Below are 57099 nucleotides of genomic sequence, written 5' to 3'. Positions count from 1 at the left end.
GTCCTTTTCAAAAAGGATCTCATGGTACGCGCCCTTTATGACCAAGGGTTTCTCCCCTTCACAGGGGTGCCCGGCGGCGGCGCGCAATTCGCAAAAACGGTCGTGCATGCGGTTATCCACCACACGCTCTTCTTCCGCCTGAATCAGTAACGTTGGCGTGGCATCTTTACCCGCACCGGCCAGCGCAGACTCCCCCGCGCGGATACCCTCACGCACCCAGTGGTACGTTGGTCCACCGACGCGCAGGCGCGGCTCATCAGCGTAGAAACGCAGGTTACGCCGATACCGCTGGCGGCTATGCGTTAGCACGTTCACGGCAAACGGCAGGGCGCGCCAGCGACCGGTGCCGATCGCGTAGCCTTCACGAATGCGCTGATGGCCCTCAGCCCAGTCGAGAATATGGCGCACCATCCAGTCCGGAAAGCGCATCACGATGCCAAACATCGGCGCGGTGAGCGCGATGGCATCGCACTGATGCGGATGACGCTGTAAAAAGAGCGTCGCAATCGCCCCGCCCATGGAGTGTGCCAGGATATAGCGCTTGCGCCACGGACCCGGCTGTACTTCCTGCTCCCAGAACGCGGCGAGATCGTCGACATAATCGCTGAAATTCACCACATGCCCGCGGTGCGAGTCGGATAACAACCGACCGGAGCGCCCTTGCCCACGATGGTCGATAATCAGTACATCAAACCCAAGATGGAAAAGGTCGTAGGCCAGTTCAGCGTATTTAACGTAACTTTCGATACGACCGGGGCAAACCACGATCACGCGGTCGTTTTTGACATTCCGAAAACGAACAAAGCGCACCGGAACATTATCCACGCCTGTGATTTCGGCTTCTTCGCGCTGACGCCAGAAATCGGTCAGCGGCCCCATGGAGAAAGCAGCAAATGCGTTCTCGCGTGTTTCCCAGTCCTTTTTCTGCTGAAACATCGGGTTTCCACCCCTGTAAGCCAAGGAATATCGTTTTTTCTGGTTGCGTCACACAATGACGCGACAATAGCGTATTGTGGCATAAAAATAGACGATTCGGGAGTTTCAAATGACCTTCGAGTGGTGGTTCGCTTACCTGCTGACATCCATCATCCTGAGCCTTTCCCCTGGCTCTGGCGCGATCAATACCATGACCACGTCCATTAACCACGGCTATCGCGGCGCGGTCGCGTCCATTGCCGGACTGCAGACCGGGCTGGGTATTCATATCGTGCTGGTGGGGATTGGCCTTGGGACGCTGTTCTCGCGTTCGGTGCTGGCGTTTGAAGTGCTCAAATGGGCGGGCGCGGCCTATCTGATCTGGCTGGGCATCCAGCAGTGGCGCGCGGCAGGCTCGATTGACCTGAATACCCTCGCCCATACCCAGACGCGTGGTCGCCTGTTTAAACGCGCGGTATTTGTGAACCTGACCAACCCGAAAAGCATCGTCTTTCTCGCCGCCCTCTTTCCGCAGTTTATTGTCCCGCATCAGCCACAGGTGATGCAGTACGTGGTGCTCGGAGCCACCACCATTATCGTCGATATCATTGTGATGATTGGTTACGCAACCCTGGCGCAACGAATTGCCGCGTGGATAAAAGGGCCGAAACAGATGAAGACGCTGAACAAAGTGTTCGGGTCGTTGTTTATGCTGGTGGGTGCGTTGCTGGCGTCGGCGAGGCATGCTTAGCCGGGAAAAGCCGGATAGCGGTGCAAGCACCGCATCCGGCATTCAGGATATTAGCGGGAGATAATCAGGTGAATCCCAAACCCTGCGAAGAGCGCACCCGCAAAGCCGTCGATCCACTTCGCCAGGCGTTGATAGCCGCGGCGCATGGACGGTAAGGCGAACAGGCTCGCTACCACGGTAAACCACGCGAAGGTTTCGACGACGATCAGCAGGAAAATGCCCCAGCGCGCGCCCGCGCCGACGTCGTCACCGACGAACAGGGAAAACACCGAGCCGAAGTAGATAATCGCTTTTGGATTTGCAAGGTTGGTCAGTAAGCCGCGCACGAAACTGCGTCCACCGGTCGCCAGCTCAACGTTAGGTTCAGCGGCTACGCTCTCTTCTTTCTTCAGCGCACCGCGCAGCATCTGGTAGCCCATCCAGCACAGATACAAGCCACCGCCGACCATAATGATATTATGCAGCCAGGCCATTTTCGCGAGGATAAGGTTCAGGCCAAGCAGCGCAACGGCAGCCCAGACCATGACACCCATGGTAATACCGAGCACGCCCATCATCGCCTCTTTGCGGGAGCGGCTGACGGCAGTCTGCGAAACGAAGAAAAAGTCAGGGCCAGGGCTCATCAACGCAACGATGTGCACCAACGCCACTGTGAGGAATAGCATTAACATAATTAACTCGCGGGAAAATAATTCAGTGAGTCACCATCCTGGCACTTTTTAGCCGGACTGACTACTCCTCATCGTCACCATCAGCATGGGAACGAATAAGCGCCATAAATTCTTTGCCAAAGCGCTCGAGTTTGCGCGTACCAACGCCGTTGACACTCAGCATTTCACCGGCGCTGAGCGGCATCTGCTCGGCCATTTCGATCAGCGTCGCATCGTTGAACACCACATACGGCGGGATGTTCTCTTCGTCGGCAATCGCTTTACGCAGCTTGCGCAGTTTGGCAAACAGCTTGCGATCGTAGTTGCCGCCGTAGGATTTCTGCATCACGCGCGGTTTCAGAGCGACGACGCGTGGAACCGCAAGCTGCAGCGCTAACTCACCGCGCAGCACAGGACGCGCCGCTTCCGTGAGCTGAAGCGCGGAGTGCTGGGCGATATTTTGTGTGGCGAAACCGAGGTGAATCAGCTGACGGATAATACTCACCCAGTGTTCGTGGCTCTGTTCGCGGCCAATGCCATAAACCGGCAGCTTATCGTGGCCCATCTCGCGGATACGCTGATTATTTGCACCGCGCAGCACTTCCACCACGTAACCCATACCAAAGCGCTGATTCACGCGGTAAATGGTTGAGAGCGCCTTACGCGCGTCCATCAGCCCATCGTACTGTTTTGGCGGGTCGAGACAAATATCGCAGTTACCGCACGGCTCCTGGCGCCCCTCACCAAAGTAGTTAAGCAGTACCAGTCGACGGCAGGTTTGCGCTTCGGCAAACGCGCCCATCGCGTTGAGCTTATGACGCTCGATATCCAGCAGCTGCCCCTGCGGTTTTTCTTCCAGGCAGCGGCGCAGCCACGCCATATCCGCCGGATCGTAAAACAGCATCGCTTCGGCAGGCAGACCGTCACGCCCGGCGCGGCCCGTCTCCTGATAGTAGGATTCGATATTGCGCGGGATGTCGAAATGCACCACAAAGCGCACGTTCGGTTTGTTGATCCCCATCCCGAACGCCACGGTCGCGACCACGATTTGCAGGTCATCACGCTGGAATTTTTCCTGCACATCGGCGCGGATATGGTTTTCTAAACCGGCGTGATAGGCCGCAGCGCTAAAGCCACGGTTTTGCAGACGCGCGGCGGTGTCTTCCACTTTCGCACGGCTGTTGCAGTAAATAATGCCGGATTTGCCGCGCTGCTCCTGCACGTAGCGCAGAAGCTGGTCCGTCGGCTTGAATTTTTCCATCAGCATGTAGCGGATGTTGGGGCGGTCGAAGCTGCTGACCTGGATAAAGGGATCGTTAAGCCCGAGCAGGCGCACGATGTCCAGACGCGTGGTGTCATCCGCCGTGGCGGTGAGTGCCATAAACGGCAGCGCCGGGAAACGCTGGCGGAGCTGGCCGAGTGCGGCGTATTCCGGGCGGAAATCGTGACCCCACTGGGAGATACAGTGCGCTTCGTCGACCGCCAGCAGCACCGGGTTCCAGTGCGCCAAATGTTCGAGGAAGTTGTCCAGCATCAGACGTTCCGGGGCGATGTACAGCAGGCGAATCTGCCCGGTACGGCATCCGGCCATCACTTCCTGCTGCTGTTCACGAGTCTGAGTGGAGTTGATACAGGCAGCGGCGACGCCGTTAGCCAGCAGCTGATCCACCTGGTCTTTCATCAGGGAAATGAGCGGTGAAACCACCACCGTAAGACCATCCAGCACCAGCGCGGGAACCTGATAGCACAGGGATTTGCCGCCGCCTGTCGGCATCACTACCAGACAGTCGCGGCCTTCCAGCACGGTTTCAATGATGGTTTCCTGGCCAGGGCGGAATTGCTGGTAGCCAAAGGTTTCATGCAAAACCTGTTTAGCCAGCGATTCCTGATTCATTACTTCCGCCTGCGCCACGTTAACCCCATTTGCCAGATACAAAACAGGCGCTATTTTCAGCGCCTGAGAGAGAAACTTCAACGTTTAACGCAAAAACATTCTAGCAGGCTAGAAAAGATCGTTAAGCATCACGCCCACGCCGACGCGGGTCTGATTGAAGTTGTAGTCGATCAGCGACTCGCCGTAACCGCTGTACACCTGAGTATAGATGCGTACATGTTTGGTCATCGGGTAGCTCAGCCCCAGCTCTGCGCCGCCGTAACCGGTGTTCCAGTTGTACTGACCTTTGGCGCTCAGCACCGCATCGCCCAGCTGATAGCCGATCTTCAGCTGATAGTAGCCCATGTATTTGGTGATATCCGGGTTGTCGTCCGTATCGCCAATCACATACCACGGCTTCACTTCTACCATCCAGTTGCCGTTTTCCGCCATCAGACGTGTGTACAGGCGGTTCCAGCTACGCGAGGTCGGATCGGAACGGCCGTTGGAGTCGTGGTTATAGCCAAACTCCACATCACGCAGCGTCCAGCCGGCAAATTCGTCGTCGGTCGCAAAACCGAGGAACAGCTGCGGCTCATAGTTGGTTTCGCGGAACGGAGAAGATTCGCCGCTATTGGAGAGCTGCCACCAGGATTTCTGGGTATATGAGCCGCCCAGAACCGAGTTCGGCCCCAGAATGCCGCGCCAGAACGGGAAGGCCAGGCTGAGCTGGAACTTCACTTCGTCTTTACGCGCATTATCGGACCAGTTATAGGAGCTGATCGCTTCTTTGTTGAGATCGCTCGTCTGGGTGTAGATCACATAGTTTGTGTCGTACGGGTAGAGCGTGAACGGGTTATCGTGCTCCTGAAGCATGTTAGCAATAATGCTGCCGCGAACGGCGGGCTTATCGTGCACTTCCTTGAGCGTCGCTTCCTGCGCAAATGCTGTGAGCGGCAGCGTAACCGCCGCCAGTAACCAACCCAGATACGTCCGCATCGGTGGGGTTCTCCTGCAAAATGAAATTATGTGAATAGTTATGTGGGCCACATTCTACCTATTTCTCAATTAACTTCCCCTCTTCGTTTCTGAAAGTGGAATTCCTTATCTCTGAAGCATAAAATCAACATTTTGTTAACAACGAAGGATGCGACTTTTCATGTCAGCCACGCTTACCGCTGAAGAAGCTCTGAAACTGGTGGGAGAGATTTTTGTCTATCACATGCCCTTTAACCGCGCGCTGGGGCTGGAGCTTGAACGTTACGAGAAGGGATTCGCTCAGCTCAGCTTTAACAATCAGCCGATGATGGTGGGAAACTGGGCGCAAAGCATTTTGCACGGCGGAGTGATCGCTTCTGCGCTGGATGTTGCCGCCGGGCTGGTCTGCGTGGGCAGCACGCTGGCGCGCCATGACACCATCAACGAAGATGAACTGCGTCAGCGCTTATCCAGAATGGGCACCATTGATTTACGCGTGGATTATTTACGGCCAGGCCGCGGGAACCGTTTTACCGCCACCAGCAGTCTGCTGCGCGCAGGCAATAAGGTCGCCGTCGCTCGCGTCGAATTGCATAACGAAGAGCAGGTTTACATCGCCAGCGCAACCGCCACTTATATGGTGGGTTGAGAAGGTGTAATCGGGTAAAATGAATTTACTTTTTTGTAACGGATTATCCCGATGGATGCTAAACAGACGCGGCAGGGCGTTTTACTCGCTCTGGCCGCTTATTTTATATGGGGTATCGCGCCTGCGTACTTCAAGCTGATCTACTTTGTCCCGGCCGACGAAATCCTCACCCACCGTGTGATCTGGTCCTTTTTCTTTATGGTGGCGCTGATGAGCGTGAGCCGCCAGTGGTCGGGCGTGAAAACGCTGATGCAAACCCCGAAGAAGATTTTCCTGCTGGCGCTGTCTGCGGTGCTGATCGGCGGCAACTGGCTGCTGTTCATCTGGGCGGTGAACAACCACCATATGCTGGAAGCGAGCCTCGGCTATTTTATTAACCCGCTGGTGAATATCGTGCTGGGGATGCTGTTCCTCGGCGAGCGTTTCCGCCGAATGCAGTGGGTGGCGGTGCTCCTGGCGCTGTGCGGCGTACTGGTACAGCTTTGGACCTTCGGCTCGCTGCCGATCATTGCTCTGGGGCTGGCGTTTAGCTTTGCGTTTTACGGCCTGGTGCGTAAGAAAATCGCCGTGGAAGCGCAAACCGGGATGCTGTTTGAAACCCTGTGGCTGCTGCCGCTGGCGGCGATTTATCTGTTCGGCATCGCCGACAGCAGCACCAGCCATATGGCGAATAATCCGTGGTCGCTGAATCTGATGCTGATTGCCGCCGGTGTTGTCACCACCATCCCGCTGCTGTGCTTCACCGGTGCCGCCACACGCTTACGCCTCTCCACGCTTGGCTTCTTCCAGTATATCGGCCCGACGCTGATGTTCCTGCTGGCGGTGGTGTTCTACGGCGAAGTACCGGGTGCGGATAAGATGGTGACGTTCGCATTCATCTGGGTGGCGCTGGCGGTATTTGTCGCCGATGCGATTTATACCCAGCGTAGAGTGCGGAAAGGGATGTGATTTTTTGCCGGTGGGCGCTTTGCCACTCTGGCCTACAGATTACGTAGGCCGGAGAAGGCGTAGCTGCCACCCGGCATCACGCTCAAAGCCAGTTACGACGTTTGAAATAGAGATACGGTGCCAGCCCGGCGAGGATCATAAAGATAATCGCGCCCGGGTAGCCGAAGCTCCAGCGCAGTTCCGGCATAAACTCAAAGTTCATCCCGTAGCTCGACGCCACCAGCGTTGGCGGCAGGAACACCACCGACACCACCGAGAAGATCTTGATGATGCGGTTCTGCTCGATATTGATAAAGCCCATCGCCGCCTGCATAAGGAAGTTAACTTTCTGGAACAGGGATTCGTTGTGCGGCAACAGGGATTCGATATCGCGCAGGATCTCACGCGCCTGCTCCAGCTGACCGCCCGGTAAACGCGCTTTACGCACCAGGAAGTTCAGGGCGCGCTGGGTATCCATCAGACACAAACGCACTTTCCAGCCGATATCTTCCTGCTCCGCCAGCGTCGACAGCGCTTCGTCATATTCATCGCCCTGATGGCCTTCCATGATCACGCGGCTCAGCTTTTCCAGATCGCTGTAGATGTTTTCGATTTCGTCCGCCAGCTGCTCGATTTTGGTTTCGAACAGGTCGAGCAGCAGCTCGTAGGCGTTACCATCTACCATCGCCTGGCTGCGGGCACGCATGCGGTAGAGACGAAACGCAGGCAGCTCGCGTTCGCGCAGGGTGAACAGGCGGCCATCACGAATGGTAAATGCGACGGTGGAGTTACCGGCGTGATCTTCCGCATCTTCATAGAAAAAGAAGGAGTGGATATGCAGGCCGTCTTCGTCTTCAAAGAAACGCGCGGAGGCCTCGATGTCTTCCAGTTCCGGGCGGGTCGCCAGGCTTTGTCCGAGCTCTGATTGTACGCGAAGGCGTTCATCGTCGTCCGGCTCGACCAGATCCACCCATACGGCATCAATGAGGGGCTGTGACTCTTCAGCTTCAAGCCGAATCAGTCGGTTTTTTTCCAGTTGAAATGCGCTCAACATGACCGGGACTCCCAATGCAAAAAATATCGGACAGTTCGGTGGGCACACAGAAACAATATGGGTTTCAGACCATTAAAAGCCTGACTCAGCGCGACGGGAATTAAGCAGGTCGCTGACAACCACTAAGGCCATCAGCAAGAGGAGATAGCCTTAGGAGTTGTTCCTGGATGACAGGGAATTGAGCCAGTATCTACTGGGTGTGTCCAAGGCGAATGTCCTCTTAGCGTAATCGTGCGCGCATGTTACGCCAGCAATAACTGTGGCGTCAACACGCAACGGAACGCTGAAGAGCAATAAATAGCCTTCAGCTTATAAGGCTAGCAGATTATTACAAAATAATGATATTTTTCTGAATGTTACACTGTTTCCAGCTTGGCGTAAGCCGCGACCAGCCATTTGATCCCCTGCCCCTGGAACGCCACCTGCAGGCGACTGTGCTCGCCGCTGCCTTCCAGATTCACGATGGTGCCTTCACCAAATTTGGAATGGCGAACGCGCTGGCCCAGCTTGTAGCCCGTATCGTTTTCCGAAATCGGCGTGCCCATCCGCTGATGGTTGACCGGACGGCTGATACTGGCGCGCAAACGCACCTCTTCGACGCACTCCTCCGGCAGCTCGCCGATGAAGCGCGACGGGCGATGGTAGACCTCTTTGCCGTACAGACGGCGCGTTTCCGCATAGGTCAGGGTCAGCTTTTGCATCGCACGGGTGACGCCCACATAGGCCAGCCGACGCTCCTCTTCCAGACGCCCGCCTTCATCGAGCGACATCTGGCTTGGGAACATCCCCTCTTCCATCCCGACGATAAACACCTGCGGGAACTCTAGCCCTTTCGCCGAGTGCAGCGTCATCAGTTGAACCGCATCCTGCCAGGTATCCGCCTGCCCTTCGCCCGCTTCCAGCGCCGCGTGAGAGAGGAATGCCTGCAGCGGCATCAGATCTTCGTCTTCTTCGTTGTAGCTGAACTGGCGCGTTGCCGTCACCAGTTCCTCTAAGTTCTCAATACGCGTCTGGCCTTTCTCGCCTTTTTCCTGCTCGTACATCATGCGCAGACCGGAATCTTTCACCACCCGGTCCGTCTGCACGTGCAGCGGCATGTCGGCCGTTTCCTGTGCCAGCGCGTCAATCAGTTCGATAAAGCGCTGAAGCGCGCTCGCGGCGCGTCCTGCCAGCGCTTTTTCCTGCAACAGCTCACGGCACGCCTGCCACAGGGTGAGCTGGCGGTCACGGGAGGCCTGGCGCACCACGTCGAGGGTGCGATCGCCGATGCCGCGCGTGGGTGTGTTCACCACGCGCTCAAAGGCCGCGTCGTCGTTGCGGTTGGCAATCAGGCGCAGATAGGAGAGCGCATCTTTGATTTCCTGACGTTCGAAGAAGCGCATGCCGCCGTAAATGCGATACGGCATGCTGACCTGTAACAGCGCCTCTTCCAGCACGCGCGACTGGGCGTTGCTGCGATAGAGAATGGCGCACTGCTCAAGCGCTCCGCCGTTTTCCTGCCAGGTTTTAATGCGGTTGACCACAAAGCGGGCTTCATCCAGCTCGTTGAATGCGCAGTAAATTGAAATCGGCTCACCATCGACGCCGTCGGTCCACAGCTTTTTGCCCAGACGCCCGTTGTTGTTTTCTATCAGGGCGTTTGCGGCGCTCAGAATATTGCTGGTTGAACGGTAGTTCTGCTCCAGACGAATGGTTTCGGCGCCCGGGAAGTCGTTCAGGAAGCGCTGGATGTTTTCCACCTGCGCGCCGCGCCAGCCGTAAATCGACTGGTCATCATCGCCGACGATCATCACTTTGCCGGTATCGCCCGCCAGCAAGCGGATCCACGCGTACTGAATGTTGTTGGTATCCTGGAATTCGTCCACCAGGATGTTGGTGAAGCGCTCGCGGTAATGCTGAAGAATATGCGGTTTGTTGAGCCACAGCTCATGGGCGCGCAGCAGCAACTCGGCGAAATCGACCAGCCCCGCGCGGTCGCAGGCTTCCTGATAGGCCTGATAGACCTTCTGCCAGGTTTGCTCCACCGGATTACCGAAGCTCTGAATGTGGTGCGGGCGTAGCCCTTCGTCTTTCTGGCTGTTGATGTACCACATCGCCTGACGCGGCGGCCACTGCTTCTCGTCGAGATTCATCGCCTTAATCAGGCGTTTAAGCAGGCGCAGCTGGTCTTCACTGTCGAGGATCTGAAAATCCTGCGGCAGATTGGCATCCATATGGTGCGCGCGCAGCAGACGGTGCGCCAGCCCGTGGAACGTGCCTACCCACATGCCGCCCTGGCTGGTGCCCATTAGCTGTGCGATACGGTGGCGCATCTCTGCCGCCGCTTTGTTGGTAAAGGTCACCGCCATGATGGAGTACGGCGAGCAGTTCTCTACGCTCTGCAGCCATGCGATGCGATGCACCAGAACACGCGTCTTACCACTGCCCGCCCCTGCCAGCACCAGCATATTGGTCCGCGTCGCGGCAACCGCGTCGCGCTGTTTGTCATTAAGGCTGTCGAGAAGGTAAGAAACGTCCATTGGCACCGCCAGAAGTCATCTGCCCGACAGCGTTTTTTCTGCCGGGCATACTGTTGATTTATACAATACTGCTGGTGATTATATCAGCGTGGTGAGGGATGCCAACCGCGAAATTTCGATGTGTGGCAACAGGCGGCTGTCGGCGGTCTGCATCAGGTCGGCCCTTTCCGGTTTGATCCAGCAGGCTTGCATTCCGCAGCGGATCGCGCCCGCCACGTCGGTGGTCAGGTCATCGCCGACGTGCAGGATCTCGCCCAGCGGCAAATCAAGTTTTTCGGCAGCCAGATGATACATGTCGTTAAAAGGCTTCGAGCGCCCGTGCGGGCCCGCGCGCAGGACGAACTGGAAATAATCTCCCAGGCCAAACAGTTCCGGCTGCGCGTTACCGTTGGTGATCGCCACCAGCGGCCATTTTTTGCCGAGTGCCGTCAGGGTGTCGTGCGTTTCCTGCGGCACATCGATCCGGCTGCGCCATTTGGCAAAGTTCGCCATTGAAGCTTCTGCGCCCAGCGCCGCCTCTTGCGCACTCAGCCCGGCATTCAGCATTGCCTGCTCTACCGCACGACGACGCCATTCGGTTACGTCGTGGTAGATGTCCGGTTCGGTTTCGCGCAACGCCTGGCGCAGGCGCTGAAAATCTTTGTTTTGCAGCGTTTTTAAAGCGGGATGGTAGTTTTGCACAAACGCCAGCGACTCCTGCTCGGTGCGCAGAATCACTTCGCGGTTATCGTAAAGGGTGTCATCAAGGTCAAACGTCAGGGCAGAGATCTGACCCAGTGGGCGGTAAAAACGCATTATTTCCCCCGTTTTGCGCGTGGATGCGCCGAGTCATACACCGAAGCAAGGTGTTGAAAATCAAGATGGGTATAGATTTGAGTGGTCGATAAATTGGCATGGCCTAACAGCTCCTGCACGCCGCGCAGGTCGCCGCTGGATTCCAGCATGTGAGTGGCAAAAGAGTGACGCAGTTTGTGCGGGTGAACGTGGCTGTTCAGCCCCTGCTTGATGCCCCATTCGGCAAAACGCTTCTGCACATTTCGCGCGGAGATCCGCTTGCCCAGCTTCGAGAGAAACAGCGCGTTCTCTTCGGCACCAAACAGCCCGCGCAGATCGAGCCAGTGCTCAATCCATACCACTGCATTGCGGCCAATCGGTAAACGGCGCTCTTTGCTGCCTTTCCCCATCACCCACACTTCACCGGTATCCAGATCGAGATGTTTAAGATCTAACCCCACCAGTTCCGAAAGACGTAAGCCCGCACCGTACATCACTTCCAGCATGGCGCGATCGCGTACCGCCAGCGGATCGTTAAGATCGATATCCAGCAGCCGATTCACGTCATCAACGTCGATATTTTTCGGCAGATGGCGCGGTGCTTTCGGGGTAGCGATGCCTTTCGCCGGATTGGCTTTTAGGTCGCCCTGGCTCACCAGCCAGTCGAAGAAACTGCGCAGGGCAGAGAGACGTAACGCGAGACTCGCGGGGCCTAAACCTTTGCGGCGACTGCGCACCACAAACCCGCGCACGGTGGCAGCGTCACATTGTTGCCAGCTCTTCAGGCCGGTTTCATCGGCGATCTGCATGATGGCATCAAGCTGGCGCTGATAGTTCAGCAGCGTGATCGGGCTAAGCTGACGTTCAACGCCCAGATAGCGCAGGAAACGCACCACCAGAGGCGCAAGCAGGGAATCCGTCATACGCGCTCAATCCAGCGCTCCAGCAGCTCAGGGAGCATCAGGGCGATTTCCTGCAGCAAATGCGTGGCTTGTCCCTGCTCGTAATGATGCGCGTCGCGGCTGGTGAATAACATCACGCCCAAATCGCCTTCGCGCCCCATCAGGGACATGGCAACCGAGCCGATAGCCTTGGCTTCAGGAAGTACCACCAGCAGTTCAGGACCGTTCAACGGGCCGAGATAGTGATGCTCATGACCAAGACGCTGAATGCGCAGCGGTTCAAACGCCTGACGGCTTAGCGCCAGATGCGTGAAACCGGAGGGTGCACCGATGCGCCAGCGGTCGGGAAAGAGACGAATAGTTGCGCCTGCCAGCCCAAGCTCACGCGCCCAGCGATGAAAACGGCTGAGAAACTCGTCCAGGCTGTGCGCCGACGCGAGCCGCGCCTGCAAATGCAGCAGACGATAAAACAGGCTTTCGTTATTGCTGGCCTGTTCCATCAGCAGGGTCATGTTCTCTTCCAGCTGATCGATGTGCTTGCGCGAGCGCGCCATATGCCATTCGACCAGCGAGACGGTGTCGCGCACCGGATGCGGCACGCGCATCTGTTCGACCACGCGTGCATTGCGGATAAAAAACTCAGGATTGCGCAGCAGATAATCAACAACAGTCCGGTCGTCCAGCTCCGTTATTGCTTCCTGCAGTTCTTCCCCTGGTTGTTTCATAAATGGATAAACCCGTCGTATACATGTGCCGCCGGGCCAGTCATATACAGTGGATGACCCGGACCTTTCCAGGCGATATCAAGACGACCGCCCGGCAATTCCACGCGAACCTCTTCTGCCAGTAACCCTTGTGAGATACCCACAGCCACAGCCGCGCACGCGCCGCTGCCACAGGCCCGCGTTTCGCCTGCGCCGCGCTCATAGACGCGCAGGCGGATATGTTCACGTTTCACCACCTGCATGAAACCGATATTGGCGCGCTCAGGGAAGCGCTCATGGCTTTCCATAATCGGGCCTAAGGTTTCAACGGCAGCGACATCAACATCATCAACCTGAATCACGCAATGGGGATTGCCCATCGAGACGACGCCGCACAATACTGTCTGCTCGGCCGCCCGCATAATATAGGTCTTTTCCGCTTTGATTGCCCGAAACGGGACCGCAGACGGCTCGAAGTTGGGCTCGCCCATGTTCACGCGCACCAGCTCGTCGTCGGTGACGCTGAGCACCATGCGGCCATTGGCCGTACTGACGCGAATATCGCGCTTGTTGGTCAGCCCTTTCAGACGCACAAAGCGCGCAAAGCAGCGCGCGCCGTTGCCGCATTGGGAAACTTCGCTACCGTCAGCATTAAAGATACGGTAGTGAAAATCGAGATCCGGATCGTAGGGTGGCTCAACGACCAGCAGCTGATCAAACCCCACGCCCAGATGCCTGTCCGCCAGGCGACGAATCAGCTCAGGGGAAAAAAAGACATTCTGCGTTACCGCGTCGACGACCATAAAATCGTTGCCAAGGCCATGCATTTTAGAGAACTGCATCATTTACTCCATTGCGCGGTTGAACAACTGATTGTCAGTAGTTGACCTGGCTTGGGCCGCCGTTATCGCCGCGATCGTTGCTCACTGGCGTCGATGATTCAATCTGGGTTTGAACGGGTTTGGTTGGCGGCGGCGCTGTTTTATCGGCTGGCGGGAAGTAAAGCGGCCCTTTCAGACCACAGCCAGTCAGACTAAACAGTGTGATGAGAACGGCAAGCGTTCGAAAAACGTTTTTCATTATGGGTTGCCCGTAAGTTCATGCTTTCTGTTTCTATCATCGCAGGAGAAGACACAAAAGCAAGAGTTAGCCGCTTTCCTGCAACGGGAATTATTTAGCGTTATACTGCCGCCATCACGAAAAACAGGAACAAAACCATGAATGACAGTGAATTCCATCGCCTGGCCGATACCCTGTGGCAGACCATTGAAGAGCGCCTGGACGACTGGGATGGCGACAGCGATATCGATTGTGAAATCAACGGCGGCGTGCTGACGCTCAGCTTCGAAAACGGCAGTAAGATTATTATCAACCGCCAGGAGCCGCTGCACCAGGTGTGGCTGGCAACAAAACAGGGCGGCTACCATTTCGATCTGAAAGGCGACCAGTGGGTGTGTGACCGTAGCGGCGAAACGTTCTGGGATCTGCTTGAGCAGGCTGCGACGCAGCAAGCGGGCGAGGACGTCAGCTTCCGTTAAGTGAATTGATACCGTTTCTTTCTGGAAACGGTATTCACAAAAACACGCTTTTCCTTTTTATTTATTTCATAGATCCCCAGTAGACCTTCCATTAATTAATTTAAATTCCTCTATTATTCACACCTCATCATTACACTAAATTGATTGATTTCTTTTTGGGTCGGGCACAGAATTATTTTCGTTATACACTGCAACTCCAAAAATTATAATCCAGCTGAATATATAATAAGGAAATGATATGTCTGACTTGGTTTATTTAACCCTGAATGGCGACCAGCAAGGGTTAATTTCTGCTGGCTGTGCATCCATGAGTTCAATCGGTAATAAGGCCCAACTCGCCCATGTTGATCAAATCATGGTGTATGGGCTCAAGCATGCCCTCTCTCGCGTACAGAACGTTAATCATCAGGAGTTAAGTATTGTAAAACCCATCGATAAATCTTCTCCTCTGTTAGGAAAAGCCATAAATGATAACGAAACGCTCACCTGTGAATTCAGTGTTTACCGTACCAACCGGGCAGGTATGAATGAGCTTTACTATAAAATAAAGCTGACCAACGCCCACATTTTGCACCTGGAAACAGTCATTCCGCACAGTGTTATTGAAAACGGAGCAGAATCACAGGAAAAAGTTTCCTTCAGTTATGAATCTATCACCTGGGAGCATTTCTCAGCCGGAACCAGTGCATACAGTTTGTGGAGTGAGCGAATTTTATAATCTCAAGGAATGATAATGAATATGAATGAATGGTACTCCAATCCTGGCGCGTGGGATAACTACGATTCTCATCCGTTTCCCACTATGAACCCCATGCTGGGTGATATGGCAATGCTTAATGACACGTTGATTAGTCAAAGCCACCCTATCCTTTTGCTGACGCTTGAGGAAGCGCAGGAAGTGACTGACGAGATGCTTGGAAACATCGATAGCTTTTTCTCCTACCGCGCAGGGCCGGGGAACATCAAAGATGCCATGGATGGCTTTCACTTTCTCAGCCGTTTGACAACCTACTATAACCCTGCAGGACAATTGCTTATTAACTTCCAATCGCTGGGTATTAAAGCGGTTGAGTACACACTCAATGGCCATAGCTACATCAAAATCACTGGTTATCCAGGCCTGCGTCGTATTTTGCAGGGGACCCGCTATGGTGCTCGCAATGTACAGATAATGGAAATGGGGATTGGAAGGCTTGGATATTTCGGCGCTATTACGGGCGGAATTAAATGTTGTATCTATTTTTCTCTTGCGTGGCGAGCGATAGAACTCATTTTTAAATCTGACTATACATTGAATGATTTTCTGGTAGATATTCCTATGGATGCGGTGAAAGCGATAGTTGCCGGGGTGGTGATTGGAGCGATTGGTGGGGGATTTATGTTAATAAGCGGATCAATATTAATTACTCCTTTTTGTATAATTGCTATAGGATTTGCTACGAACATAGGATTTAACATTATTGATGATAAATTAAATTTATCTGCAAGCCTAAAAAAAGGACTCCTTACAGCGATCACAGAAAGGAATAAAATCAGTGCTTGGAACCTACAACACAACGATCAGTTTTTTAGCAATTCATTCAGCCAGGGATGGTAAGAATGAAAAAAAATACAACGTTAAGCTGGAAAGTGTTTATCATCAAAAAAATCGTATCCATTTTTATCATAGGAGTATTCTCTCTATTTATTTTATTCAATATTAAATCAGTTCCATTACGAAGTGTTATCTCATTAATTAATCGAAGAGAAATTATCTTCAATTATGGTATGTCAATCGCATGTTTTGGAGGATTACCATTTGCGCTATATATTATTGGTTTTACGCTTCGTACTTTATTTCAGAAAAGAACCATAACTTCAGAACGACCAACATTAGCAGGAAGTATATTTTTATTTTTTAGCATTGCTATTTTCGGCATCTTCATCATCGCATCTTATTTAGTGCCATTATGGCTAATTTTTTCTGGATATCATCCTTGCCAGGGGGCCTCACTGCATGGGTACTTTGTGCTTGATTTAGATTTATGTAAGAGCATTGTCCCACCATCTAGTGTTTGGTGAATCATTGCGGCGTGTCTGAAACGACTTATTAGGCGGCAGCCCGCTAGCGCTACGCTTATCGGGCTTACAACGACTGAACCTTAGGCCGGATAAGCGAAGCGCATCCGGAATGGCGGCTCAGGAAAAATACTGCTGCAACAGCGGCTGATTCGCGTCCTGGTTGGCCGGCGGAGCGGGGATAACCTGGGTGCGGAACGGAATCACCTGCGCGCGGCCATCGACTTTCACAATCTGATAGAACTGCGGCAAGTTGAAGTTGATAAAGCTTGAGCCGTAGGTGAAGCGGTCGTGTGAGGACGAATAGAAACGGCTCACGTCGCGCACCAGCTCTTCTTTGCTGCCCTCGCAGTGGTGATACACCTCGGCGCGGTTGGTCTCATCCAGAATATAAATGGTAAACCCGGACTCATCGGCCGCTTCTTCGAAGAAGAACTGGATAATCCCTTCGCTGGCAAACCCATCCACTACCTGCGGCAGTTTGACGTGGTTCGTTTCCACCTGCACAGAGAGGCCGTGCAGCTTGTTGTGGGAAATCGCGCCGTAGAACTCAATCGCGTTTTCCAGCTTCTGTACAGAAACGTTGAGGCGTTCAAAGAACAGGCCCCAGGTCTGGCCGGAGACGCGCAGCGCTTTGAAGCGCCCGGTTTCCTGACGCGTACTGGACAGGCGCAGTTCGATACACTCTGACACCAGCTGCTGCACGCGGGTACGAATCAGGCCACGCAGATGCTGACTGTAGCAGAACACTTCCACGCTATCCGGCGGCGCGGCGTCCTGGTGCATTTTGCCGAGAATGGTTTTCAGCGCTTCGATCATCGCCTGCTCGCCGTTGAAATGCAGGGTACGCACTTCGTTCCACGAGTTGCGATACAGCAGATCCACGCTGCCGACCAGGCAGTTTTGCTGCTCGCCAAAGCTAAAGACATCCAGCTTGCGGAAATCAAAATGGACCACCTGATTGCGGAAGGCCGCCGTCGGGTCGTATTCCAGGTTGACGATAATCGCCAGATGGCGAATCTCACACGGGCTGTAGAGCGCTTTTGGTGTTGGCGCTGGCAGACGCAGCGGGAAGTGGTGCGACACATCGGCGACCATTTCCTGCAATTTGGCGAGATCAACGACCTCATTGCCTTTGATAAACAGGCGCGTCCGCGATGTCAGCAGGCCGTTAAACCAGGCCCAGGCCACCAGCTTATTAAGATAGCGGTTATATTCCAGCGGCTGATGGCTGATGATCGAATCCATGCTTGGCGCACGGTTGTACAGATACCAGCCCGTGCGGTTGGCGCGGCCTGGCGGAACATAGATAAAGGTCAGATTAGGTTCTGACAGGTCCGGCGAAATCTGCGGGTTAACCAGCGTGACTTTCCCCGGCAGCGCTTCGAACGCAGCGTACAATTTACGGGTTAAAACACCGATATCCTGCGGGCTGGCGGAAACGCTGAGGTTGTTACGGCGGGCGAAGCGAATCAGATTGCGGTAGCTCTGCATCATCGCATCGAGCAGTTCGTTGTGCGCCTCACGCACCTGATCGATTTTCCAGTTGGCGCGGTTATCGAGCATAGACAAACGTTCTTCGTCCCAGCCCCACTCTTTGACTAACTGACTGACCACTTCACGACGCCAGCCAACGCATGCGCGTTCGCGGCTGAGTTTTTCACAGACTTTGAGATAGAAACATCGACGCACCAGGTCGAGACGTGTGGTGTCATCAATGGCTTTCAGGTATTCGGTCACGCGTTCAAGCATCATGCAGTAGGCATCGAGGCCAAAGGAGACGATCTCTCCATCATGCAGACGCTGTTTGATATCTTTCGCCAGCAGTCGCGGCGTAGGGTATTCCCAGGAGTAGGCTTCCAGCAGCAGGGTTTTCAGCACCGCTTTATACGGGGAATCAATACTCTTATAGAGCTGCCACAGGCTCGCGCCAAAATACTCTTCGGCGGACAGGGAGCTTAAACCGCCCAGATCCAGCCATTCGTTTGGCGTCAGGACGCCCTGCGAGTAGAGCGACATGACGTAATCGTCGTAATGCTCTTCTTCTTCGCACGGCACCATATTCCACAGAATACGCTTCCCGGCGAGGCGCACGGCGCTACGGTAAAATTCGTCGAGCAGCAAAATATGCTGCGTGGAGCCACAGTCTTCACCACCGAGACTGCCGCTTTCGTTATGGCGGAAACGGTTTTCATCAATCAGGAAGAAGCTCACTTCCACGCCGAGCGACGCCGCCCAGCTCTCCAGCAGGCTGCATTTACGCTGCAACAACTGGCGCTCGTCATTATCGAGCCAGGACTGATGGCAGACCCAGATATCGAGGTCAGAAGAACAGCTTTGCCCTACGGATGAGGTACTCCCCATGGTGTAGACGCCGGTTATCGGCAGCTCACCTTTTGGAGACACCTGCGGCGGCATGCCACGGTAGAGTTCCAGCTCGGTCAGATAGTGCTGTTGAGTTTCATCAGGCGTGAAAAGGCAAATGCCCTGGGGAACGTTACCATCAAGGTAACCTGGCATCAGCGGATGGTGATAGTGCAGTAATGTTGGCAGCAGACTGTAAACCTGTTGGAAAGCAGGTCCCATGGCAGCAAGCGCACGATCCACGCGCAATTGATTTATGGCATCCAGTCTCTGTTTCAGAGTCTCAATATAGAGGTACAAGACATATCGCCTGATGTTGCCGGACGTAGCAATCGTTCAAAAGAGCAATGATTACGAGCCCGCAGTATTTCAAAAAAGAACCGTTACCCTTTTTCGTCCTCACTCAATGGTGGTAGCGACGAAAAAATGGTCTAAAACGTGATCAATTTAACACCTTGCCGATTGACCGTAAAGAAAGATGCGCTACATACAAGTGTAGCACCGTTCTGTACGTGTAAATTCCTTAATACGGCAGCGGGTGTCCTGCGCACCGCCTTGTCCCTCACCCCTTAATCGACCGTAAAACTGACATCCCAGAGTCAACAATGTTAGGATGGTCTGCGGACGATAATGACGGTAACAAGCATGTTAGACAATGTTTTGAGAATTGCCACACGCCAAAGCCCCCTTGCGCTATGGCAGGCACAATATGTTAAGCAGCGCCTCGAAGCCTGCCATTCCGGGTTGCGTGTCGAACTGGTTCCTATGGTGACGCGCGGCGATGTGATCCTTGATACGCCGCTGGCGAAAGTGGGCGGAAAAGGCCTGTTCGTCAAAGAGCTGGAAGTTGCACTGCTTGAGAACCGCGCCGATATCGCCGTCCATTCCATGAAAGATGTCCCGGTCGAATTCCCCGAGGGATTGGGCCTGGTGACGATTTGCGAGCGCGAAGATCCGCGCGATGCGTTCGTCTCAAACCACTACGCTTCTCTGGACGATTTACCCGTCGGGAGCGTGGTTGGCACGTCAAGTTTACGCCGTCAGTGTCAGCTGGCGGAGCGCCGCCCGGACCTGGTGATTCGCTCCCTGCGCGGCAACGTCGGTACGCGTCTCGGCAAACTGGATAACGGCGATTACGATGCCATTATTCTGGCGGTTGCGGGCCTGAAACGTCTGGGGCTGGAGTCTCGTGTACGCGTTGCCCTTGCACCAGAGCTTTCACTTCCGGCCGTCGGCCAGGGCGCGGTGGGGATTGAGTGTCGTCTTGACGACGACCGCACCCGTGCCCTGCTGGCACCGCTGAATCACGACGAAACCGAGATTCGCGTCAAAGCCGAGCGCGCCATGAACACCCGCCTTGAAGGCGGCTGTCAGGTGCCGATTGGCAGCTATGCTGAATTCATTGACGGTGAACTGTGGCTGCGTGCGCTGGTTGGCGCACCGGACGGTTCGCAGATGGTGCGTGGTGAACGCCGCGGACGGGCGCAAGACGCCGAAGCGCTCGGCATCTCGCTTGCCGAAGAACTGCTGAATAACGGTGCCCGCGAAATTCTGGCAGACGTCTACAACGGAGAGCCACCAGCATGAATATTCTCGTCACCCGCCCTTCTCCCGCAGGAGAGCAGTTAGTGAGCCGTCTGCGCGCACTGGGGCAGGTGGCATGGAGTTTTCCGCTGATTGAGTTCTCCCCTGGCCGGCAACTCTCTGCGCTCGCCGACCATCTGCACGCATTGAATGAAGGCGATTTGGTTTTCGCCTTATCACAACATGCCGTGGAATTTGCACACGCCCAACTGCAGCAAGAGAAACAGCACTGGCCGACTGCGCCGCGCTATTTCGCCATTGGACGCACTACCGCTCTGGCCCTGCATGCGGTCAGCGGAATTGACGTCCAATACCCGTTAGATCGGGAAATCAGCGAAATCTTGCTACAATTACCTGAATTACAAACTGTTGCGGGAAAGCGTGCGCTGATTTTGCGCGGAAACGGTGGCCGTGAACTGCTGGGCGAAACCTTAAGCGCCCGTGGGGCTGACGTCACGTTCTGCGAATGCTACCAGCGCTGTGCAAAACATTATGATGGCGCGCAGGAAGCGATGCGCTGGCACACGCGCGGCGTGGATACCATCGTCATCACCAGCGGCGAAATGCTACAGCAGCTCTGGTCGCTCATTCCGCAATGGTATCGTGAAAACTGGTTACTCCGCTGTCGGCTTCTGGTCGTCAGTGAGCGTCTGGCGAACCTCGCCCGGGAACTGGGCTGGCAAGATATTCGGATCGCTGATAACGCCGACAACGATGCGCTGCTGCGCGCATTACAATAACTCTCATAATGGGAAGCCATAATGACGGAACAAGAAAAATCCTCCGCCGTGGTTGAAGAGACCAGGGAGACTGTGGCCACCCCGCCGCAGCCAGAAAAGACTGAACACACTGTTGAGAAAAAAAACGGCAGCAATAAAACCAGCCTGGCGCTGAGCGCGATAGCTATCGCCATTGCCCTGGCGGCCGGTGTCGGTTTATACGGTCTGGTAAAAAAACAGGCCACCAACCAGACGGTCACCAGTGATGCGCTGGTGAACCAAATCACCGCCCTGCAAAAAGCGCAGGAGACACAGAAAGCGGAGCTGGAAGGCGTTATTAAGCAGCAGTCTACGCAGCTGGCCGAAGCCAACTCTCGCCAGGAAGAGCTGACGAAACAGCTCGGCGAAGTGCAGCAAAAAGTGGCGACCATTTCCGGCACCGATGCCAAAACCTGGCTGCTCTCTCAGGCCGATTTCCTGGTCAAACTGGCCGGGCGTAAACTGTGGAGCGATCAGGATGTCACCACCGCCGCCGCGCTGCTGAAAAGCGCCGACGCCAGCCTGGCCGACATGAACGACCCGAGCCTGATCGCCGCGCGTCGCGCCATTACCGAAGATATCGCCAGCCTGGGTGCCGTTTCGCAGGTCGATTACGACGGCATCATTCTCAAGGTCAATCAGCTGTCGAATTCGATTGATAACCTGCGCCTCGCGGATAACAACGACGACGACTCCCCGATGGATTCCGACGGCACGGAGCTGTCCAGCTCCCTGAGCGAGTGGCGTATCAATCTGCAAAAAAGCTGGCAGAACTTTATGGACAGCTTTATCACCGTCCGCCGCCGCGACGAAACCGCTGTTCCGCTGTTAGCGCCGAATCAGGACGTCTATCTGCGCGAGAACATCCGCTCCCGACTGCTGGTTGCGGCGCAGGCCGTCCCGCGTCATCAGGAAGAGACCTACAAGCAGGCGCTGGATAATGTTTCAACGTGGGTACGTGCTTACTACGATACCAGCGATGCCACGACGACCGCGTTCCTGGACGATGTTGATAAGCTCAGCCAGCAAAATATCACCATGAATGTCCCGGACAAACTCGAAAGCCAGCCGATTCTGGAAAAACTGATGCAAACCCGCGTGCGCAACCTGCTGGCCCAGCCTGGCGTTGCAGCGCAGCCGGATGCAGCAGCCCCTGCGCCAGCCCCTGAAAGCGCACCTCAAGGAGAGTGATCATGTTAAAAGTCTTATTACTCTTCTTATTGTTGATCGCCGGGATAGTCCTCGGGCCGCTGATTGCTGGCCATCAGGGCTATGTACTGATCCAGACCGATAACTACAACATTGAAACCAGCGTGACGGGTCTGGTGATCATCGCGATCCTCACCATGGTGGTGTTGTTTGCGATCGAATGGATCCTGCGCCGCATCTTCCGTACCGGGGCGCACACCCGTGGCTGGTTCGTTGGCCGCAAACGCCGCCGCGCGCGCAAACAGACTGAACAGGCTTTGCTTAAACTGGCCGAAGGCGATTATCAGCAGGTTGAAAAGCTGATGTCGAAAAACGCCGACCATGCAGAGCAGCCGGTGGTGAACTATCTGTTAGCCGCCGAAGCGGCCCAGCAGCGTGGGGATGAAGCGCGTGCGAATCAACATCTGGAGCGCGCGTCGGAGCTGGCATCGAATGATCAGATCCCGGTAGAAATCACCCGCGTGCGCATCCAGCTGGCACGCAATGAGAATCACGCCGCGCGTCATGGCGTTGACCGTCTGCTTGAGATCACCCCGCGCCATCCGGAAGTGCTGCGTCTTGCCGAGCAGGCTTATATCCGCACCGGCGCCTGGGGTTCACTGCTGGATATCATCCCGTCGATGGCGAAAGCCAACGTGGGCGATGATGAGCATCGTGATGAGCTGCAGCGCCAGGCGTGGATTGGTCTGATGGATCAGGCGCGAGCCGATCTGGGCAGCGATGGGCTGAAAACCTGGTGGAAAAATCAGAGCCGCAAAACGCGCCAGCAGGTTCCACTGCAGGTGGCGATGGCCGAACATCTCATCGAATGTGACGATCATGACACAGCGCAGGAGATCATCCTTGATGGCCTGAAACGTCAGTATGATGACCGTCTGGTGATGGTGATCCCACGTCTTAAAACCAACAATCCTGAGCAGATGGAAAAGATGCTGCGCCAGCAGATCAAAACCGTGGGTGACCGCCCGCTGCTGTGGAGTACGCTGGGCCAGTCGCTGATGAAACACGGCGAATGGCAGGAGGCAAGTCTCGCTTTCCGCGCAGCGCTGAAACAGCGCCCGGATGCGTTTGACTACGCCTGGCTGGCCGATACGCTGGACAAACAGCACAAGCCGGAAGAAGCCGCTGCCATGCGTCGCGATGGCCTGCTGTTAACGTTGCAGAACAACGGTCAGTAAGCTTAAGCACTGCGAATCAGGAGGCCCATGGGCCTCCTTTTTTATTGCCGCAATCCTGAGGATCGCCCATAAAAAAACGCCTGCTATAAAAGCAGGCGTTAAACAGGTCTGTTTGACAACATATTTGGTGCTTCACTCAACGTTGTGTCCATGGTGTTTGATGAGGCCGAAGCGACATCTGTCTGTGGACGATAAGCACCTTAAATGGCTCTGCGTCATTCCTGAGTTTATGAGGCACTAAGGCGAACATAAGAGATGGAATGAGCATCTACGCGTATATTATTGCACGTTACGTGCCAGGGTTACAAAAAGAAGTTTTACATTTCGCAACATGATAAGAAGAAAGGAATTTTTATTTTGATGGGGTATTCAGAACAGCTGAAAAGGACCTAAATTTGGCGCAAGTGTCTCCTGAGAGCGACACAATTATCGCTAAAGAAGAATAGTCATATAAAACAGTGAATTAGCTGTCTCTGAATCGCGACAAATAGAATTTACGTTGTCGGGAAATGACAACAGAGGAATAAACGACAGAAAACAAAAAACCCCGCCGAAGCGGGGTTCAAAATTGGTCGGCGAGAGAGGATTCGAACCTCCGACCCACTGGTCCCAAACCAGTTGCGCTACCAAGCTGCGCTACTCGCCGATGTACTGCTTTTTTGAATTTTTAGTTCAATTCGTTAAGTCGTGGTGCGAGGGGGGGGACTTGAACCCCCACGTCCGTTAAGACACTAACACCTGAAGCTAGCGCGTCTACCAATTCCGCCACCGTCGCAATGTCACAACTTATCAAATAATGGGGTGGCTAATGGGATTCGAACCCACGACAACTGGAATCACAATCCAGGGCTCTACCAACTGAGCTATAGCCACCACTACTTATTCTTTCACGCGGTATGTACTACTACCACCGCAGCTCGAACGCCACACTACTTTATTGGCGCGCCCGACAGGATTCGAACCTGAGACCTCTGCCTCCGGAGGGCAGCGCTCTATCCAGCTGAGCTACGGGCGCTTAGCGCCGTTGCGGGGCTGGATATTACGGAGGTCTCGGTCTGCTGTCTAGTGCTTTTTTGAAAATAATGCGCGTTTGGTTACGCTTTGTGCATTTTGTCGCTTATTACTCCACTTTCTGGATTTCAGCGTGGCGGCTGAGACCAAAAAGCTTATAGCCAATCGACACGGCGGCCATAAAGATAATCCCGACAAACAGCGACATGCGGGTATCTTCATTAAAGTACATGCCGATTAAGACGCAAATCAGGAACGCCATCGTTAAATAGTTCGCCCACGGGAACATAATGGAGCGGAACGGGTGACTGGCGATCGCCTGCTTGTGCGCCTGACGGAAACGCAGCTGACTAATCAGAATCACAAACCACGGCACCATGCCCGGCAGCACGCTGGCACTGTAGACATAGACGAACACGCGCTGCGGATTGGGGATGATGTAGTTCAGGCACGAGCCGATCAGCAGAATGGCAATGGAGACCGTTACGCCCGCTACAGGCACGCCAGCGCGGGAGACTTTACCCATCGCCGCCGGAAGCTGACGGTTTTTCGCCAGTGCATAGAGCATACGTCCACAGCTGTACATACCGCTGTTACAGCCTGAGAGCGCCGCCGTCAGCACCACGAAGTTGATAATCCCTGCCGCCGCCGTGATACCAATTTTCGCGAAGGTCAGCACGAAGGGGCTGCCGGTGGTGCCAATCTGGTTCCATGGGAAGATGGTGACGATAACGAAAATCGCGCCCACGTAGAAAATAAGGATACGCCACAGCACTTTGCCGACCGCGCTACGCAGCGTGACCTGCGGGTTTTTCGCTTCCCCGGCGGTGATACCTATAAGCTCCACCCCCTGATAGGAGGCAACCACGATACAAAGCGCCGTCAGGAAGCCCTTCCAGCCGCCCGCAAAGAAGCCGCCATGCTCGGTCAGATTGCCAAAGCCAATCGCCTGACCACCATTGCCGAAGCCAAAGAAGATCACACCCAGCCCCACCACAATCATCACGATAATGGTGGTGACTTTAATCATCGCAAACCAGAACTCAATTTCGCCGTACAGACGCACAGCCGCAAGGTTCGCGAGCGCCACCAACCCTACGGCGATCAGCGCGGGTATCCACTGTGCCATTTCCGGGAACCAGAACTGGACGTAGACACCTATCGCTGTGATCTCCGATATCCCCACCGCCATCCACATAAACCAGTAGGACCAGGCCGTGAGATAGCCGAAGAAGGGGCTCATGTACTTGTGCGCATAAACGGCGAATGAACCGGCAACCGGCTCAAGGAACAGCATTTCGCCCATCGAGCGCATGATGAAGAAGACGAACAAGCCCGCGACGATGTACGCCAGTAAGACCGACGGGCCTGCCCATTTAAGCGTGCTTGCGGAACCCATAAACAGGCCGACGCCGATAGTGCCGCCTAGCGCTATCAATTCAATGTGACGAGCTTCCAGCCCACGCTGAAGCTCAGGTTTTTTCTCTGCCATAAATCCTCGGTTGTGTTTGCTGTTGCCCGGCTTTTGCCGGTTATTATTTTGGGGTACTGAAATACGGGGAGGAATGGTTTCTTAAATCCTGCTAAATGGCAAACGATGCATTAAAAAAATGAACGTATTGCACAGAAACGCAGCAGTTTTGCAGGCGGGTTGCAGCGCGAATAGCACATCGCGCTACATTTTGATTACATTTTGCCGGTGTAATGCCAGGCCAGATAGCGCAGGAGTTTAATCTGTCGTTTAATGCGGCTCGGCTGGGACAAGAGGCGATATAACCACTCCAGCCCTAAGTTTTGCCACAATTTTGGCGCACGCTTCACATGGCCGGTGAAGACGTCATAGGTGCCGCCAACGCCCATATACAGGGCATTCGGGTAAACCAGACGGCAGTCGCGCATCAGGATTTCCTGGCGCGGGGAGCCCATCGCCACGGTCACGATTTTCGCGCCGCTGTCGCGAATGCGTTCAAACAGCGCCTGACGATCCTCGGGTTTGAAGTAGCCATCCTGGCTGCCCACGATATTAACATTCCACTGCGCGCGGAGTTTCTGCTCCGTCTGCGCCAGCACATCGGGTTTACCGCCAATCAGGAATACTGGCGTTCCGTCCTGCCCTGCCCGCGCCATCAGCGCTTCCCAGAGATCGGCTCCGGCAACGCGAGAGACCTGCGCCTGCGGAAACTTTTTGCGAATCGAACGAACCACGCTGATGCCGTCGGCATACTTAAACTCGGCGGCTTCAATCAGGCTTTTCACTTCCGCGTTATCTTCAATCGCCAGCATTTTCTCGGCATTAATGGCCACCAGGGTGCCAGATTTGATCTGCCCATCAGCGCAGAGATAATCCAGCGCATGCTGCATATCACGCCAGCCGATGAGCTGCAGGCCGCGCAGCGCATAGACCGGCGCAGAGGTATTGTCAGTCATTATTATCCTTACTCAGACTTGGGAAAGCGTGCTGGTTGCCCGCGTCAGTCGTCGGTGAATCAGGCCCGCGCTATCAAACAGCCAGTACAACAGTTTCGCCAGCAGCAGACAGAGACCGAAGACCACCATGAAAAACACCACGCGCGACACAAACGAATCCAGCCCTTCACGCGCCAGCACGATCATATTGAAAATGGCACCAAAACAGAAACTGTGCAAAATTGCCGCTTTATAGCGGTTGGTCTCTTCGTTCCCGCGCACATAAAGCCAGTCGAACCATTTGATGATAAGCCCAACGGCCACGGCGCCCGGCAGGATAAACCACACGCCGCCCATCACCACCAGCGAGCCAATCAGCGTCGGGGAGATCGCCAGGCCAGAGTGGTTGTTGAGCACTTCCCAGGTAAAGTAGTTCGCCGTGTTCAGCACCACGCCAGGCCGGTCGGGCCACAGCCAGGTCGGGATAAAGACGTAGAAATCACGCGCGATGGGGGCCAGCCCCTGGAAGTCGATTTTGTCGTAGTTTTGCAGCAGTAGCGCCAGGTTTTCCCACGGCGAGAAGGTGTCTCGGGTAAGGTACAGGAAGGTGTAAAACGCTTCGTCACCACTCACGTCCATGCCGTAGCGCTTGAGCGCCAGCCAGAACATGCCGACAATCCCAAACACCCCTGCCGCAACCAGCATCCAGAGCGAGATCCAGCCGCGAATGATGCCGATAAACAGGAAGATCGCGAAGGCGATGATGATATTCGCGCGCGTCCCGCCGACGATCATATAGGTCAGCAGACCGAAGGCCACCGTACTCACGAGGAAAAACAGCCAGGCTTTGCTGTCCTGACGCAGGAAGTAGATCACCAACATCGCGGGGATGAAGAAATAGAAGAAACGCTTAAGTGCCACGCCGGATACTTCGGCGGAAAAAATCTGGCTGTAAGAGTGCAGTTTGAACAGCAAAAAGCCGTTATGCATGAAGAAAATACCGACACTCACCAGCGCGATAATCATCAGCATCACCCAGGTCAGGTGCGTTTCCACCCGATTCATGGTGAACAGCGGACGGCGCGGCGCGTGGTTCACCGGACGTAAACGGGTCTTATAGGTGACGTAGTACACCGCGTAGAAACAGGTAGCAGACAACAGGGCCTGCATCAGAATTTCTGGCGGGGCGACGGCCACGTCAAAGCGGAAGACCAGAATACTGGTCAACGGGAAGCCGAAGAAGAAGGTCAGCAGAAACAGCAGCGAGAAAAAGACGTTGAAGTTAAAGCGCACGCGGCGGAACTCAAACCAAGTGAGCGTGCCGATAAACAGCGAGGCCAGAAGCCAAATCACCAGTAAGCCGCTAAATTCCAACTGGCTCATGCTTTGTCTCCTGCAGCTATCCGCAGCGCCTGATGCCAGGGCGTGAGAAAATTCGGGCTGAAAAAGTCGATGGCATTTTTATCCACCAACGCCAGCTGACGCTGTGCTTCGCGCACCACGTCCTCATTGAGATCGTCCGTGGTAAACAGCACCGGAATGTACTGCTCTGCCATATCCTGCCAGAAAGGATTTTCACGGTTAAGCACGCACGGAACGCCGGCCTGAATCAGGAGGCACAGCGTGCCAATCCCCTGCTGGCGCGCAAAGATGAAGTAGCCGAGATCGCATTTTCTGAGCAGGGCCAGGTAGTCGTCAAACTCGAGCTTTTCGCTGAGGATTTGCAGATTATCCGGGCTGAACAGCGCCAGCCCGCTCTGACGGACTTCCGCAATATACGCGTCGTTATGAGCAGGATAGCCCATCGGCACAATCACGTTCACCGTGTCGCCAAACTGCTTATGCACGGCTTTCAGCGCTGCGATGTGTTCGTTACTGCGATCGCCCGAATTGCCCACCAGTATGGTCAGCTTGCCTTCGCGCTGCGTATCGTTCGCCATCGTGTTCAGCGCAGGGTCCATACGCGTGGGGAAATAGAGCAATTCGCCGCGCAAATTTGGGTGCTGTTGCGCGAAAAAGTTCAGGTCGCCGCGCGTCGCAAACACGCAGCCAACGCGCCCCTGAGCCATACGGCGCAGGGGATAGAACAGGCGGAATTTCCAGCCGCGCGACACTTCATACAGATCCGCGCCCCAGATATGCCAGTTAAACTGCGCAGGCTTGATGCCGCCACTCAGCAACGCCAGCCACAGGCCGGTATTAAACTGGCCGTGAAAGAAGAAACGCTGCTCGCGGTTGGCTTTGGCTTTAGCGATCACCGCCTTTGCCAGCGCGGATTTATCCGGCCAGAAGCTTAACGACAGCGCAGGAAAGGCAGCGCTTAGCCCCTTATCCTGGCCCGCGACCATAAACTCGCGCGCGTCGGCGCTGCCGGCCGCCAGCGAGTCATTAAAAAACTGTAATACTGTGCGGTTGTGATGCGGGATATCCGAACCCAACACGTGAATCAGTGCAGTCATGCGCGTCTACGCCAAAGTAAAAATACGCCGCAACAGGCAGCAAAATAGACAATGTAAGTGGCCATATAGGCCTGAGCCGCCCCCAGCGCGCCATGCGTTGGGATCAGCCAGTGCGAGAAACCGGTCAGCAGCGTGAACTGGCTAATCTCAGCCAGGATATACAGCCGCAGAGAGGCTTTGGCAATCACCAGATAGCCGAAAACGTAAGCACCCACTTTCAGCACATCGCCCACCAGCTGCCAGGCGAACAGGTCGCGCATCGCGGTAAATTTCGCAGAGAACAGCAGCCAGATGGCGACGTCGCGCAGCAGCCAGACGGTTAAACTCGCGGCAGCCACCGCAGGAAGCACAAAACGCAGTGAGCGGCCAATTTCGCGGGTAATGTCTTGTCGGGAGGTCAACCGCGACAGAGTCGGCAGCAAATAGACACTGAACGAGGCGGTAATAAACTGGAGATAGGCGTCAGAAATACTGCTGACACCCTGCCAAATCCCGACCTCATCCCAGCTGTAGTGCGCTGCCAGCAGGTTTCGCATCATCACATACGCCACGGGGAGCGTGACGGAAGTGATGAGTGCCATCAGGGTAAATTTCCCTAACTGCCCCGCCAGAATTTTGTCCCACTGCGGCTTGAGATAGCTCAGGGGAATTGTGCGCCTGCGCATCAGCATAAACGCGGCGGGAATGACCACCAGTGCCGGAACCAGTGCCAGGCCAAGCAGTGCGCCTTCATAGCCGCCAAGACGATAGCAGACGTAATAGGCGATCACGCCGATAAGGCTGCCCAGAATCAGTGCCAGCGCATTTCCGGCGGCGTCGCGGAAACCTTTCATTAAGGCTAACAGCAGGTTAGCCCAGGCGATCCCCATCTGCACCAGCGCCACCAGACGTACCAGCCCCTGGTAATGGGTATTGCCGAAGAGTGCCTGACTGACAGGCGCGGCCGCCAGTAAAAAGACGATGGCCAGCAGCGTGGAGAACCCGAGCACCATCGCCGAGGACGTGCCGACCACCCGACGCAGCGCGGCCGCATCGTCGTGATGCTGGGCTACGTATTTGGTGACACCGTTGAAAATACCGGCCCCGGCAAGCACGCCGAGTACGGTGACGAGCTGACGGAAGTTACCGGCCTGCCCGACACCAGAAGGGCCAAACGACACCGCCAGCATTTTTACAACCAGCAGCCCTGCGCCAATCTTGACGAGTGTGGACGCGGCGGTCCACACCGATGCTTTCGCCAGTGACATATCAGCGGAAGTAGCTCAGAAGGGTATTAATCACCGTGCGCTGATTCACCGGCGCGAGGTTGTAGAACAGTGGCAGACGAAGCAAACGCTCACTTTCTTTGGTGGTGTAACGATCGTCACCGACAAACTGGCCGAACGCTTCACCCGCCGGGCTGGAGTGCAGCGGAATGTAATGGAACACCGCCATAATCTCAGCTTCTTTCAGGTAAGCGATCAGACTGCTGCGATCGTCGTTGTCGCGCAGTTTGATGTAAAACATATGTGCGTTGTGAACGCAGTCTGCCGGAATCGTGGGCAGCTCAATACGCCCTTTTTGCGCCAGCGGCGTCAGGGCATCGTAATAGGTCTGCCACAGGGTCAAACGCTGCTGGTTGATGCGCTCAGCCGCTTCAAGCTGCGCCCAGAGATAGGCGGCCTGCAGATCGGCCATCAGATAGCTGGAGCCGATATCGCGCCAGGTGTATTTGTCGACCTGACCACGGAAGAACTGGCTGCGGTTGGTCCCTTTTTCGCGGATCACTTCAGCCCGCTCCACCAGCGCGCGGTCGTTAATCAGCGTTGCACCACCTTCGCCGCCCGCCGTGTAGTTTTTGGTTTCATGGAAGCTAAAGCAACCAATATGACCAATAGTACCCAGCGCACGGCCCTTGTAGGTGGACATCACGCCTTGCGCGGCGTCTTCCACCACGAACAGGTTGTGCTTTTTGGCGATGGCCATGATGGTGTCCATCTCACAGGCCACACCCGCATAGTGTACCGGCACAATCGCCCGCGCTTTATCGGTGATTGCCGCTTCAATCAGGGTTTCATCGATGTTCATCGTATCCGGACGGACATCCACAAAGATAATTTTGGCACCACGCAGGACAAACGCATTCGCCGTCGAGACGAAGGTGTAGCTCGGCATGATGACTTCGTCGCCCGGCTTGATGTCCAGCAGCAGAGCAGCCATCTCCAGCGACGCCGTACAGGATGGCGTCAGCAGCACTTTCGCACTGTGAAAACGCTGCTCCATCCACTGCTGGCAGCGACGGGTAAAACCACCGTCTCCGCAAAGTTTGCCGCTGCCCATGGCAGACTGCATGTAATCAAGTTCGGTGCCCACAACGGGAGGCGCGTTAAATGGAATCATCTTGTCACCTGTATAACCAGTAAGCGGTCGCATCAATGTTGCCACCGCTGGCAATGTAACGTTTAAGCGCGGCGGTGTTGCCCATTTGGGTCGCCACCCGCAAAGTTGATAACTGACGCTGCGCGGCCCAACTCAGGGCGGCCTGCATAAGTTTGTCGCCCATTCCGCGACCAGCGAGCAGGCCAATACGCGCTTCGTTATCGCTCAATTGGCGCAGCGAGACAAACGCCTGGATATCACCGCTGTTTTCGCGGAAAACCAGACATTCATGGTCAAACGTGCCTTTGACGGCGTTTTCAATCCACTGGGCGTAAAAACGACCGCTGGCGTCAGGCGCATACCACGGCGCGCGAAAACGGCTTTGCGTAAAAGTCTGCGCGGCCATCTGGCGCAGCGCGGGGATATCCTGTTCGGTCGCCACTTCTGCGGCAGCCGGGCTGTGCGGCGTGACGGCAAGGCTCAGATCGACTTCGCCCTCCACCAGTTGAAAATCCAGCGTTTGCAGGGCATCCAGCCAGTCGGCGCGCCCCGCCGGAATTTTGGCCTGTACCCGCGCCCACGGCGAAAAATCCGCCGCCGTGAGTGCCGGAGCATCGTCGCGAAAGCGCACTACCGCAGAGGAGAGACCAAAAAATTCACTCTCCCAGGTTAGCGGTTCAAGTACGCCGGGCAACTCACTCAACGCCACACCCCTTTCGTATCAACAATATACTTCTGCTGCACCGCGTCGCTGCTAATGGCTTTGAACTGGCTATGGTCCACCAGCAGAACCAGCACGTCGGCAGTGTTTAGTGCGTTATCCAGCGTCGCGAGCTGGCAGTACCCGGTCAGTTTCTTCGGTAGGGTATGAATATTTGGCTCCACAACCAGCGTTTCACCGGTGTGCCAGTTGGCAATCATCTCGGCGATGCCCATCGCCGGGCTTTCGCGCAGGTCGTCGATGTTTGGCTTAAACGCCAGGCCAAAGCAGGCGATTTTTATCTCGCTGGCGCGCTTGCCGCTTTCGGCCAGGCAATCCGCTACCGTGGCTTTCACCTGATTTATTACCCAGTGCGGTTTACCGTCGTTCACTTCGCGGGCCGTGCGGATCAGGCGAGCCTGCTCCGGGTTTTGTGCCACGATAAACCACGGGTCCACGGCGATACAGTGACCGCCCACGCCAGGGCCTGGCTGGAGAATATGGACGCGCGGATGGCGGTTCGCCAGGCGAATCAGTTCCCAGACGTTAATTCCCTGGTCGGCACAAATGAGCGACAGTTCGTTAGCAAAAGCGATGTTGACGTCGCGGAAGCTGTTTTCGGTGAGCTTGCACATCTCTGCCGTGCGGGAGTTAGTGACCACGCACTCCCCTTCGAGGAAGATGTTGTAGAGTTCACTGGCACGCGCAGAGCAGACGGGCGTCATCCCGCCAATTACGCGGTCGTTTTTGATCAGCTCAACCATTACCTGGCCGGGCAGAACGCGCTCCGGGCAGTAGGCGATATTGATATCCGCCTGTTCGCCTGCCTGCTGCGGGAAGGTCAAATCAGGGCGGGCTTCCGCCAGCCATTGGGCCATTTGCTCCGTCGCACCGACGGGAGAAGTGGACTCCAGAATCACCAGCGCGCCTTTCTTCAGCACTGGAGCAAGGGATTTTGCCGCCGCTTCGACATACACCATATCCGGCTCATGCTCGCCTTTAAACGGCGTCGGCACCGCGATCAGATACGCATCGGCTTCCACCGGCGTTGTGCTGGCTTTGAGAAAACCGCCTTCAACTGCGGTTTTGACCACTTTGTCGAGATCCGGCTCCACGATATGAATTTCACCACGGTTAATGGTATCCACCGCATGCTGGTTGATATCCACCCCGATAACCTGTTTTTGACGCGACGCAAAAGCGGCCGCAGTCGGCAGTCCAATGTAACCAAGACCAATGACAGAGATGGTAGAAAAACTCATAGCGTTACCCGATTATGTTTAAGTGCATGCAAAATACGACTGCAGGCCTGCCCGTCACCATAAGGATTATGGGCGTGGCTCATCGCCTGGTACTCTTTTTCATCGTGCAGCAGGCGTGTCACCTCTGCCACGAGATGTTTAGTGTCGGTCCCGACCAGGCGTACCGTTCCGGCTTTAATAGCCTCCGGACGCTCGGTCGTTTCACGCATTACCAGCACCGGTTTACCCAGCGACGGTGCCTCTTCCTGAATGCCGCCGGAGTCGGTCAAAATCAGCCACGCGTGGTTCATTAGCCAGACGAACGGCAGATAGTCCTGCGGCTCAATGAGGATCACGTTTTCGATATGGCCGAGGATGCGGTTAACCGGCTCGCTGACATTCGGGTTGAGGTGGACCGGATAGACGATCTGGACGTCAGGGTTTTGCGCGGCGATCTCCGCCAGCGCATGGCAGATTTGCTCGAACCCACGGCCAAAGCTCTCGCGGCGATGGCCCGTCACCAGGATCATCTTTTTGCCAGCGGTGAGGAACGGATAGCGCACCGCCAGCTCTTCGCGCAGGGCGTCGCTGGCCATCACGCGATCGCGAACCCAAATCAGGGCGTCAATCACCGTGTTGCCGGTAACGAAAATTTTGTCATCACGGATGTTTTCGCGCAGCAGGTTCTGCCGGGAATTTTCGGTTGGCGCAAAATGATACATTGCCAGATGACCGGTAAGCGTACGGTTGGCCTCTTCAGGCCAGGGGGAATAAAGGTCGCCGGTGCGCAAACCGGCTTCAACGTGCCCGACCGGAATGCGTTGATAGAATGCCGCCAGGCTGGTTGCAATGGTGGTAGTGGTATCGCCGTGCACCAGAACCACGTCTGGTTTAAACGATTCCAGAATAGGTTTTAGTCCTTCCAGAATGCGGCAGGTAATTTCGGTCAATCCCTGCCCCGGTTTCATAATATTGAGATCGTAATCCGGGACAATAGAAAAGAGATTTAAAACCTGATCAAGCATCTCCCGATGCTGCGCGGTAACGCAAACTTTCGCCTCAAACCAGGGATCATTTGCCAGCGCATGGACCAGCGGCGCCATCTTGATGGCTTCCGGCCTTGTGCCAAATACGGTAAGTACTTTCACATCGATTCTCTTCGATTAGGTGATGAAGGCCGAAGCCTTCATCGTAGACGGCGTTCTTAATTTGTGCGACGACGTGTTAACGCCACGCCTGCGCCCGTCAATGCGCCCACAATCCCCCACATGATCATCAGGAATGCGCGACGCGGACTATCGCGTTTTACAGGTTCTTCAGGCGTTCGCAAATAACGATAGGTCTGAAAACGCGGGTCCAGTGTGGGACCGACATTCAGGGTATTGAGCATCGCGCGGTTCTGGTCGTAGTCGAGATCAAAATCTGGCCCAACGGCCTGCAGATTTTCCAGGCGTGCCTGCAGCATCGGGCGGCCCAGCAGGAACATTTCTGAATCCGGCAGTTCATCGGCCGGAACGTCCGTTTCACTGCGGGAGATATTGCGCTGCTCGGCAATTTTTAGTGCCTGTTCAATGTTATGGACGCGGCGGGAGAAAATGGCTTTGGCCACCTCTTCCTGGCGTTTGACCTGCGCCTTCATTTGGATAGTACGCGCGGCCCAGGCCCCTTTCAGTTCATCATTCAGATGGCTCGCGGCGCGCTGGCTGGCAAATGCCACGTACTGGCGCAGCAGGTTATTGGCGTCCGGCGCGGTTTCAGCAATCAGCTTAACGTTATCGTTAATATTGCGCAGGATGTCGCCTGGCGTGAACTGGATGTTGTTGATCAGATCGTCGAGCAGTGCGGCGTCGGCTTTACTGTTGCCGACCATACGCTGCTTGTAATAATCGGTCTGGGACCAGAAATCACGACGCGTATCCCAGGAAGCCAGCTGCATGATGAACTCTTTGTAAGATTCATCCATCACCGAGGGCTGATCCGAAGAGGCCAGATTGGCTTTAATGTCGAGATTACGCAGGAACTGCTGCTGCGAATAGAATCCGCCCAGCATATTCACCGTTGGTCGATCGGTAATCGCTGTCGCGCTCCACTCTTGTTTCGCAAAAAAGGTATACGCCAGCGCTAATAGCGCGAACCCCAGCGCGATCCCAGCAATCCACAGTTTGCCCGCCCATAAAACACGAAACAAACCACGAACATCCAGCTCATTCTCAGTTACCACTGATTTCGCTCCCGCCAACGGTTGAGTCATCACAATCCCGTTTTTACTTAGTTAATGTTGGATTTTTACCACTGTTTCTACGCATCCGGCGTTTTACACGTTTAATGAAGCGCGCGACTTTCCATGCGCGTTTAATGCAATAGCCGTACATGAAGAATGCTAGCAAGAATAATACCAACATTACCCATTCAGGAATAAAGTGCGCATATTCTGCTGCCACACCGATACCTGCTAACAGCGCGGCGGCGAGGGTAATCAGCACAAATGCCTGACGTGAAGTAAAACCTGCACGCATGATCAGATGATGAATATGCTGGCGGTCCGGCGAGAAAGGACTCATACCTTTACGCAGACGGCGATACATGATTGCCACCATGTCCATCAGCGGAATAGCAATAATCCACAGCGCCGTTACCGGGCTAATCGGGTGGGTTTTACCCTGAGTGGTTTCCAGCAAAATCCAGATAACGGTGAAACCAATCAGCGTACTGCCCGCATCACCCATGAAGACTTTGTAGCGACGGCCCAGCACACCGAGGTTGAGCAGGATATAAGGCAGGATGGCCGCAATCATGGCGAAACACCACATTGACAGACTGTACTGACCATCAAACCATAGAATGATGCCGATAGCGGCAAAGGATACGGACGAGAGACCGCCCAACAGGCCATCAATCCCATCCACCATGTTGAAGGCATTGATAGCAGCCCACACGGCGAAGAGCGTCAGGAAGAAGCCGAATGGACCGAGCACCATCTCCCAGGTACCGAAGATGTAGCCGAGACTGCTCAGATAGAGCTTACCGACCACCATCATAATGATGCCGATTGCAGCCTGGACCGAAGCGCGGAATTTTACGCTGATATCGAAACGATCATCGAGCGCGCCCACCAGCACCAGTACCCCTGCACAGGCCAGATAGAGTGCCGCATGGGGGATATAATAATCTGCGATTCCAAAGGTGAAGCAAATACCCGCGTAAACGGAGATCCCCCCGACCAATGGGATCAAGCCCTGATGGCGTTTACGATAATTGGGTTTATCCACTAACCCGATTCTTTTTGCCACCTTGCGCGCAATGAACAAAAAACAGGTTGTGAATAAAAATATACTGATTAGCTCAGTAACCGCAGTGAGTAGATTCACAATGCATGCTCTCAACAAAAGTTAGTCCTGGAAGTATAACTACGAAGCCATAGCTCCCGAAGGATTAAAGCCAGCCTCTTACAACTCCCTTTGTATGTTTTTCAATCAATTACTTTTTGACGCAACAAACATTCTAATTGTCGCACTGGTTAGTCAAAAATGGGAGTCTGCGGTTATAGCGTATAGTCCAAAAAAAGAAAACGCCACGTAAAAACGTGGCGTTGGCTGGGTTTATTTGTATTACGAGCGTTTCATCATGTCGAAGAATTCGTCGTTTGTCTTAGTCATTGCCAGCTTATTGATGAGGAATTCCATTGCATCGATTTCGCCCATTGGGTGAATGATCTTACGCAGAATCCACATTTTCTGCAGCTCTTCCTGGGTGGTGAGCAGCTCTTCTTTACGGGTACCGGAACGGTTGTAGTCGATTGCCGGGAAGACGCGCTTCTCTGCAATTTTACGAGAGAGGTGCAGTTCCATGTTACCTGTACCTTTAAATTCTTCGTAAATAACTTCATCCATTTTGGAGCCGGTATCAATCAGCGCGGTCGCGATGATGGTCAGGCTTCCGCCCTCTTCCACGTTACGCGCGGCACCGAAGAAGCGTTTTGGACGGTGCAGGGCGTTGGCATCCACACCACCGGTCAATACTTTGCCGGAAGCAGGAACCACGGTGTTGTACGCACGCGCCAGACGAGTGATGGAGTCGAGCAGAATGATAACGTCTTTTTTATGTTCAACCAGACGCTTCGCTTTCTCGATAACCATTTCAGCAACCTGAACGTGGCGAGACGCTGGCTCATCAAAGGTAGAAGCAACCACTTCACCTTTAACCAGACGCTGCATCTCGGTCACTTCTTCTGGACGCTCATCGATCAGCAGAACCATCAGCACGCAATCAGGGTGGTTGTAAGCAATGCTCTGTGCGATGTTCTGCAGCAGCATTGTTTTACCCGCTTTCGGCGGTGCCACAATCAGACCACGCTGACCACGACCAATCGGAGAAGCCAGATCCAGAACGCGAGCCGTCAGGTCTTCGGTAGAACCGTTACCACGCTCCATGCGCAGACGCGAGTTAGCGTGCAGCGGCGTTAAGTTTTCGAACAGGATCTTGTTGCGCGAGTTTTCAGGTTTATCGTAGTTAACTTCGTTAACTTTCAACAGCGCAAAGTAGCGTTCACCCTCTTTTGGAGGACGAATCTTACCTGAAATGGTGTCACCTGTGCGGAGGTTGAAACGGCGGATTTGGCTAGGGGATACGTAGATGTCATCAGGACCGGCGAGGTAGGAGCTGTCTGCAGAACGGAGGAAACCAAATCCGTCTTGCAATATCTCCAGGACACCGTCGCCAAAGATATCTTCGCCACTCTTTGCGTGCTGCTTCAGGATGGCAAAAATAATGTCCTGCTTGCGCATACGAGCCTGGTTTTCCAGCCCCATATTTTCGCCGAGAGTGATCAGCTCAGAAACCGGCGTATTCTTTAATTCGGTAAGATTCATAATGGTGTGGGTTCTTAAACTCGGGGTGAAACTCGAACTTAATGTTGTGAATGGTATGGCAGGGTCATCCATGCCTGTTAGCGGCCATCAACTCATGTCTGTTCGCTGTCTGGTCAAAGGGGAAGCACAGAACTGAAACGACAAGACGGATTGAGTGACAAGCCCGGAATCTATCTGCCTCACGCATCGTTCATTTAACAATGGGAAGCATCGGGTAAAACCAGAACGACAAGGTATGTTTAAATCGAAGTCATAGGTAACTTAGCACGACTAAAGCCGGGCGTCCAGAGATCCACAGAATTTCGGAATCCAGACCCCGGCCGAGAAACCTTACGCCAGATTAGCGTCCAGGAACTCTTTCAGCTGACCTTTGGACAGTGCGCCTACTTTGGTTGCAGCCACTTCGCCGTTTTTGAACAGCAGCAGGGTTGGGATACCACGGATGCCGTACTTCGGCGCGGTGCCCGGGTTCTGGTCGATGTTCAGCTTGGCAATCGTCAGTTTGCCCTGATATTCGTCAGCGATTTCATCCAGAATCGGAGCGATCATTTTGCAAGGACCACACCATTCAGCCCAGAAATCGACGAGGATCAGCCCGTCAGCTTTAAGTACGTCCGTGTCAAAACTGTCGTCAGTCAGGTGAATAATTTTATCGCTCATATATAACTCCACAGGAATAAGCCTGGCGTGTTGGTGTAGGATTAATCAACGACGTGTTGATGTAGCATTAACCAACTAAAGGTTGACTTTATTTCACCGGATACGCTTTCGTAAAGCAATAGTAAGCTGATATTCTACCACACTATGAGCAAAACACATTTAACAGAACAGAAGTTTTCCGACTTCGCCCTGCACGCAAAAGTTATCGAAGCCCTTGAAAATAAAGGCTTTCATAACTGCACGCCCATTCAAGCCCTCGCTCTGCCGCTCACGCTGGCAGGTCGCGATGTTGCAGGGCAGGCGCAAACCGGTACTGGCAAAACGATGGCGTTTTTGACGTCAACGTTTCATTATTTACTTTCTCATCCAGCAATTGCTGACCGAAAAGTTAACCAACCGCGTGCGCTGATCATGGCTCCAACGCGAGAACTTGCGGTGCAGATCCATGCCGACGCTGAACCTCTGGCACAGACCACTGGCCTGAAATTAGGGCTGGCTTATGGCGGCGACGGCTACGATAAACAGCTCAAAGTGCTGGAAAGCGGCGTTGATATTCTGATCGGTACCACCGGTCGTCTGATCGACTACGCGAAACAAAATCACATCAACCTCGGTGCCATCCAGGTTGTGGTCCTCGATGAAGCCGATCGCATGTACGATTTGGGCTTTATTAAAGACATCCGCTGGCTGTTCCGTCGTATGCCACCTACCACGCAGCGTCTGAACATGCTGTTCTCCGCGACTCTCTCTTACCGCGTCCGTGAACTGGCGTTCGAACAGATGAACAACGCCGAATACGTGGAAGTCGAGCCGGAACAGAAAACGGGTCACCGTATTAAAGAAGAGCTCTTCTATCCATCGAATGAAGAGAAGATGCGTCTGCTGCAAACGCTGATCGAAGAAGAGTGGCCGGATCGCGCCATTATCTTTGCCAACACCAAGCATCGCTGCGAAGACATCTGGGGCCACCTTGCCGCAGACGGACATCGCGTTGGCCTGCTGACGGGTGACGTTGCACAGAAAAAACGTCTGCGCATCCTTGAAGAATTTACCCGTGGCGACCTGGATATTCTGGTAGCAACCGACGTTGCTGCACGTGGCCTGCACATCCCTGCTGTCACACACGTCTTTAACTACGATCTCCCTGACGATTGCGAAGACTACGTTCACCGCATTGGCCGTACCGGTCGTGCTGGCGCAAGCGGCCACTCCATCAGCCTCGCCTGTGAAGAGTACGCCCTGAACCTTCCTGCCATCGAGACGTACATCGGCCACTCCATTCCGCAGAGCAAATACAATCCGGAAGCCCTGTTGAGTGAACTGCCTCCGGCGAAGCGCCTCACGCGCGCCCGCTCCGGCAATGGCCCACGCCGCACCGGCGGAGCACCACGTAACCGTCGTCGTTCAGGTTAAATATTATGCTCAGTTCCACCTCGCTCTATGCAGCTATTGATTTAGGTTCAAATAGTTTTCATATGCTGGTTGTACGCGAGGTGGCGGGGAGCATACAGACCCTGACGCGCATTAAGCGCAAGGTCCGCCTCGCGGCGGGCCTGAGCAGCGATAATTACCTCTCCCCTGAAGCGATGGAACGCGGCTGGCAATGCCTGCGCCTCTTCGCTGAACGTCTGCAGGATATTCCGCACAATCAAATTCGCGTTGTGGCGACCGCCACGTTGCGATTGGCTGTGAACTCCGTCGATTTTATTGCTAAAGCGCAGGAAATTCTCGGCTGTCCGGTACAGGTCATCAGCGGTGAAGAAGAAGCGCGCCTGATTTATCAGGGTGTCGCCCACACTACCGGGGGTGACGATCGCCGTCTGGTGGTGGATATCGGTGGTGCCAGTACGGAACTGGTCACAGGCACCGGATCGCAGGCGACGTCGTTGTTTAGCCTGTCGATGGGCTGCGTCACCTGGCTGGAGCGCTATTTTACCGATCGCAATCTCGCACAAGAGAACTTCGACGAGGCCGAAAAAGCCGCGCGCGAAGTGCTGCATCCGGTGATGGATGAGCTGCGATATCACGGCTGGAAAGTGTGTGTCGGCGCGTCGGGCACCGTTCAGGCTCTGCAAGAGATCATGATGGCGCAGGGCATGGACGAGCGGATTACGCTGGCGAAACTTCAGCAGCTTAAACAGCGCGCTATTCAGTGTGGACGTCTGGAAGAGCTGGAAATTGAAGGGCTGACGCTTGAGCGCGCGCTGGTGTTCCCGAGCGGTCTGGCGATCCTGATCGCCATTTTCACCGAATTAGAAATCCACTGCATGACGCTGGCTGGCGGCGCGCTGCGCGAAGGGCTGGTTTACGGCATGTTGCATCTGGCTGTGGAACAAGACATTCGCAGCCGGACGCTGCGTAATGTTCAGCGTCGTTTTATCGTTGATACGGAACAGGCACAGCGCGTGGCCCAGCTGGCCTCAAGCTTTGCCGATCAGGTGGCGACCACCTGGGCGCTCGAACCCTTGAGCCGCGATTTACTCCTGAGCGCCTGTGCGCTGCATGAGATTGGCCTGATTATCGATTTCAAACAGGCGCCGGTTCATGCCGCGTACCTGGTGCGTCATCTGGATCTGCCTGGTTTTACTCCGGCGCAGAAAAAGCTGCTGGCGACATTGCTGCTTAACCAGACCAACACGGTCGATCTCTCTTCTTTGCATCAGCAAAATGCCGTTCCGCCGCGCGTGGCCGAGCATCTCTGCCGACTGCTGCGCCTGGCGATTTTGTTTGCCAGCCGTCGTCGTGCCGATCTGCTGCCCGCCATTACTCTTTCTGCGGAAGGCGAAAACCTGACGCTTACGTTGCCGGATAACTGGCTGGATAATCATCCGCTTGGCGCGGAGATGATCGAACAGGAATGCCAGTGGCAGAGTTACGTCCACTGGGCTCTTGAAATTAAATAGCGCCGCTATTTTTCTTTGGCTTTCGCCAGCATGGCGCGAATGTTCGCGACGTTCGCCTGGCCCTTGTGCATCCTCTCTTCCGCCGTAATCACTTTTCGTTCCTGTTCCCAGATCAGATCGTCCTGCGGCAGTTCCAGCAGGAAGCGGCTCGGCTCCGGGCGCACCAGTTCACCATACTGACGCCGCTCTTTGCACAGGGTAAAAATCAGCTCTTTTTGCGCACGCGTGATTCCCACGTAGGCCAGACGTCGTTCTTCATCGACGTTGTCCTCATCAATGCTGCTCTGATGCGGCAGCAACCCTTCTTCCATTCCCACCAGATAGACATACGGGAACTCCAGGCCTTTGGACGCGTGCAGCGTCATCAGCTGAACCTGATCCGCCTCTTCTTCGCTCTCGCCGCGCTCCATCATATCGCGCAGGGTAAACCGCGTGACCACCTGTGTCAGCGTCATCGGCTCGTCGATCTCAGAGCCTTCCAGCATCTCGGTCATCCAGGTGAAGAGCTGGTTGACGTTTTTCATCCGCATTTCTGCCGCTTTCGGGCTGGCGGAGGTTTCATAAAGCCAGGACTCATAATCCACGCCGTGGATAAGATCGCGTACGGCGGCGATCGGCTCGCGCTCGGCAAGACGCTGGATTTCCGCCAGCCACTGAGTAAAGCGCGTGAGCGACTCGTAGCCGCGCCCGGTCAGCGTCTGGCTAAGGCCCATGTCGAAGCTGGCGGTGAACATGCTTTTGTTGCGGGTCATCGCCCACTCGCCCAGCTTTTGCAGCGTCGCCGGTCCGATTTCACGCTTCGGTGTATTCACGATGCGTAAAAATGCGCTGTCATCGTCCGGGTTGGTCAGCACGCGCAAATAGGCAAGCAAGTCTTTGATTTCAGGGCGGGAGAAGAACGAGGTCCCGCCGGAAATTTTGTACGGAATGCGGTTTTGCATCAGCATTTTTTCAAAGACGCGCGATTGATGGTTTCCGCGATACAGGATGGCGTAGTCTTTGTACGCGGTTTTGTTGACGAAGTGATGGGCGATCAGTTCGCCGGCCACGCGCTCGGCCTCGTGCTCTTCATTGTTGGCACTTAAGACTTTCAGTTCGGTGCCGTATCCCAGCTCAGAGAAGAGGCGCTTTTCGAACACGTGTGGGTTGTTGGCGATCAGGATGTTTGCCGCTTTCAGGATGCGCCCTGACGAACGGTAGTTCTGCTCCAGCTTAATCACCTGCAACGCCGGAAAATCTTTGCTCAGCAACACCAGGTTTTGTGGCCGTGCCCCACGCCAGGAGTAGATCGACTGGTCATCGTCGCCCACAACCGTAAAGCGCGCGCGCTGCCCCACCAGCAATTTTACCAGCTCGTACTGGCTGGTGTTGGTGTCCTGGTATTCATCCACCAGCAGATAGCGGATTTTGTTTTGCCAGCGCTCGCGCACCTCTTCATTACGTTGAAGCAGCAGCGTTGGCAGCAGGATAAGATCGTCAAAATCGAGAACATTACAGGCCTTGAGATGGTCATCATACAGGCTGTAACAATGCGCAAAGATCCGATCCCGTTCGCCTTTTGCGCTCGCCGCCGCTTGCGCGGGAGTCATCAGATCGTTTTTCCAGTTTGAGATCGTGGAGATCAACTGCTGGAGAATCGTCTTGTCCTCTTCGAGCCGCCCTTCGGTCAACTCTTTTAGCAGCGCCATCTGATCCGTATCGTCGAACAGGGAGAAATTCGATTTCATTCCCAGCGCGGCGTATTCGCGCTTAATAATATCCAGGCCCAGCGTGTGGAATGTGGAGATCATCAGACCGCGCGCCTCTTTGCGCCCTAGCGTCTGCCCGACACGCTCCTTCATCTCACGCGCCGCTTTATTGGTGAAGGTAACCGCCGCAATGTGACGCGCCTGATAGCCGCAGCCGCGAATCAGATGGGCAATTTTATTGGTGATTACGCGTGTCTTTCCGGAACCCGCACCCGCCAGCACCAGGCAAGGTCCGGTGACGAATTCGACGGCTTGTTGTTGTCCGGGGTTTAAACGCATAAGAAGTTCACTCAATGAAGGTCGGGAGGAGAAGAAAAAGGAAAATCGCGTGTGGTAGTATAGCGAGCCTAATCCATACCACTCAAGGCACGATCATGGCAAAAACAGCAGCAGCACTGCATATTCTTGTTAAAGAAGAGAAACTGGCACTGGATCTTCTGGAGCAGATCAAAAACGGCGCGGACTTCGAGAAACTGGCGAAGAAACACTCTACCTGCCCGTCAGGCAAAAAAGGCGGCCACTTAGGTGAATTCCGTCAGGGCCAGATGGTTCCTGCGTTTGATAAAGTGGTGTTCTCCTGCCCGGTGCTGGAGCCAACCGGCCCACTGCACACCCAGTTCGGTTACCACATCATTAAAGTGCTGTACCGCAACTAAGCAGCAAAAAGCCCGGTGGCGGCTACGCCTTACCGGGCTTATTGAGTGTCATTTCGATTGGCAGGAAAGCGCTAAATGCGCACAACCCTACTCAGTGACTGGGCTGTGCGAACGCTGCCAACGCATCTGCAACTCGAAAAGTGACGAGGGATCAGCCAGCGACGGCGATACGTTTCATATCTTTCATATAACCGCGCAGCGTATGGCCCACGCTCTCAATTGCATGGCTACGAATCGCTTCGTTCACGTCACGCAGCTGAGCGTTATCCACCGTACCTTCGGCAATCGCTTTGCCCAGATCGCCTGGCTGCAGAGTCGTCATGAACTCTTTCAGCAGCGGTACGCAAGCGTAAGAGAACAGGTAGTTACCGTACTCAGCGGTATCAGAGATAACCACATTCATCTCGTACAGACGCTTACGGGCGATAGTGTTGGCAATCAGCGGCAGCTCGTGCAGTGATTCATAGTACGCAGACTCTTCAATGATGCCGGAATCCACCATGGTTTCGAACGCCAGTTCAACGCCCGCTTTCACCATCGCGATCATCAGAACACCTTTATCGAAGTACTCTTGCTCGCTGATTTTACCGTCAAACTGCGCAGCGGTTTCGAACGCGGTTTTGCCGGTCTCTTCACGCCAGGTCAGCAGTTTTTTATCGTCGTTGGCCCAGTCAGCCATCATGCCGGAGGAGAATTCGCCGGAGATGATGTCATCCATATGTTTCTGGAACAGCGGCGCCATGATCTCTTTCAGCTGCTCAGAGAGCGCATAAGCACGCAGTTTTGCCGGGTTGGACAGACGGTCCATCATCAGCGTGATACCGCCCTGCTTCAGCGCTTCGGTGATGGTTTCCCAGCCGAACTGAATCAGTTTTTCTGCGTAAGACGGGTCGGTACCCTCTTCCACCAGCTTGTCGAAGCACAGCAGAGAACCGGCCTGCAGCATACCGCACAGGATAGTCTGCTCGCCCATCAGGTCAGATTTCACTTCTGCAACGAAGGAAGATTCCAGGACACCTGCACGGTGACCGCCGGTAGCCGCAGCCCAGGCTTTGGCAATCGCCATGCCTTCGCCCTTCGGATCGTTTTCCGGGTGAACTGCAATCAGGGTTGGCACACCGAAACCACGTTTGTACTCTTCACGCACTTCGGTGCCTGGGCACTTCGGCGCAACCATCACCACGGTGATGTCTTTACGGATCTGCTCGCCCACTTCAACGATGTTGAAACCATGAGAATAACCCAGCGCCGCGCCGTCTTTCATCAGCGGCTGAACAGAGCGCACAACGTCGGAGTGCTGTTTGTCCGGCGTCAGGTTAACCACCAGATCGGCCTGCGGGATCAGCTCTTCGTAGGTACCCACTTTGAAGCCGTTTTCGGTCGCTTTACGCCATGAAGCACGTTTCTCAGCGATCGCTTCTTTACGCAGGGCGTAAGCGATGTCCAGACCGGAGTCACGCATGTTCAGGCCCTGGTTCAGACCCTGTGCGCCACAGCCGACGATGACCACTTTTTTACCCTGAAGGTAGCTCGCGCCATCGGCGAATTCATCGCGCGCCATAAAGCGGCATTTGCCCAACTGTGCCAGCTGCTGACGCAGATTCAGTGTATTGAAGTAGTTAGCCATGATGAACTCCGTGATGTTGTGTTGCTTATTATTCGGGTCGCTTATGCGAGAATGAACTTACTATATGACAGGAAATTTATTGCGGAAATTGATATATTCACAACGTCACGTTGCAATTTCTGCAATGTAAAACCGTGGGGAGCGATCTGTGGATTTACGCGATCTCAAAACCTTTCTGCATCTGGCAGAAAGCCGTCATTTTGGCCGCAGCGCCCGGGCCATGCACGTCAGTCCCTCCACGCTCTCCCGGCAAATTCAGCGCCTGGAAGAGGACCTCGGTCAGGCGTTATTTGTGCGCGACAACCGCACCGTGACGCTCACGGAAGCGGGCGAAGAGCTGCGAACGTTCGCCCAACAGACCTTACTTCAGTACCAGCAGTTGCGGCACACCATCGATCAGCAGGGGCCGTCCCTCTCTGGCGAACTGCATATCTTCTGCTCCGTGACGGCGGCCTATAGCCACCTGCCGCCGATTCTCGATCGTTTTCGTGCTGAACATCCGTCGGTAGAAATCAAGCTCACCACGGGCGATGCCGCAGATGCGATGGAGAAAGTGGTGACGGGTGAAGCGGATCTGGCGATTGCGGGTAAACCCGAAACGCTGCCCGGTGCGGTTGCGTTTTCGATGCTGGAGAATCTGGCCGTGGTGTTAATCGCTCCGGCTCTACCGTGCCCAGTGCGCAATCAGATATCCGTCGATAATCCTGACTGGGCAACGGTGCCGTTCATCATGGCCGACCAGGGGCCCGTCCGCCGCCGCATCGAACTGTGGTTCCGTCGGCAAAAAATCAGCAACCCGTCCATCTATGCGACAGTGGGCGGGCACGAAGCGATGGTGTCGATGGTGGCGCTCGGCTGTGGCGTGGCGTTGCTGCCGGAAGTGGTGCTGGAAAACAGCCCGGAGCCGGTGCGTAATCGCGTGATGATTTTAGAGCGGAGCGATGAGAAAACGCCGTTTGAGCTTGGCGTATGCGCACAAAAAAAGCGGCTGCATGAGCCGCTTATTGACGCGTTTTGGCAGATATTGCCGAACCACTAGCCCGCCAGGAAGAACCTGAACGCCGGGTTATGGGTCTCGTCGTGACAATCGTAACCCAGCTCGTTCAGCCGCGTTTCGAAATCCGGCTCGTGCTCGCCCAGTTCGAATGCCGCTAACACACGCCCGTAGTCGGTACCATGGCTACGGTAGTGGAACAGAGAGATGTTCCAGTGCGTGCCGAGGGTGTGCAGGAACTTCAGCAACGCGCCCGGTGATTCCGGGAACTCAAAGCTAAACAGACGTTCCTGTAACGGCTTCGACGGACGCCCGCCGACCATATAGCGCACATGCAGCTTCGCCATTTCGTCATCAGAGAGATCCACCACGCTGTAGCCGCCTTCATTCAGCAGGTGGAGGATCTCTTTGCGCTCCTCCAGCCCACGGCTCAGACGCACACCGACAAAAATGCAGGCATCTTTCGCATCGGCAAAGCGATAGTTAAACTCTGTGACGGAACGCCCGCCGAGCAGCTGGCAGAATTTGAGGAAACTGCCCTTCTCTTCCGGGATTGTCACCGCCAGCAGCGCTTCGCGTTGCTCACCCAGTTCGCAGCGTTCGGACACGTAGCGCAGGCCGTGGAAGTTGACGTTCGCGCCGGACAGCACATGCGCCAGGCGTTCCCCGCGAATGTTGTGCTGAGCGATGTATTTTTTCATTCCCGCCAGCGCCAGAGCACCCGACGGCTCCGCGACCGCACGGACATCCTCGAACAGATCTTTCATTGCCGCGCAGATCGCATCGCTGTCGACGGTGATGATGTCGTCGAGATACTCCTGGCAAACGCGGAAGGTCTCATCGCCAATGCGCTTGACCGCAACGCCCTCAGCAAACAGCCCGACACGCGGGAGATCGACCGGATGACCGGCATCCAGCGCCGCTTTCAGGCAGGCAGAATCTTCCGCTTCCACCGCAATCACTTTGATCTGTGGCATCAGCTGTTTGATAAGCACTGCAACACCCGCTGCCAGACCACCGCCGCCCACCGGGACAAACACCCGATCGAGATGCGCATCCTGCTGCAACAGCTCCAGCGCCAGCGTGCCCTGCCCCGCAATCACCATCGGGTGATCGAACGGTGGCACCCAGGTAAAGCCCTGCTGCTGCGCCAGTTCGATGGCGCGCGCCTTCGCTTCATCAAAATTGGCACCGTGCAGGAGCACTTCGCCACCAAAACCGCGAACCGCGTCCACTTTGATATCCGCCGTGGCCACCGGCATCACGATCAGCGCTTTCAGCCCTAAACGCGCGGCGGAAAACGCCACGCCCTGGGCGTGATTCCCTGCTGACGCGGTGATGACGCCGCGTGCTTTTTGCTCTTCGGTTAGCCCGGCCATCATCGCGTAGGCACCGCGCAGCTTAAAGCTGTGTACTGGCTGGCGATCTTCGCGTTTCACCAGGATCACGTTATCGAGACGGGACGACAGCTTGTCCATTTTCTGCAGCGGTGTGACCTGCACAGCCTCGTAGACCGGTGCGCGCAGCACCGCTCTGAGATATTCCGCCCCCTCAGGAGCGGCGGATAAGGGTTGTGATTCGGCCATCATTAGCCCCCAAGCTTGGATTTATCGCGCACCGCGCCTTTGTCCGCACTGGTGGCAAGGGTGGCATAAGCGCGCAGGGCGAAGGAAACTTCGCGCTGGCGATCTTTTGGCGTCCAGGCTTTATCGCCACGGGCTTCCTGTGCTTCACGACGCGCGGCAATTTCCTGCTCGCTCAGCTGCAGCTGAATGCCGCGATTCGGAATGTCGATCGCAATCATGTCGCCGTCTTCAATGATGGCGATGTTGCCGCCGCTCGCGGCTTCCGGAGAAACGTGGCCGATAGAGAGACCAGAAGTACCGCCGGAGAAACGACCATCGGTGATCAGCGCGCAGGCTTTGCCGAGCCCCATGGATTTCAGGAAGGTGGTCGGATAGAGCATTTCTTGCATGCCCGGCCCGCCTTTTGGCCCTTCGTAGCGGATAACAACCACATCGCCCGCCACCACTTTACCGCCCAGAATCGCCTCTACCGCAGCGTCCTGGCTTTCGTACACTTTCGCCGGACCGGTGAATTTCAGAATGCTGTCGTCCACGCCCGCCGTTTTTACGATACAGCCGTTTTCAGCAAAGTTGCCGTACAGCACGGCCAGACCGCCGTCCTTGCTGTAGGCATTCTCCAGAGAACGGATGCAACCTTCAGCGCGATCGTCATCCAGGGTGTCCCAGCGGCAATCCTGCGAGAAGGCTTGCGTGGTGCGAATACCTGCCGGACCGGCGCGGAACATCTTTTTCACCGCGTCGTCTTTGGTCAGCATCACGTCGTACTGCTCCAGCGTTTGCGGCAGCGTCAGGCCGAGAATGTTTTTCACTTCACGGTTCAGCAGACCGGCACGTTCCAGCTCGCCGAGAATACCCAGCACGCCACCGGCACGGTGTACGTCTTCCATGTGGTATTTCTGCGTACTTGGCGCGACCTTACACAGCTGCGGCACTTTGCGGGAAAGCTTGTCGATGTCACTCATGGTGAAATCAATTTCAGCTTCCTGCGCCGCAGCCAGCAGGTGCAGAACGGTATTGGTGGAACCGCCCATGGCGATATCCAGCGTCATGGCATTTTCGAATGCCGCTTTGTTGGCGATGTTGCGCGGCAGCGCGCTGACGTCGTCTTGCTCGTAATAACGTTTGGTCAGTTCCACGATGCGAGTGCCCGCATTCAGGAACAGCTGTTTGCGGTCGGCGTGCGTTGCCAGCAGGGAGCCGTTACCTGGCTGGGAAAGGCCGAGGGCTTCGGTCAGGCAGTTCATGGAGTTGGCGGTGAACATCCCGGAACAGGAACCGCAGGTCGGGCACGCTGAGCGCTCAACCTGATCGCTCTGCTCGTCGGAGACTTTCGGGTCCGCGCCCTGAATCATCGCGTCGACCAGGTCGAGCTTGATGATTTTGTCAGAAAGCTTGGTTTTACCGGCTTCCATCGGGCCGCCAGAGACGAAGATCACCGGAATGTTCAGGCGCAGGGACGCCATCAGCATACCTGGGGTGATTTTGTCGCAGTTGGAGATACACACCATCGCATCGGCGCAGTGGGCGTTAACCATGTACTCGACCGAATCGGCGATCAGCTCGCGCGACGGCAGTGAATAGAGCATGCCCCCGTGGCCCATCGCGATACCATCATCGACAGCGATGGTATTGAACTCTTTCGCCACGCCGCCTGCGGCTTCAATTTGCTCAGCAACCAGTTTACCCAGATCGCGCAGGTGGACGTGCCCCGGCACAAACTGGGTAAAGGAGTTAACCACAGCGATAATCGGCTTACCGAAGTCAGCGTCGGTCATCCCGGTAGCGCGCCACAGCGCGCGGGCACCGGCCATATTGCGGCCATGGGTGGTGGTGGCGGAACGATACTTAGGCATGCTCTTTTACTCCCGTCTGAATATTCACTGGGACGGTGCGTGCCGCCCCAAAATTATGCTTATGAATTAACTTGATCCAACCAGCCCCATTTATCTTCCGTTTCACCGGTGAAGAGGCCAAAGAATGCATCCTGAATACGTTTGGTAACCGGGCCACGGCGGCCTTCGCCGACCTGAATACCGTCCACACTGCGAACCGGGGTGATTTCAGCTGCGGTACCGGACATAAACACTTCATCTGCCAGGTACAGGGATTCGCGGGACAGAACCTGCTCACGGACTTCGATACCCAGATCTTTCGCCAGCTTGATGATCGCATCACGAGTGATGCCCGGCAGTGCTGAGGAGGTGAATGGCGGGGTGAACAGAATGCCGTCTTTCACTTCAAACAGGTTTTCACCGGCGCCTTCTGAGATGTAGCCGTTCACGTCCAGAGCGATACCTTCCTGATAACCGTGGCGGCGCGCTTCGCTACCGACCAGCAGGGAAGAGAGGTAGTTACCGCCCGCTTTCGCGGCCGTTGGGATGGTGTTTGGTGCGACGCGATTCCAGGATGAAACCATTGCGTCGATCCCCTGCTCCAGAGCTTCTGCACCCAGATAAGCTCCCCACGGGAACGCGGCAATGATGACGTCAGTGGAGTAACCGGCTGGCGGGTTAACGCCCATGCCCACATCTCCCACGAACACCAACGGGCGAATATAGGCGCTGGTCAGATTGTTTTTGCGGAGCACTTCGCGGCACGCTTCCATCAGCTCATCAACGCTCTGAGAGACCGGGAAACGATAAATTTTGGCTGAGTCATGCAGACGCTGCATGTGTTCGCGATGGCGGAACACCACTGGTCCTTTGTGAGAGTCGTAGCAACGGACACCTTCAAACACAGAGGTACCGTAGTGCAGGGCGTGAGACATCACGTGTACCGTGGCATCTTCCCAACGAACCATCTCACCGTTGAACCAAATGTAATCAGCTTTCTTCGTCGTCATGTTTTCTTCCTGTCACGCTTAAGCGCGGATTTGTTGTGATGTGGTTGTGCTCTGGCAGATGGCCACATGGGCAACATCTACCAGTTTACTTAACTGGCTAAACAGTAAGTCGACCGACCGTGGACTGGCAACGGTCAATTCGATATTTATGTTCTTGGCATCGGTAGCGGTTTCCATATTCATGGCGCAGATCTGAAAACCACGATGGCGAACGACGCGCAATACGCGCTCTAATGTTTCTGGATTGAAGCGGGCCTGAACGGCGACCTGATGTTGCATCATGATAATTTCTCCATCATTTGTGCGTTACTGGCGCCAGGTGGCACCAACGGCCAGACATTCTCAAGTTCGTCGATTGAGACATGAAGCAGGTATGGCCCTTCGCTGGACAGCATGGTGTCGAGTGCCGCTTCAACCTGGTCTTTACGGGTGATGTGTTGGCCAGGGATGCCGAAGGCGCTGGCCAGCACGAGGAAATCAGGATTATCAGTGAGGGTAGTTTCGCTGTAACGCTCCTGGAAAAAGAGCTGCTGCCACTGGCGAACCATGCCTAAACGCTGGTTATCCAGTAACAGGATTTTCAGCGGCAGCTGTTTGCGTTTGACCGTGCCCAGCTCCTGCACGTTCATCATGAACGACCCATCCCCCGAAACGCAGATGACCGTGTCATTTGGGCGTGCAACCTGAGCGCCTACGGCTGCTGGCAGGCCGAAGCCCATGGTGCCTAATCCGCTGGAGGTGATGAAATTTTCCGGTCGGGTGTAGGTCATATGCTGGGCAGACCACATCTGGTGCTGGCCGACATCGGTGGTAACGACGCAGTCAGCTGGTTTGCGATCCGACAGTTGTTTTAACAGCAGTGGAGCGTAAATTGACTCACCAGGATGATCGTAACGCCAGCTATTTTCCACGCGCATCTGCGCCGTGTGCTGACGCCATTCATTGATGGACAACGGCTGCTGCAACGCTGGTAACAGCGCGTTCAGATCGCCCTGCAACGCCACGTGCGCCTGGCGCAGTTTATTCATTTCGGCCGGATCGATATCCATATGGATCACTTTGGCATTCGGGGCGAAGGTGTTCAGCTTACCGGTCACACGGTCATCGAAACGCGCGCCAACGGCGATCAGCAGGTCGCATTCTTGCACTGCCAGATTTGCGGCCCTAGTGCCATGCATCCCCAGCATGCCGAGGTAATACGGGTAATCCGCTTCAACAGCACCCAGCCCTTTCAGGGTGCAGGTCGCAGGGATTTGCGTTGCAGCGATAAACTCACGCAGCGCGGGAACCGCTTGCGCCATCCCCACTCCGCCCCCCACATACAGCATCGGCTGCTGCGCCTGGGCCAGCATCTGGCGAGCCAGTTCAACTTCCACCTGCGGGAAAAAGTCATCATTTTCGACGGTGGAGAAGTGCGGTTCTAAATCGCCGACTGCCACCTGAATATCTTTGGGAATATCAATCAGAACGGGGCCAGGACGGCCTGAGTTTGCCACCTGGAAGGCCTCTGCCATGACGCGCGGCAGCTCTTCCAGCGACTGCACCAGGAAGCTGTGCTTGGTGCAGGCCAGGGACAAACCGAGAACGTCCACTTCCTGAAACGCATCGGTACCGATAAACGGTGAGGCAACCTGCCCGGTAATGGCGACGACGGGAACGGAATCCAGCAGCGCATCGGCAAGGCCAGTGATCAGGTTGGTCGCACCCGGGCCAGAAGTGGCCATGCAAACGCCCGTTTTACCGGTCGCGCGGGCGAAACCAATCGCCGCCATCGCCGCGCCCTGCTCGTGTCGGCACAACAGGTGCTCCACGCCGCCGTCATACAGTGCATCGTAAATCGGCATAATTGCGCCACCCGGATAACCGAAGACCGTCTCGACTCCTTGCGCTCGCAACGCATGTACTACCCATTGTGCCCCGTTCATAGTGAGTTCCCCGTCATAAATCTGGAGAAACAGAATTTTGTGCTAGTTGTCATTATCTGCTCCTCATTTAAGTTTTTAGGTCATAAAAAAACCCCCGGACCTTTCGGTGCGGGGGTCTTAGTTCGTTAAGGCTTGTTTTTTAAGCCTTTCCTCGTCCAAGTGCAGCCCCGCACGGTGGGATAATAATCACCACCACGCTAATCACGACCAGGCTAATCACTAGTAGAAGGGCTGTCATTTTGAGTTCTTTTGGCATCTTGTTCGAAGGAATACCTAAAGAGGTATCACAGACATTGAATTAAACACAAGAAATATTTATGACGCGATTGCTTAGCTAGCGAATACTTTCGCAAAAAATGTTTGTTTTATATAAGGAAAATAGAAAATGAATATTTTTCATTTTTTAATAGTGTCTCCAACAGAGAAAACGTCGATTTTTGCGCATTTGCGAGCCCTCTTCCGTCATAAAGCAAGTGTGACTTTGTTTCATTAAAAAGCATGAACACGCCTCGTAATGTCTGCAATTGACGCTAAAAAACCACAAAACACACTGGCATAGTGACTGGCAAAGGAGACACCTATGTCACTGTCAGTCGTTTATACTCGCGCAGCGTTGGGCGTACAGGCGCCGCTTATTTCTGTGGAAGTTCATCTGAGCAATGGACTCCCCGGTTTAACCCTCGTCGGACTCCCGGAAACCACCGTGAAAGAAGCCCGGGATCGCGTTCGCAGCGCTATCATCAATAGCGGTTATACCTTTCCGGCCAAGAAGATAACCATCAACCTGGCACCTGCCGATCTCCCAAAAGAAGGCGGGCGATATGATTTACCTATCGCCATAGCGCTTCTCTCCGCCTCTGAGCAGCTTAACGCTCCCCATTTGAATCGGTATGAGTTTGTGGGCGAACTGGCGCTTACAGGCGCGTTAAGAGGCGTTCCAGGCGCAATCTCGGGAGCGTTAGCCGCGTTACAGGCCGGAAGACATATCATCGTGGCTACTGAGAACTCATCAGAAGTCAGCCTCATTGAGGAAAAGGGCTGCCTGATTGCCGGACATTTACAGGAGGTATGTGCGTTTCTGGAGGGGCGTCATGAGTTGGCTGAACCTGAAGAGAATCGTATCGGTGTGCCGGAACATCTGGAGGATCTTAGCGACATTATCGGTCAGGAGCAGGGCAAGCGCGCGCTGGAAATCACTGCGGCAGGCGGCCACAACCTGCTGCTGATTGGGCCGCCAGGCACAGGGAAAACTATGCTTGCCAGTAGGCTTAACGGTTTGTTGCCCCCACTGAGCAACCATGAGGCTCTGGAGAGCGCAGCAATCATTAGTCTGACGAATTCCACATCCCTACAGAAGCACTGGCGCAGAAGGCCGTTTCGCTCCCCACATCACAGCGCCTCACTCACGGCGATGGTTGGCGGCGGTTCGATCCCGATACCTGGTGAAATTTCCCTCGCACACCACGGTATTCTGTTTCTGGATGAGTTACCCGAATTTGAAAGACGTGTTCTGGATGCCCTGCGCGAACCGATCGAGTCCGGGCAGATTCATATCTCCCGTACCCGGGCCAAGATCAGCTATCCGGCGCAGTTCCAACTCATTGCTGCCATGAATCCCAGCCCATCAGGCCATTACCAGGGCAACCACAACCGGAGTACACCTGAGCAGACACTTCGCTATCTGGGACGACTGTCAGGCCCGTTCCTCGACCGCTTCGATCTCTCGCTCGAAATCCCACTGCCGCCACCGGGAGTGCTCAGTCAGATGAATAACACAGGGGAGAACAGCAGGACCGTACGGGAACGCGTGATTCGTGCCCAGGAACGGCAGTATTTACGTCAGAACAAGCTCAATGCGCGACTCGATAACGCAGAGATCCGTCAGTTTTGTTGTCTGTCCGAAGTTGATTCACGCTGGCTGGAAGAGACGCTGACGCGATTTGGCCTCTCAGTACGAGCATGGCAACGCCTGTTGAAGGTGGCGCGTACTATCGCTGATTTGGAGGGGAGTGATGATATCGCGCGGCAGCATCTGCAGGAAGCGCTAAGTTATCGCGCAATAGACCGTTTGCTGCTGCACCTGCAAAAGATGCTTGCGTAAAAAAGGGGCCGCAGCCCCTTTTCACATCATATCAATCGTCAGATTCGGTGTAGTCTTCTGCACCTTCCATCTGCGGCTTACCGCCGGAGAGAGTATGGAAACGCTTTGGTCGCTTAATGCGAGCCATGTATTTGATCCATACACGTTCTGCTTCAGATTCTGGCTCACGCTCACCACGGCAAACGGCAACAAACAGTTTTTCGTCTTCAGTTGCAGGCTCACGTTTCCCCAGATCCAGCTCGTTAAAGGCATAACCATGGCGCTCAAGCAGTTGCGCCTCTTTGATGGTGAAATCGCCATGACGAGAGAACCCGCGCGGATAATTTTTATTGTCGAAAAAACGATTAGTTGTCGTAAAGCTTTCCGCCATCCTACACGCTCCTAATTCTTTGGCCGAGCTATTTATGGCGCGGAGTATTAGTTACGCTTGACAGAGCGTCAAACAAAACATTTAAATCATCACGACAAATAATTTTGCGGAGAAAGATGTGGATACGGAATTGCTAAAAACTTTCCTCGAAGTGAGCAGAACGCGTCACTTTGGGCGAGCGGCGGAAGCACTCTACCTGACACAGTCAGCGGTGAGTTTTCGTATTCGTCAGCTGGAAAATCAACTCGGTGTGAATCTTTTTACCCGCCATCGCAACAATATTCGCTTAACGGCGGCTGGTGAGAAGCTCTTACCCTACGCTGAGACACTGATGAATACCTGGCAGGCGGCGCGAAAGGAGGTGGCTCATACTTCCAGATACAACGAGTTTTCTATCGGGGCGAGTGCATCCCTTTGGGAATGCATGCTGAGTCAGTGGCTTACACGATTGTATAAGTCGCACAACAACCTGCAATTTGAAGCCCGAATTGCACAGCGGCAGTCGCTGGTGAAGCAGTTACATGAACGGCAGTTAGATCTGCTGATCACGACTGAAGCCCCCAAAATGGATGAATTTAGCAGCCAGATCCTGGGACAATTTAATCTGGCACTCTATGCTTCTCAGCCTTCGATGATGAAAGCGGATCTCAGCTATTTACGACTGGAATGGGGCCCCGATTTCCAGCAGCATGAAGTGGGTTTGATCGCGGCGGATGATGTCCCTTCACTGACGACCAGCTCTGCAGAGATCGCCTGTCAGCAATTAGCCCTTCTCAATGGTTGCACCTGGTTACCCACTCGTTGGGCGGATGACAAACCCGGACTGCATACTGTCTCTGATTCTACAACGCTTGTCCGGCCACTCTATGCGATCTGGCTTCAGAACAGCGACAAGCATGTCCAAATTAAAGATCTATTGAAAATCAACGTAATGGATTAGTTTTGAGAGTCTGGCAGGGACGCAAGAAAGACAGGGTTTTTTGAGGTATTTAAAGCAAAAAAAAATCCTTTGCCGAAGCAAAGGATTATATATGGCAGGGGCGGAGAGACTCGAACTCGCGACACCCGGTTTTGGAGACCGGTGCTCTACCAACTGAGCTACGCCCCTAAATCTTCTTGCTATTAAGCCTGCTAGGTAAGCAGGCTTAATATCTTAATAAGTGGCGGAACGGACGGGACTCGAACCCGCGACCCCCTGCGTGACAGGCAGGTATTCTAACCGACTGAACTACCGCTCCACCGAAGACTTCTGTAACCAC

The 57099-nt window shown here is 54.8% G+C and carries 53 protein-coding genes and 6 tRNA genes (1 of these 59 only partly in view); 17 read left to right on the top strand and 42 right to left on the bottom strand.

The window, feature by feature from the left end; all coding sequences use genetic code 11:
* Positions 1-936: the 5' portion of a lysophospholipase L2 gene (gene pldB, locus F153LOC_RS19345; protein ID WP_102105646.1), read on the bottom strand. 57 nt of this gene lie to the left of the window's left edge; the window shows 936 of its 993 coding nt (coding positions 1-936); it begins with the start codon at positions 934-936; the stop codon falls past the left edge of the window.
* Between the two features lie 109 nt (positions 937-1045).
* On the opposite strand from pldB, the gene rhtB reads away from it, so the two are divergent.
* Positions 1046-1666 carry a homoserine/homoserine lactone efflux protein gene (gene rhtB / locus F153LOC_RS19340; protein WP_102105647.1) on the top strand — a complete coding sequence of 207 codons (621 nt, stop codon included), beginning with the start codon at positions 1046-1048 and terminating at the stop codon, positions 1664-1666.
* A gap of 50 nt (positions 1667-1716) precedes the next feature.
* On the opposite strand, the gene rhtC is transcribed toward rhtB, so the two are convergent.
* The 3 genes from rhtC to pldA form a co-directional block, all read right to left on the bottom strand.
* Positions 1717-2337 carry a threonine export protein RhtC gene (gene rhtC, locus F153LOC_RS19335; protein ID WP_100778448.1) on the bottom strand — a complete coding sequence of 207 codons (621 nt, stop codon included), beginning with the start codon at positions 2335-2337 and terminating at the stop codon, positions 1717-1719.
* 61 nt (positions 2338-2398) lie between these two features.
* Complete coding sequence (recQ, locus tag F153LOC_RS19330) at positions 2399-4228, bottom strand: ATP-dependent DNA helicase RecQ (RefSeq protein WP_100780793.1); 1830 nt, start codon at positions 4226-4228, stop codon at positions 2399-2401.
* 90 nt (positions 4229-4318) lie between these two features.
* The gene (gene pldA / locus F153LOC_RS19325; protein WP_100778447.1) at positions 4319-5188 is read right to left on the bottom strand and encodes a phospholipase A; all 870 of its coding nucleotides are present in this window, start codon (positions 5186-5188) and stop codon (positions 4319-4321) included.
* A gap of 160 nt (positions 5189-5348) precedes the next feature.
* Here pldA and yigI point away from each other — a divergent pair, with 160 nt between their 5' ends.
* Both yigI and rarD read left to right on the top strand, forming a co-directional pair.
* Positions 5349-5816: an acyl-CoA thioesterase YigI gene (gene yigI, locus F153LOC_RS19320; protein ID WP_095283881.1), complete on the top strand. Its 468-nt coding sequence runs from the start codon at positions 5349-5351 to the stop codon at positions 5814-5816.
* A gap of 51 nt (positions 5817-5867) precedes the next feature.
* Positions 5868-6764 carry an EamA family transporter RarD gene (rarD, locus tag F153LOC_RS19315; RefSeq protein WP_102105648.1) on the top strand — a complete coding sequence of 299 codons (897 nt, stop codon included), beginning with the start codon at positions 5868-5870 and terminating at the stop codon, positions 6762-6764.
* 82 nt (positions 6765-6846) lie between these two features.
* Here rarD and corA read toward each other — a convergent pair whose 3' ends face one another.
* The 8 genes from corA to F153LOC_RS19280 form a co-directional block, all read right to left on the bottom strand.
* Positions 6847-7797 (bottom strand): magnesium/cobalt transporter CorA, encoded by a 951-nt coding sequence (corA, locus tag F153LOC_RS19310; protein ID WP_095283883.1) that lies wholly within the window; start codon positions 7795-7797, stop codon positions 6847-6849.
* A gap of 150 nt (positions 7798-7947) precedes the next feature.
* Positions 7948-8004, bottom strand: a complete 57-nt coding sequence (gene ysgD, locus F153LOC_RS21810) for a YsgD/CorL family protein (protein WP_212743980.1) — start codon at positions 8002-8004, stop codon at positions 7948-7950.
* Between the two features lie 149 nt (positions 8005-8153).
* Positions 8154-10316: a DNA helicase II gene (gene uvrD / locus F153LOC_RS19305; protein WP_102105649.1), complete on the bottom strand. Its 2163-nt coding sequence runs from the start codon at positions 10314-10316 to the stop codon at positions 8154-8156.
* A gap of 78 nt (positions 10317-10394) precedes the next feature.
* Positions 10395-11111, bottom strand: a complete 717-nt coding sequence (gene yigB, locus F153LOC_RS19300; RefSeq protein WP_102105650.1) for a 5-amino-6-(5-phospho-D-ribitylamino)uracil phosphatase YigB — start codon at positions 11109-11111, stop codon at positions 10395-10397.
* A complete protein-coding gene (gene xerC, locus F153LOC_RS19295) occupies positions 11111-12013 on the bottom strand; it encodes a tyrosine recombinase XerC (protein WP_102105651.1) in 903 nt (300 codons plus the stop codon). The genes yigB and xerC overlap by 1 nt, the downstream gene beginning before the upstream one ends.
* On the bottom strand, positions 12010-12717 hold the full coding sequence (locus tag F153LOC_RS19290) for a DUF484 domain-containing protein (RefSeq protein WP_100778442.1): 708 nt from the start codon (positions 12715-12717) through the stop codon (positions 12010-12012). The genes xerC and F153LOC_RS19290 overlap by 4 nt, the downstream gene beginning before the upstream one ends.
* Positions 12714-13538 carry a diaminopimelate epimerase gene (dapF, locus tag F153LOC_RS19285; RefSeq protein WP_102105652.1) on the bottom strand — a complete coding sequence of 275 codons (825 nt, stop codon included), beginning with the start codon at positions 13536-13538 and terminating at the stop codon, positions 12714-12716. The genes F153LOC_RS19290 and dapF overlap by 4 nt, the downstream gene beginning before the upstream one ends.
* Before the next feature lie 34 nt (positions 13539-13572).
* A complete protein-coding gene (locus F153LOC_RS19280; protein ID WP_102105653.1) occupies positions 13573-13776 on the bottom strand; it encodes a lipoprotein in 204 nt (67 codons plus the stop codon).
* 137 nt (positions 13777-13913) lie between these two features.
* Here F153LOC_RS19280 and cyaY point away from each other — a divergent pair, with 137 nt between their 5' ends.
* The 4 genes from cyaY (at position 13914) to F153LOC_RS21565 (ending at position 16295) form a co-directional block, all read left to right on the top strand.
* Positions 13914-14234 (top strand): iron donor protein CyaY, encoded by a 321-nt coding sequence (gene cyaY, locus F153LOC_RS19275; protein WP_102105654.1) that lies wholly within the window; start codon positions 13914-13916, stop codon positions 14232-14234.
* A gap of 238 nt (positions 14235-14472) precedes the next feature.
* Entirely contained in the window at positions 14473-14952 is a 480-nt protein-coding gene (locus tag F153LOC_RS19270) for an Hcp family type VI secretion system effector (RefSeq protein WP_102105655.1), read from the top strand.
* Positions 14953-14967: 15 nt separating this feature from the next.
* Entirely contained in the window at positions 14968-15831 is an 864-nt protein-coding gene (locus tag F153LOC_RS19265; protein ID WP_102105656.1) for a hypothetical protein, read from the top strand.
* A gap of 2 nt (positions 15832-15833) precedes the next feature.
* Positions 15834-16295, top strand: coding sequence for a hypothetical protein (locus F153LOC_RS21565; RefSeq protein WP_146003480.1), 462 nt, complete (start codon positions 15834-15836; stop codon positions 16293-16295).
* 117 nt (positions 16296-16412) lie between these two features.
* Here F153LOC_RS21565 and cyaA read toward each other — a convergent pair whose 3' ends face one another.
* Complete coding sequence (cyaA, locus tag F153LOC_RS19260) at positions 16413-18956, bottom strand: class I adenylate cyclase (RefSeq protein WP_102105657.1); 2544 nt, start codon at positions 18954-18956, stop codon at positions 16413-16415.
* A gap of 345 nt (positions 18957-19301) precedes the next feature.
* On the opposite strand from cyaA, the gene hemC reads away from it, so the two are divergent.
* From hemC to hemY, 4 genes are read left to right on the top strand one after another with little or no spacing between them, the layout of a single operon-like run.
* Positions 19302-20243, top strand: coding sequence for a hydroxymethylbilane synthase (hemC, locus tag F153LOC_RS19255; protein ID WP_146003479.1), 942 nt, complete (start codon positions 19302-19304; stop codon positions 20241-20243).
* Positions 20240-20980: a uroporphyrinogen-III synthase gene (gene hemD, locus F153LOC_RS19250; RefSeq protein WP_102105658.1), complete on the top strand. Its 741-nt coding sequence runs from the start codon at positions 20240-20242 to the stop codon at positions 20978-20980. The genes hemC and hemD overlap by 4 nt, the downstream gene beginning before the upstream one ends.
* Positions 20981-21001: 21 nt before the next feature.
* Positions 21002-22189, top strand: coding sequence for a uroporphyrinogen-III C-methyltransferase (hemX, locus tag F153LOC_RS19245; RefSeq protein WP_100778432.1), 1188 nt, complete (start codon positions 21002-21004; stop codon positions 22187-22189).
* 2 nt (positions 22190-22191) lie between these two features.
* Entirely contained in the window at positions 22192-23385 is a 1194-nt protein-coding gene (gene hemY / locus F153LOC_RS19240; protein WP_102105659.1) for a protoheme IX biogenesis protein HemY, read from the top strand.
* 569 nt (positions 23386-23954) lie between these two features.
* On the opposite strand, the gene F153LOC_RS19235 is transcribed toward hemY, so the two are convergent.
* From F153LOC_RS19235 to trxA, 17 genes are all read right to left on the bottom strand, one after another.
* Positions 23955-24031 (bottom strand) — tRNA-Pro (locus tag F153LOC_RS19235).
* Positions 24032-24073: 42 nt separating this feature from the next.
* Positions 24074-24160, bottom strand: a tRNA-Leu gene (locus F153LOC_RS19230).
* A 22-nt stretch (positions 24161-24182) separates the two neighbouring features.
* Positions 24183-24258, bottom strand: a tRNA-His gene (locus tag F153LOC_RS19225).
* Positions 24259-24323: 65 nt separating this feature from the next.
* A tRNA-Arg gene (locus F153LOC_RS19220) sits at positions 24324-24400 on the bottom strand.
* A gap of 105 nt (positions 24401-24505) precedes the next feature.
* Positions 24506-25888, bottom strand: coding sequence for an amino acid permease (locus F153LOC_RS19215; RefSeq protein ID WP_100778430.1), 1383 nt, complete (start codon positions 25886-25888; stop codon positions 24506-24508).
* A gap of 194 nt (positions 25889-26082) precedes the next feature.
* Positions 26083-26823: a lipopolysaccharide N-acetylmannosaminouronosyltransferase gene (gene wecG, locus F153LOC_RS19210; RefSeq protein WP_102105660.1), complete on the bottom strand. Its 741-nt coding sequence runs from the start codon at positions 26821-26823 to the stop codon at positions 26083-26085.
* 12 nt (positions 26824-26835) lie between these two features.
* A complete protein-coding gene (wzyE, locus tag F153LOC_RS19205) occupies positions 26836-28185 on the bottom strand; it encodes an ECA oligosaccharide polymerase (RefSeq protein WP_100778428.1) in 1350 nt (449 codons plus the stop codon).
* On the bottom strand, positions 28182-29261 hold the full coding sequence (locus F153LOC_RS19200; protein WP_102105661.1) for a TDP-N-acetylfucosamine:lipid II N-acetylfucosaminyltransferase: 1080 nt from the start codon (positions 29259-29261) through the stop codon (positions 28182-28184). The genes wzyE and F153LOC_RS19200 overlap by 4 nt, the downstream gene beginning before the upstream one ends.
* Complete coding sequence (gene wzxE / locus F153LOC_RS19195) at positions 29258-30508, bottom strand: lipid III flippase WzxE (RefSeq protein ID WP_102105662.1); 1251 nt, start codon at positions 30506-30508, stop codon at positions 29258-29260. The genes F153LOC_RS19200 and wzxE overlap by 4 nt, the downstream gene beginning before the upstream one ends.
* 1 nt (position 30509) lies before the next feature.
* Positions 30510-31640: a dTDP-4-amino-4,6-dideoxygalactose transaminase gene (gene rffA / locus F153LOC_RS19190; RefSeq protein ID WP_102105663.1), complete on the bottom strand. Its 1131-nt coding sequence runs from the start codon at positions 31638-31640 to the stop codon at positions 30510-30512.
* Between the two features lie 4 nt (positions 31641-31644).
* Positions 31645-32322, bottom strand: coding sequence for a dTDP-4-amino-4,6-dideoxy-D-galactose acyltransferase (gene rffC, locus F153LOC_RS19185; RefSeq protein ID WP_102105664.1), 678 nt, complete (start codon positions 32320-32322; stop codon positions 31645-31647).
* Positions 32319-33581 carry a UDP-N-acetyl-D-mannosamine dehydrogenase gene (gene wecC, locus F153LOC_RS19180; protein WP_102105665.1) on the bottom strand — a complete coding sequence of 421 codons (1263 nt, stop codon included), beginning with the start codon at positions 33579-33581 and terminating at the stop codon, positions 32319-32321. Before wecC ends, rffC begins: the two co-directional genes overlap by 4 nt.
* The gene (gene wecB, locus F153LOC_RS19175; RefSeq protein WP_102105666.1) at positions 33578-34708 is read right to left on the bottom strand and encodes a non-hydrolyzing UDP-N-acetylglucosamine 2-epimerase; all 1131 of its coding nucleotides are present in this window, start codon (positions 34706-34708) and stop codon (positions 33578-33580) included. Before wecB ends, wecC begins: the two co-directional genes overlap by 4 nt.
* Positions 34709-34764: 56 nt before the next feature.
* On the bottom strand, positions 34765-35811 hold the full coding sequence (gene wzzE / locus F153LOC_RS19170; RefSeq protein ID WP_100778419.1) for an ECA polysaccharide chain length modulation protein: 1047 nt from the start codon (positions 35809-35811) through the stop codon (positions 34765-34767).
* A gap of 13 nt (positions 35812-35824) precedes the next feature.
* Complete coding sequence (gene wecA / locus F153LOC_RS19165) at positions 35825-36928, bottom strand: UDP-N-acetylglucosamine--undecaprenyl-phosphate N-acetylglucosaminephosphotransferase (RefSeq protein WP_100778418.1); 1104 nt, start codon at positions 36926-36928, stop codon at positions 35825-35827.
* Between the two features lie 240 nt (positions 36929-37168).
* A complete protein-coding gene (gene rho / locus F153LOC_RS19160; RefSeq protein WP_061706582.1) occupies positions 37169-38428 on the bottom strand; it encodes a transcription termination factor Rho in 1260 nt (419 codons plus the stop codon).
* Positions 38429-38758: 330 nt separating this feature from the next.
* Positions 38759-39088: a thioredoxin TrxA gene (trxA, locus tag F153LOC_RS19155; protein WP_002437994.1), complete on the bottom strand. Its 330-nt coding sequence runs from the start codon at positions 39086-39088 to the stop codon at positions 38759-38761.
* Between the two features lie 144 nt (positions 39089-39232).
* On the opposite strand from trxA, the gene rhlB reads away from it, so the two are divergent.
* Both rhlB and gppA read left to right on the top strand, forming a co-directional pair.
* Positions 39233-40501, top strand: a complete 1269-nt coding sequence (gene rhlB / locus F153LOC_RS19150) for an ATP-dependent RNA helicase RhlB (protein ID WP_100778417.1) — start codon at positions 39233-39235, stop codon at positions 40499-40501.
* A gap of 5 nt (positions 40502-40506) precedes the next feature.
* A complete protein-coding gene (gene gppA / locus F153LOC_RS19145) occupies positions 40507-41991 on the top strand; it encodes a guanosine-5'-triphosphate,3'-diphosphate diphosphatase (RefSeq protein WP_102105667.1) in 1485 nt (494 codons plus the stop codon).
* A 5-nt stretch (positions 41992-41996) separates the two neighbouring features.
* On the opposite strand, the gene rep is transcribed toward gppA, so the two are convergent.
* Complete coding sequence (rep, locus tag F153LOC_RS19140; protein WP_102105668.1) at positions 41997-44018, bottom strand: DNA helicase Rep; 2022 nt, start codon at positions 44016-44018, stop codon at positions 41997-41999.
* A 95-nt stretch (positions 44019-44113) separates the two neighbouring features.
* On the opposite strand from rep, the gene ppiC reads away from it, so the two are divergent.
* Positions 44114-44395 (top strand): peptidylprolyl isomerase PpiC, encoded by a 282-nt coding sequence (gene ppiC, locus F153LOC_RS19135; RefSeq protein ID WP_015960967.1) that lies wholly within the window; start codon positions 44114-44116, stop codon positions 44393-44395.
* A 151-nt stretch (positions 44396-44546) separates the two neighbouring features.
* Here ppiC and ilvC read toward each other — a convergent pair whose 3' ends face one another.
* Positions 44547-46022: a ketol-acid reductoisomerase gene (gene ilvC, locus F153LOC_RS19130; RefSeq protein ID WP_100778414.1), complete on the bottom strand. Its 1476-nt coding sequence runs from the start codon at positions 46020-46022 to the stop codon at positions 44547-44549.
* 148 nt (positions 46023-46170) lie between these two features.
* Here ilvC and ilvY point away from each other — a divergent pair, with 148 nt between their 5' ends.
* Positions 46171-47061 carry an HTH-type transcriptional activator IlvY gene (gene ilvY / locus F153LOC_RS19125; protein ID WP_100778413.1) on the top strand — a complete coding sequence of 297 codons (891 nt, stop codon included), beginning with the start codon at positions 46171-46173 and terminating at the stop codon, positions 47059-47061.
* Here the strand turns inward: ilvY and ilvA are convergent.
* The 7 genes from ilvA to ilvL all read right to left on the bottom strand — a co-directional run bounded on the left by ilvA (position 47058) and on the right by ilvL (position 53607).
* Positions 47058-48602, bottom strand: coding sequence for a threonine ammonia-lyase, biosynthetic (gene ilvA / locus F153LOC_RS19120; protein WP_102105673.1), 1545 nt, complete (start codon positions 48600-48602; stop codon positions 47058-47060). The two genes, ilvY and ilvA, sit on opposite strands and share 4 nt — an antisense overlap.
* A gap of 2 nt (positions 48603-48604) precedes the next feature.
* Positions 48605-50455 carry a dihydroxy-acid dehydratase gene (gene ilvD / locus F153LOC_RS19115; RefSeq protein WP_102105669.1) on the bottom strand — a complete coding sequence of 617 codons (1851 nt, stop codon included), beginning with the start codon at positions 50453-50455 and terminating at the stop codon, positions 48605-48607.
* Between the two features lie 59 nt (positions 50456-50514).
* The gene (gene ilvE, locus F153LOC_RS19110) at positions 50515-51444 is read right to left on the bottom strand and encodes a branched-chain-amino-acid transaminase (protein ID WP_100778411.1); all 930 of its coding nucleotides are present in this window, start codon (positions 51442-51444) and stop codon (positions 50515-50517) included.
* Positions 51445-51462: 18 nt separating this feature from the next.
* On the bottom strand, positions 51463-51726 hold the full coding sequence (ilvM, locus tag F153LOC_RS19105; protein ID WP_102105670.1) for an acetolactate synthase 2 small subunit: 264 nt from the start codon (positions 51724-51726) through the stop codon (positions 51463-51465).
* Positions 51723-53369 (bottom strand): acetolactate synthase 2 catalytic subunit, encoded by a 1647-nt coding sequence (ilvG, locus tag F153LOC_RS19100; RefSeq protein ID WP_102105671.1) that lies wholly within the window; start codon positions 53367-53369, stop codon positions 51723-51725. The genes ilvM and ilvG overlap by 4 nt, the downstream gene beginning before the upstream one ends.
* Positions 53366-53422: a peptide IlvX gene (ilvX, locus tag F153LOC_RS21690; RefSeq protein WP_194514210.1), complete on the bottom strand. Its 57-nt coding sequence runs from the start codon at positions 53420-53422 to the stop codon at positions 53366-53368. Before ilvX ends, ilvG begins: the two co-directional genes overlap by 4 nt.
* Positions 53423-53508: 86 nt before the next feature.
* Complete coding sequence (ilvL, locus tag F153LOC_RS19095; RefSeq protein WP_023620831.1) at positions 53509-53607, bottom strand: ilv operon leader peptide; 99 nt, start codon at positions 53605-53607, stop codon at positions 53509-53511.
* A gap of 342 nt (positions 53608-53949) precedes the next feature.
* Here ilvL and F153LOC_RS19090 point away from each other — a divergent pair, with 342 nt between their 5' ends.
* A complete protein-coding gene (locus tag F153LOC_RS19090; RefSeq protein ID WP_102105672.1) occupies positions 53950-55470 on the top strand; it encodes a YifB family Mg chelatase-like AAA ATPase in 1521 nt (506 codons plus the stop codon).
* Between the two features lie 31 nt (positions 55471-55501).
* On the opposite strand, the gene F153LOC_RS19085 is transcribed toward F153LOC_RS19090, so the two are convergent.
* Complete coding sequence (locus tag F153LOC_RS19085; protein ID WP_100778408.1) at positions 55502-55840, bottom strand: DUF413 domain-containing protein; 339 nt, start codon at positions 55838-55840, stop codon at positions 55502-55504.
* Between the two features lie 118 nt (positions 55841-55958).
* Between F153LOC_RS19085 and hdfR the strand changes: the two genes are divergently transcribed.
* Positions 55959-56780, top strand: coding sequence for an HTH-type transcriptional regulator HdfR (hdfR, locus tag F153LOC_RS19080; protein ID WP_100778407.1), 822 nt, complete (start codon positions 55959-55961; stop codon positions 56778-56780).
* Positions 56781-56872: 92 nt separating this feature from the next.
* Here hdfR and F153LOC_RS19075 read toward each other — a convergent pair.
* Together F153LOC_RS19075 and F153LOC_RS19070 are read right to left on the bottom strand one after the other, a co-directional pair.
* A tRNA-Trp gene (locus F153LOC_RS19075) sits at positions 56873-56948 on the bottom strand.
* Between the two features lie 53 nt (positions 56949-57001).
* Positions 57002-57078 (bottom strand) — tRNA-Asp (locus tag F153LOC_RS19070).
* Between the last annotated feature and the right edge of the window lie 21 nt (positions 57079-57099).

It is taken from the genome of Lelliottia sp. F153 (assembly GCF_002870005.1).
Lineage (GTDB): Bacteria > Pseudomonadota > Gammaproteobacteria > Enterobacterales > Enterobacteriaceae > Enterobacter > Enterobacter nimipressuralis.
The sequence above is the reverse complement of the archived record's forward strand: the minus strand, read 5'-3'. Positions and strand labels throughout refer to the sequence as shown.

Excerpts from the sequence above, each read along its gene's own strand:
- rhtB (WP_102105647.1), top strand. The coding sequence starts at position 1,046 with ATGACCTTCGAGTGGTGGTTCGCTTACCTGCTGACATCCATCATCCTG.
- rhtC (WP_100778448.1), bottom strand. The coding sequence starts at position 2,337 with ATGTTAATGCTATTCCTCACAGTGGCGTTGGTGCACATCGTTGCGTTG.
- pldA (WP_100778447.1), bottom strand. The coding sequence starts at position 5,188 with ATGCGGACGTATCTGGGTTGGTTACTGGCGGCGGTTACGCTGCCGCTC.
- yigI (WP_095283881.1), top strand. The coding sequence starts at position 5,349 with ATGTCAGCCACGCTTACCGCTGAAGAAGCTCTGAAACTGGTGGGAGAG.
- rarD (WP_102105648.1), top strand. The coding sequence starts at position 5,868 with ATGGATGCTAAACAGACGCGGCAGGGCGTTTTACTCGCTCTGGCCGCT.
- corA (WP_095283883.1), bottom strand. The coding sequence starts at position 7,797 with ATGTTGAGCGCATTTCAACTGGAAAAAAACCGACTGATTCGGCTTGAA.
- uvrD (WP_102105649.1), bottom strand. The coding sequence starts at position 10,316 with ATGGACGTTTCTTACCTTCTCGACAGCCTTAATGACAAACAGCGCGAC.
- yigB (WP_102105650.1), bottom strand. The coding sequence starts at position 11,111 with ATGCGTTTTTACCGCCCACTGGGTCAGATCTCTGCCCTGACGTTTGAC.
- xerC (WP_102105651.1), bottom strand. The coding sequence starts at position 12,013 with ATGACGGATTCCCTGCTTGCGCCTCTGGTGGTGCGTTTCCTGCGCTAT.
- F153LOC_RS19290 (WP_100778442.1), bottom strand. The coding sequence starts at position 12,717 with ATGAAACAACCAGGGGAAGAACTGCAGGAAGCAATAACGGAGCTGGAC.
- dapF (WP_102105652.1), bottom strand. The coding sequence starts at position 13,538 with ATGCAGTTCTCTAAAATGCATGGCCTTGGCAACGATTTTATGGTCGTC.
- F153LOC_RS19280 (WP_102105653.1), bottom strand. The coding sequence starts at position 13,776 with ATGAAAAACGTTTTTCGAACGCTTGCCGTTCTCATCACACTGTTTAGT.
- cyaY (WP_102105654.1), top strand. The coding sequence starts at position 13,914 with ATGAATGACAGTGAATTCCATCGCCTGGCCGATACCCTGTGGCAGACC.
- F153LOC_RS19270 (WP_102105655.1), top strand. The coding sequence starts at position 14,473 with ATGTCTGACTTGGTTTATTTAACCCTGAATGGCGACCAGCAAGGGTTA.
- F153LOC_RS19265 (WP_102105656.1), top strand. The coding sequence starts at position 14,968 with ATGAATATGAATGAATGGTACTCCAATCCTGGCGCGTGGGATAACTAC.
- F153LOC_RS21565 (WP_146003480.1), top strand. The coding sequence starts at position 15,834 with ATGAAAAAAAATACAACGTTAAGCTGGAAAGTGTTTATCATCAAAAAA.
- hemC (WP_146003479.1), top strand. The coding sequence starts at position 19,302 with ATGTTAGACAATGTTTTGAGAATTGCCACACGCCAAAGCCCCCTTGCG.
- hemD (WP_102105658.1), top strand. The coding sequence starts at position 20,240 with ATGAATATTCTCGTCACCCGCCCTTCTCCCGCAGGAGAGCAGTTAGTG.
- hemX (WP_100778432.1), top strand. The coding sequence starts at position 21,002 with ATGACGGAACAAGAAAAATCCTCCGCCGTGGTTGAAGAGACCAGGGAG.
- hemY (WP_102105659.1), top strand. The coding sequence starts at position 22,192 with ATGTTAAAAGTCTTATTACTCTTCTTATTGTTGATCGCCGGGATAGTC.
- F153LOC_RS19215 (WP_100778430.1), bottom strand. The coding sequence starts at position 25,888 with ATGGCAGAGAAAAAACCTGAGCTTCAGCGTGGGCTGGAAGCTCGTCAC.
- wecG (WP_102105660.1), bottom strand. The coding sequence starts at position 26,823 with ATGACTGACAATACCTCTGCGCCGGTCTATGCGCTGCGCGGCCTGCAG.
- wzyE (WP_100778428.1), bottom strand. The coding sequence starts at position 28,185 with ATGAGCCAGTTGGAATTTAGCGGCTTACTGGTGATTTGGCTTCTGGCC.
- F153LOC_RS19200 (WP_102105661.1), bottom strand. The coding sequence starts at position 29,261 with ATGACTGCACTGATTCACGTGTTGGGTTCGGATATCCCGCATCACAAC.
- wzxE (WP_102105662.1), bottom strand. The coding sequence starts at position 30,508 with ATGTCACTGGCGAAAGCATCGGTGTGGACCGCCGCGTCCACACTCGTC.
- rffA (WP_102105663.1), bottom strand. The coding sequence starts at position 31,640 with ATGATTCCATTTAACGCGCCTCCCGTTGTGGGCACCGAACTTGATTAC.
- wecC (WP_102105665.1), bottom strand. The coding sequence starts at position 33,581 with ATGAGTTTTTCTACCATCTCTGTCATTGGTCTTGGTTACATTGGACTG.
- wzzE (WP_100778419.1), bottom strand. The coding sequence starts at position 35,811 with ATGACTCAACCGTTGGCGGGAGCGAAATCAGTGGTAACTGAGAATGAG.
- rho (WP_061706582.1), bottom strand. The coding sequence starts at position 38,428 with ATGAATCTTACCGAATTAAAGAATACGCCGGTTTCTGAGCTGATCACT.
- trxA (WP_002437994.1), bottom strand. The coding sequence starts at position 39,088 with ATGAGCGATAAAATTATTCACCTGACTGACGACAGTTTTGACACGGAC.
- rhlB (WP_100778417.1), top strand. The coding sequence starts at position 39,233 with ATGAGCAAAACACATTTAACAGAACAGAAGTTTTCCGACTTCGCCCTG.
- gppA (WP_102105667.1), top strand. The coding sequence starts at position 40,507 with ATGCTCAGTTCCACCTCGCTCTATGCAGCTATTGATTTAGGTTCAAAT.
- rep (WP_102105668.1), bottom strand. The coding sequence starts at position 44,018 with ATGCGTTTAAACCCCGGACAACAACAAGCCGTCGAATTCGTCACCGGA.
- ppiC (WP_015960967.1), top strand. The coding sequence starts at position 44,114 with ATGGCAAAAACAGCAGCAGCACTGCATATTCTTGTTAAAGAAGAGAAA.
- ilvC (WP_100778414.1), bottom strand. The coding sequence starts at position 46,022 with ATGGCTAACTACTTCAATACACTGAATCTGCGTCAGCAGCTGGCACAG.
- ilvA (WP_102105673.1), bottom strand. The coding sequence starts at position 48,602 with ATGGCCGAATCACAACCCTTATCCGCCGCTCCTGAGGGGGCGGAATAT.
- ilvD (WP_102105669.1), bottom strand. The coding sequence starts at position 50,455 with ATGCCTAAGTATCGTTCCGCCACCACCACCCATGGCCGCAATATGGCC.
- ilvE (WP_100778411.1), bottom strand. The coding sequence starts at position 51,444 with ATGACGACGAAGAAAGCTGATTACATTTGGTTCAACGGTGAGATGGTT.
- ilvM (WP_102105670.1), bottom strand. The coding sequence starts at position 51,726 with ATGATGCAACATCAGGTCGCCGTTCAGGCCCGCTTCAATCCAGAAACA.
- ilvG (WP_102105671.1), bottom strand. The coding sequence starts at position 53,369 with ATGAACGGGGCACAATGGGTAGTACATGCGTTGCGAGCGCAAGGAGTC.
- ilvL (WP_023620831.1), bottom strand. The coding sequence starts at position 53,607 with ATGACAGCCCTTCTACTAGTGATTAGCCTGGTCGTGATTAGCGTGGTG.
- F153LOC_RS19090 (WP_102105672.1), top strand. The coding sequence starts at position 53,950 with ATGTCACTGTCAGTCGTTTATACTCGCGCAGCGTTGGGCGTACAGGCG.
- F153LOC_RS19085 (WP_100778408.1), bottom strand. The coding sequence starts at position 55,840 with ATGGCGGAAAGCTTTACGACAACTAATCGTTTTTTCGACAATAAAAAT.